Raw genomic sequence first — 57671 nt, 5'->3', positions numbered from 1 at the left:
GAAATTAATAGAGCGCCCGCAAAAGTGCAATCAGCTTTATTAGAAGCGATGCAGGAAAAGCAAGTTACTATTGGTGACGAAACTTTTATACTAGATAAGCCATTTTTAGTAATGGCAACACAAAACCCTGTAGAGCAAGAAGGAACGTATCCTTTGCCAGAAGCTCAGGTAGACCGTTTTATGCTTAAAACAGTTATTGATTACCCAAAGATTGCTGAAGAACAATTAATCATGAGAGCCAATATGAAAGGAGCTTGGGAAAAAGTGAACCCTGTAGTGTCGTTGACTCAAATATTAAATGCTCAAAATGCAGTGAGAGAGGTCTACATGGATGAAAAAATTGAAAAATATATACTGGATATTATTTTTGCAACGCGCTATCCAGAGAAGTATAAACTTGCCGATTTAAAACCATTAATATCATTTGGAGCATCACCTCGTGGAAGCATCAATTTAGCCACAGCAGCTAAATGTTTTGCCTTTATTAAGCGTCGTGGTTATGTAATTCCAGAGGACGTTAGAGCTGTTGTTCACGATGTATTAAGACATAGAATAGGAATAACTTACGAGGCAGAGGCTGAAAATGTAACTTCAGAAGATATTATCAACAAAATCGTAAATGAGATAGAAGTACCTTAAAATTGACAATTGATAATAGACAATTGATTATAAAAACATAATTAATCAATCAAAAATATTCAATAGACAATTGAAAGATGGATACTAAAGAATTACTAAAAAAAGTACGAAAAATAGAGATTAAGACACGGCGTCTGTCTGATCATATATTTGGAGGAGAATACCACTCTACTTTCAAGGGTCGTGGTATGACGTTTAGTGAAGTTAGGCAGTATCAATTTGGGGATGATGTAAGAAGTATCGATTGGAATGTTACTGCACGATATAATGAGCCATTTGTAAAAGTTTTTGAGGAAGAACGCGAACTTACAATGATGCTAATGGTGGATGTTTCAGGTTCAGAGTTATTTGGAACATCAAACCAATTTAAAAATGAAGTTGTAACAGAAATAGCAGCGACTTTGGCTTTTTCTGCCACTCAGAACAATGATAAAATTGGACTTATCTTATTTTCGGATAAAGTAGAGCTTTACATTCCGCCCAAAAAAGGGCGTTCTCATGTACTTCGTATTATTAGAGAACTTATTGAGTTTAAGCCAGAAAGCAAACAAACTAATTTGGCAGAAGCATTAAAATTCTTAACGAATGTAATGAAGAAAAAAGCCATTGTTTTTGTGCTTTCAGATTTTATTGCGGATGATTATGAGCATACCATGAAGATTGTTTCGGGTAAGCATGATGTAACCGGTATTCGAGTTTTTGATAAACGAGAAGAAGAAATTCCCAACTTAGGGGTGGTACAAATGCAAGACGAAGAAACGAATGAACTTATGTTGGTAAACACCTCGTCTAAAAAAGTAAGGCAAAATTACAGTAAGTTTTATCGAGATAAAGTGAATTATTACAAGGAAAGTTTTTCACGCTCGGGAGCAGGAACTATTGATTGTCGTGTAGATGAAAGTTATGTAAGAAAGTTGTTAGGGTATTTTAAAAGGAGAGGATAAATAAAAACTGAATATCTGGTCGAATGCAGTCGAGACCTAATTTAAAATGGAGAAGTTTTATTCAAATATATCAGAATCAAGAAACGAGAATCAAGAATCAAAATACTTCGGTTCTAAACTCGTTTTGACTTTTTTCTTTGTACTTGTATCTTGGATATTAAATGCACAAGTCTCCTCTACAATCGATTCAACTTCAATAAAAATTGGTGAGCAAATCACCTATACAATACAGGTAGAGACAGACACCACAAGTTTGGTGGTATTCCCAGAGGGGCAAGCATTTTCTCCTTTGGAAATGATAGAATCTTATAAAACAGATACTTTAAAAGATAAAGACAGGTATAACCTAATTAAAAAATATGGTTTAACTCAGTTTGATTCTGGGGCATATACAATTCCACGCCAAAAAATAATTGTTGGAGACAAAACGTTTTTTACAGATTCATTACAGGTTGAAGTTAATAATGTACTCATTGACACCACAAAGCAAGGGCTTTACGATATAAAACCAATTATTGAAGTTAAGAAAAAGGGAAGCGATTGGTGGAAGTATTTGTTAATAGTGGTTTTAATACTTGGAGTCATTAGTTTTTTACTGTATTGGTTCATTTGGCGTCAAAAACCATTAACCGAAGAAGAACAAATTGCAATGCTTCCGCCTTATGACCGTGCTAAATTGGCGTTAAAGAAGCTTGACGAATCACATTATTTAGAACACCAAGAAATTAAAGAATATTATTCTGAACTCACTTTTATTATTAGAAAGTATCTAGATGAAAAAGTTTACGATCGTGCTTTAGAAAGCACGACAGACGAGCTTATTTCAAGACTTAGATTGCTTAAGGATGGCAATCAAGTAGACATTAGTAAAGAAGACATTAAAAATTTAGAAAGTATTTTAAAGAGAGCCGATTTAGTAAAGTTCGCAAAGTCATCACCAGATATTGAATTAGCTAAACTAGATAGGAATACTATTGATGTTGAAATAGATCATGTAAAAGAGGCATTGCCAGAACCAACTGAGGAAGAGAAACTTTTAGATGAAAAATATAGAGAAGATCTAGAGCGAAAAAAGAAACGTAAGAAAATAATAATTACAGTAGTTATAAGTGTACTTCTTTTAATCATTACCATAGCAGGGTTTTCAATAAAATATGGTTTCAATTATGTTAAGGACACGATTATTGGACACGATAGTATAGAGCTACTTGAAGGTGAATGGGTAACTAGTGAATATGGATTTCCGCCAATAACAATTTCCACTCCTAAAGTATTAAAACGTACCAAAATTCCTGTGCCAGATGAAGTTAAAGGACAGGTAAATACGATGGCTTTTTCATACGGGACTTTATTGGACGTCTTCAGTGTTATGGTTAATACTACAACCTTCCCAAGCAGTAACGGGAAAGAAAACACGTTAAATCTTGAAGCTTCTTCAGAAGGTGCAATAAAGAATATGGAGGCTGTAGGAGCCAAAGATATTGTTGTTTTAAGAGATAAGTTTTCTACGCCAAACGGAGCGGAAGGTTTAAAAACTTCAGGAACAATGAAGATCCCAGGGATTACATCAGAGGAATTGCGGGAAGCAGATTATGTGTTGCTTCAATTTGCCTCAGAAAATGTACTGCAACAAATTATTATAACGAGTCCAGAAGATGATGTATATGCAGATAGAATTGTGGAGCAAATATTAAACTCGGTAGAACTTAAACCTGCAGAAGAATAATGTTAGAAGGTATTGAATTTTTAAACAAGGAGTTTTTCTGGTTGTTTTTATTACTACCACTAGTGTTGTTATGGTATATAGTTAAATATAAAAAACAAACCGCCGAACTTAAAATACCCAGTTTAAAAGGATTTAAGGTTACAAGTTCATGGCTACCAAGATTTAGGCATCTTTTATTTGTTTTAAGACTATTAGCATTGTCGTTACTAATAATGGCATTGGCAAGACCCCAAACAGTAGATGTTTCAACTAAAACCAAAACGACTAGAGGGATAGATATTGTTATGGCTATTGATGTTTCTGCCAGTATGTTAGCCAAAGATTTATCACCAAACAGATTAGAAGCACTAAAAAACGTAGCGGCAGATTTTATAAAAGGCAGACCCAACGATCGCATCGGACTTGTTGAATATGCTGGCGAAAGCTATACCAAAACGCCTATAACAAGTGATAAAGCCATCGTGCTTCGATCGCTACAAAGTATAAAGTATAACACTATCATAGAAGGAGGCACAGCTATTGGGATGGGATTAGCTACTTCTGTAAATCGTTTAAAGGATAGTAAAGCAAAAAGTAAAGTAATCATATTGCTTACTGATGGTGTAAATAATTCTGGGTTTATAGATCCTAAAATTGCAAGTGAGTTAGCCTTGGAATATGGTATAAAAACCTATACAATTGGATTAGGAACCAATGGTATGGCCCTTTCTCCTGTTGCTATTTTACCTAATGGTGATTTTCAATATAGTCGTGTACAAGTAGAGATTGATGAAGAGCTTTTAAAAGAAATAGCAGAGTTAACCGGAGGAAAATATTTTAGAGCTACAAACAATAAGAAACTAGAAGAGATTTACGAAGAAATTAATAAGTTAGAAAAAACAGAAATAGAAGAGTTCAAGTTTTATAATTACCAAGAGAAGTATAGACCTTTGGCGATTTTAGCAGGATTATTATTAATGCTAGAAATGTTGTTGAGGTTTTCAGTTTTTAGAAGTTTCGTTTAAGATAAATAGATATAAAAAGTGTATCAATTAGATGAGAAAATATGGTTTTGGGTTTTGGGGATTATTCCGGTAATAATCCTGTTCTTTTTAATCTTGCAAGTATGGAAGTATAAGGCACAAAAAAACTTTGCGGATAAAAGTTTGCTCAAAAAATTGAGCCCGAATAAGTCATTATTCAAATCAGTTTTAAAAATAGCCGTATTGTGTTTAGCATTTGCATGTCTAAGTTTAGCTTTAGTAAATCCAAAAATAGGCACGAAATTAGAAACGGTAAAACGTGAAGGGGTAGATATCGTTTTTGCAGTGGATGTTTCAAAGAGTATGCTAGCAGAAGATATTGCTCCAAATAGACTTGAAAAATCAAAACAATTAGTCACACAGATTGTAAATAACTTAGCAAGTGATCGTATTGGTATTATTGCCTATGCAGGTAAAGCATTTCCTCAGTTGCCCATTACAACAGATTATGCCTCGGCAAAAATGTTTTTACAAAACATGAATACAGATATGCTGTCATCTCAAGGAACAGCTATTAACGAAGCTATTAATCTAGCTAGGACCTATTTTGATGATGAAGAACAAACAAATAGGGTTCTAATAATAATTTCAGATGGTGAAGACCATAGCGAAGAGGCTACTGCAGTGGCAGAAGAAGCGCATAAAGAAGGAATAAGAATTTTTACAGTAGGTGTTGGCGATATTAAGGGCGGACCAATTCCAGAGAAAAGGAACGGGGTTGTTATTAGTTATAAAAAGAACAATCAAGGAGAAACGGTTATTACAAGGCTAAATGAAGAAACTCTTCAAAATATAGCTAATGAAGCCAATGGCGACTATATAAATGGAAAAAACACGAAAGACGTTGTAGAAGCCATAAGAGAAATTTTGAATAATATGGATAAGACAGAGTTTGAAGCTAAACAGTTTGCCGATTTTAAAGATCAGTTTCAGTGGTTTTTAGGCTTAGCCATATTCTTTTTGGTGCTAGATATTTTTCTATTAGATCGAAAAACAGCATGGTTAAAGAAGTTGAATCTATTCAATGAGAATTTATAAAATTTTTAACTTTCAAAAAATCAAGGTTTTATATCTTAGAGTATATTATAAACGAAGAATGAAACATACAATTTTATTATTAATAACCTTAATAACATCACTAGCTTTTGCCCAGGAGAAAGAAGCTCTTTTAGCATTAAAAAAAGCAAACAATTATGTGTATGAAGGTAATAATTTGGTTGAGGAAGATTTTGTTTCGGCAGAAATGGCTTATAGAAAAGCGCTTTCAAATCAACCAACGAGCGTGGCAGGAGTTTATAATTTAGGAAATTCTTATTACGAAAAAGGAAATTATGAAGAAGCATTATATAGACATCAACAGGCAATAAAAAACGCTACTACGAAAGCCGAAAAGCATAAGGCATATCATAATATTGGGAATATTTTGATGAAAAACAAAAAGTGCAAGGAGGCTGTTGAGTCTTTTAAAAGTGCATTAAGAAATAATCCAAATGACGATGAGACACGTTATAATCTAGGACTTGCAAAAATTTGTGCTGAACAACAAAAGGATCAAAACCAAGACGACGAAAATAAAGACAATAAGGACAACCAAGACCAAAACAAGGATCAAGAAAATAAAGATCAGGAGAATAAAGATAAAGAAGGAGATAACAAAGACGAAAACAAAGACGAAGGAGAAGAAGATAAAAAAGAGGGAGAGGATGAAAAGGATAAAGATGGTGAGCCTAAAGATGACAATAAAAAAGAGGATCAAGGACAAGGAGATAAAGATGAGGAAAAAGAGCAGCCAAAACCAAAACCTCAACAAGGACAGTTGTCCCCTCAACAGATTAAAAGTTTGTTAGAAGCAATGAATAATCAAGAACAAAAAGTTCAAGAAAAAATGAATGCTGAAAAACAAAAAGGGGTAAAAGTAAAAACTGAAAAAGATTGGTAAAAGATGCTAACAATTAAGAAAGCATCATTTCTCAGGAAAAATGAATTTCATTAAACATACATACTTAATTTTTCTACTACTTGCGTCAAGTATTGTTGCTGCACAGGTTAAGTTTGAATCCAAAGTAAGTAAAAAGCAATTAGGGGTTAATGAGCGTCTTCGAATTGATTTCGAAATGAATCAAGATGGCGATAATTTCAACCCACCTAGTTTTAATGGTTTTAATGTAGTAGGCGGACCAAGTCAATCGGTTAAGAACTCATGGATTAATGGCGTGCGAACCTATAGCAAGACCTATACTTATTTCCTCGCTCCCAAGACCCGTGGTAATTTCACAATTAGTCAAGCAAGCATTACTATAGATGGTGAAGTTTACAAAACCACACCAGTTAAAATAGTTGTTACTGCCCCCGTAGATAAGCCTAAAGACCCGAATGATCCTAATTATATCGCCTCAGAAAACATCCATTTAGTTGCTGAAGTTTCAAATAGATCACCATATTTAAATGAAGCGATAACGGTTGTTTACAAGCTTTATGTATCACCAAATACAGGAGTTGATAATTGGCGTGAAATAGATACTCCTAGGTATAATGATTTTTGGAGTCAGAATATCGATATGAAAGGACAGAAAGTTCAGAACGGTACGTATAAAGGTGAAGATTATCGGTATTTAATTTTGCGAAAAACGGTTTTATACCCTCAAAAAACAGGAAAATTAAATATAGAGCCTTTAACGCTTGATATTTCTGTTCAAGTACCTACAAATCGTCGTGATATTTTTGGTAGCAGACTCATGTCAAGAGTACATAAAACAGTTTCGGCAGGTAACGTAAGCATTAATGTTAAGGCTTTACCAGAAGCCGGGAAACCTGTTGATTTTAACGGAGCAGTTGGGGATTTTAAATTTAAAGTGTCAACATCAAAAACAGAATTGGATGCTACGGAGTCTTTGCAGGCCAAGGTAGAAGTTAGAGGGAAAGGGAATTTAAAGTTATTTAAACTTCCTAAATTATCATTACCAAGCTCATTAGAAGTTTATGAGCCAGAACATAACGAGAGTGTTAGGACAAATTTAGATGGAATGCAAGGAAGTATTTCAGACGCCTATACTGTTGTTCCCCAGTATAAAGGTAAGTATCCTATACCAAGTATTTCATTTTCTTACTTCGATTTAAAAACTGAAAGTTATAAGCGCTTGTCTTCAGATGAAATTGTTATTGATGTTCTAGATGGACCTTTAAATAGTTCAGATTCAAACAATGCCTTATCAAGTAACACCAAACAACGTGTTGTTTTGAATAACGACCAATTTGCTTTCATAAAAACGAAAACTAGTTTTACCGCAATAAAGTCTTCAAATTTTTTTAAGACCAATGTGTTTTGGACGCTTTTACTATCACCTTTCTTAGCAATACCTTTGGCTATTTTTATAAGAAGAAAAAAGGCAGATAGGGATGCAGATGTTTATGGAAATAGAATACGAAAAGCGGATAGATTAGCTCGAAAATATCTTAAATCTGCAAAGAAAGCACTTGGTAAAAAGGAAGCTTTTTATATAGCCTTAGAGAAAGCACTTCATAATTATTTAAAGGCGAAACTACATATTGAAACGAGTGATTTAAGTAAGGATAAAATTCAATCATTGCTTGGCGAAAAAGGCGTGCAAGCTGATGTGATTGAAAGTTTTAATGGTATTTTAGAAAGTTGTGAACTAGCACGATATACACCCATAGATATTGTTACCATGCAAGATGATTATGACAAGGCAGCAAAAACAATTTCTCTAATAGATAAACAGGCACGTTAATATGAAGATTGTTTTATACATAACAACTTTTTTATTCAGTTTGATAATTTCAGCTCAAGATGTAGCTTCATTTGAGAATGCTAATACTTTATATAATCAAGGTAAGTATGCAGAAGCTATTGATATGTATCAAAGTATTTTAGACAAGGGAGTTCATTCCTCAGAGTTGTACTTTAATTTAGCGAATGCGCATTATAAACTTAATAATATTGCGCCAAGTATATATTATTATGAAAAAGCAGATTTATTGGCTCCTAACGATACCGATATAAAAAACAACATGGCTTTTGCTAAAAACATGACCATTGATGCGATAGATGTTATTCCCGAGGCCGGATTTTCTAAACTACTAAATAATATATCCAATTATATGAGTTTTGATGGTTGGGCTAAAATGGCAGTAATCTTTGTTTTTTGTTTTGTTGTATTATTTTTAATCTATTATTTTTCCTATTCTTCATTTAAAAAGCGATTATCTTTTATTGGAAGCATTGCCTCCTTATTTTTAATCTGTATTTCATTAGCATTAGCTTTCCATAAGTATAATTTGGTTCAAAAAGATAGACCCGCAATTGTTTTTGCAACAGAATCCAAGGTTAAAAGTGAACCCAACAACAGAAGCGAAGAATCTTTTAGGCTTCATGAAGGCACTAAAGTTCAAGTTTTAGACACTGTGCAAAATTGGAAAAAAATTAAACTCTCCGATGGAAAAACGGGGTGGGTAATAAACGAAGACATTAAAGAGCTTTAGTAATTTACACCTCCTTATCCATAGTATTATCATCATCTTCATTATCAGAATTTAATATAGAAGGAAGTATAATAGGGACTAATGCTTTAACTTTGTAGTATAGAACAGATTCTTCCAAATCTTCCTCATCTGCAAATGGAATTGTTTTGTTCATCTTATCAAATATAATAAGGACAACACTTAAAATAAGACCAATTTTTAAGGCTCCAAAAACAGCACCAGCCAACTTGTTTATAATCCCTAAGGCAGCAAAATCAGCTAGTTTCGTTAATGCCTTTCCTGCCATTGCAATCGTTAAAACAATAATTACAAAGGTAATCGCAAATGCTAAAATAGCAATTGTTTTTTCACTCCAATCTACCTTACTTTCTAGAAACTCGGCAGCAAAATTACTGAAATGAATAGCTCCATAGATTCCCGCAACCAAGGCTACTATTGATGCAATTTCCACAAAAAGCCCTTTCATAAGTCCACGGACCAATCCAAATAAAATAAGACTCCCTAAAACAATATCAATTACGTTCATAAACTATGAATTTAAACAAATATAAAATAATACTACCACTTAGGTTTATTAACTTTGCTCCATTCAATTTATTATGTCTAGAGATCAAGAATTAAAAGAACGATGGGAATTAGTAGTGGAAAAACTATCTAATCAATTTGCTGATGGGGATGTTTTAGATCTCGATGCTATTATTTATTTAATCGGTGTTCAAGAATTGGGGCAATTGGATAGAACGTTTAAAAAAGATCAAAAGCTAGACCTTATGCATATTGCCATTTGTAAGTTGTTGACACCTTATGGTTATTACGAACTTGATTTTGTAGATAATGATGGTTGGCCACATTACAAAACAAAAGCTGAGTTGCCTCATTTAAGGGCGGGGGAGCAAAGTGTTTTGATGAAAGAAGCCATAGTTAACTATTTTCTTGAAACCGAGTTTATAGTGTAGCTTTATCCAAAAGGTTATATCTCCAAAATTATCATAATAAGGACTTCTACTCAAGAAGAATAGTATATATTCGTGCTTCAAATTTTTTGAAATAATGAAAAAAGCAATATTCCTCTTAAGTATCTTAATACTTATATTAAACGCATGTAGTAGTGATGATAATTCGCAATCAATAGATCCTTTAATTGGAACTTGGACTTTTTATAAGAGTTTTGATAATAATGTTGAAGTTCCTTCTGAATTTTGTGATTTGAAAGACACGCTTATTGTGAATGCAGACGGAACTACTAGTTTTGTAGTATATACCCACGAATCTGCGAACACTTGTGAAATTTTGGACTCAGATATAGGAACTTGGGAGAATAATAAGGATGGTTCTTATACATTTGTGTTTGGTGAAGTGACATCTATTTTCGAGATAATTTTTGAAGGAAATACTTTTTATTTTGAAGAAGATGAAGGCTCAAGTATTTATAAAGAGGTTTATTTAAGAAATTAATTCGCCTATTTATTACGTTGTTTTTAGTAAGAATAGCCGTATAAATTCACTACCTTTTATGTTTTAACTTAAACTAACCATTTCATGAAAAAAGTAATTTTATTCTTCACATTAGCAACATTTATTTTGACTTCTTGTAGTAGTGATGATAGTGATAATTCTTCGTCTTCACAAGACTTATTAATTGGAACTTGGACATGGCATCAAAGTTATTTCAATGGGGAGGAGCAGAGCTTGGATGATTGCGACAAAATGGATACAATTGTTATAAACTCTGATGGCACCTTTAATGAAAGTTTTTTTTATGATGATAATGGAACTTGTGTGTCTGATGGCACTGATTCAGGGACATGGCAAAATCTAGGGAATAATGTTTATAGAATTGTTTATGGTGCTGGAACTCCAGACGAAGAAACATTAGACCAAACAATTTTGTTCGAAGGGAATACTTTTTATATCGAAGAAGTAGACGGACAGTTCACTTTTAAAATTGTATATATTCGAAATTAGTTTGTAAGAGAAATTTTTTAACAAATAACACTCCTTCGATTAGAAGGAGTTTTTTATGCATAAAATTCATTAAATTTGCATTCATTTTTGAAATGATATCATGATAGATAAGTTAAAAGAACTCATTGTTGAAGCAGAAGCTTTTAAAGCACAATCTAAAGAAGAGGTTGAGGCATTCCGAATAAAATATTTAGGTAAAAAAGGACTGCTTAATGAATTCTTCGCTGAGTTTAAAAATGTTGCTAACGACCAGAAGAAAGAATTCGGTCAGACTATAAATAAACTTAAAAAAACGGCTGAAGATAAAGTAAATGCTTTAAAAAAGGAGTTGGAAAGTAAAGACGAAGTTAAAGGTATCTATGGTGATTTAACAAGACCTGGAGAGCCTATTCAAGTTGGGGCGTTGCATCCTATTTCTATAGTCAAAAATCAAATTATTGATATCTTTTCACGTATTGGGTTTAATGTAAGTGAAGGTCCTGAAATTGAAGATGATTGGCATAATTTTACTGCTTTAAACTTACCAGAATATCATCCTGCTCGTGATATGCAGGACACCTTTTTTATTCAAACTAATCCTGATATTTTATTACGAACACACACAAGCTCTGTACAAGTTCGTTATATGGAAAATAACAAACCTCCAATTCGTACGATTTCACCTGGACGTGTATATCGTAACGAAGCCATATCGGCACGGTCTCACTGTTTCTTTCATCAGGTTGAAGGTTTATACATAGACAAAGACGTTAGTTTTGCAGACTTAAAACAAACCCTTCAGCATTTCACAACAGAAATGTTCGGAAAAAGTAAAATCCGTTTACGCCCATCTTACTTCCCATTTACAGAACCAAGTGCTGAGGTTGATGTCTATTGGGGACTAGAAACCGAAACAGATTATAAAATGACGAAAGGAACGGGATGGTTAGAGATTATGGGTTGTGGTATGGTAGATCCCAATGTATTGGATAACTGCGGAATTAACTCCAAAGAATATTCTGGTTTTGCATTTGGAATGGGTATTGACCGCATCGCTTTGTTATTGCACCAAATTAGTGATATACGATTACTAAGTGAAAATGATGTAAGGTTTTTAGAGCAATTTAAAAGTGCATTATAACGAGTCTTTCAAGTGCGGTTCAGTCACTAAATAATCTTTTACCCAGATTTTTTGCGTAGTTTGTTGGTCTATGTTTCCACCAGATAAAATAAGTAATACCCTTTTCTTTTTCGGTTGAATTTTTAACCATTGAAAAACGCTTTCCATAGATAAGGCACTTGTTGGCTCGATACGTAATTTTAATAAATGTGTTAACCATTGCGTCCAGTATATCATAGCTTCCTCAGTAATTTCAAAAAAGCCATCCAATTGTTTTAAGTATTCAAAAGTAATATCGCCAACAGCTAATGTCATTGCACCGTCGGCAAGGGTTTTTGGGGCTGCATCCAGACGCTGTATACTTTTTTGCCGTAAGGACTCTGCGGCATCATTACCCAATAAAGGTTCAGCGCCTATAACTTGAACGTTGGGTAATAATCCTTTTGAAGCAATTAACGAACCTGAAAGGAGACCTCCACCACCGCAAGGAGCAAAGACGGCATCAACATCACCAATTTTACTTATAGCGTCGTAAGCAGCTGTTCCTTGTCCAGAAATCACCTGATTATGATTAAATGGAGGAACCCAATAGACACCATTTTTAAGAGAGTCACGTTTCACTTGCTTATCGGCTTCCTGACGTGTTTTACAAAGCACCACCTGAGCGCCATAAGCTTTTGTAGCTTGAATTTTAACTTTTGATGAATAATCTGGCATATAAATAGTAGCAGGAATATCAAACATTTTAGAAGCCCACGCAACCGCTTGTGCATGGTTCCCAGAGCTATTAGCTACTATATGGTTGGGTTTATGGTTATTTTCAGTTAACCAAGAAATAGTATTTAGCGCACCTCTAGCTTTAAAAGCCCCTATTTTTTGGAGATTTTCTGCCTTAAAGAAAATCTCATGGCCTAACCAGTTATTTAATAGGGATGAGCTTAAAATAGGTGTATCATTAATAAATTTATTAATGCGCCTTTTAGCATCAACAATATCCTTTAAAGTTAAATGAGGTTCCATATAATCAAATATAAAGATATTGCTACAATAATGTTTTTGAAACTACTATTTTTGAAACTTAATAAAGTAGTTTTAAATGAAAAAGGATATTCAAATCCCAAAAGTGTTAGATGTTTATATAGCTGTTGTTAATGAGTATAATGATTTATACAATACTCAGGACTGGAACGCTTATATTATAAATATGAAAGATGTTGATTTGGAAATGGTGTTAATCGTTACCAGTGGCTATTCGAAGGATAAAATGACGTCTATTTTTAGAAAAAAAATTGATGTTTTACCTAAGAAAAGCTATGCCAAAATTGAATTGATGCAAGAGGATTTGTTTGTATTAAACAATACTTTTAAGGTTACTTTTTTTGAAGGAAACCAAATGTTTGATAAGACTTATTTATTCAGAAAAAACACAATAAACCTAAAAGCTTTACAACCAATTCCGTTAATGGATGTTAAAGGGGTTTTGGGAACGTAGTTTTAACAATTAATCTAATTTGTCAGTTAACTGTTTAAAGATTTTTTTAGGGTTCTTGTTTTCATAAAGGACTTGGTAAACCGCATCTATTATAGGAATGTTAGCTTTCTTTATGTTGTTTTGATTTATTAAATAAGCACTTTTTGTAGCATAGTAGCCCTCCGCAATCATACTCATTTCCATTTGAGCAGATTTTACGGTATAACCTTTACCAATCATATTGCCAAACATGCGATTTCTTGAAAACGTAGAATATCCGGTCACTAATAAATCGCCCAAATATGCCGAGTTATTAATGTTACGTTTCATTTTATGGACTTTTTTAATGAATCGTTTCATTTCACGAATGGCATTACTCATTAAAATACTTTGAAAATTATCACCGTATCCCAAACCATGTGCTATGCCTGCCGCAATCGCGTATATGTTTTTCAGCATAACACCATATTCTACACCAATAACATCGTCGCTAATTTTTGTATTTATATAATTGCTTGAAAGGCTATCTGCAATATGCTGTGCTTTTTTAGAATCCCAACAAGAAATGGTTAGGTAAGACAATCGCTCCAAAGCTACTTCTTCGGCGTGACAAGGACCAGCAATAACTGCAATACTTTCAAAAGGAACGTTATAATATTGGTTAAAGTGTTCCCCAAGCAATAAACCTGTTTCGGGAACGATACCCTTTACAGCGGATACTACAGTTTTATTAGAAACATCGACAGTCAATTTCTCTAATTCACTATGTATGAAAGCCGATGGTATCACAAAAATAAGAACGTCTGCCCATTGCGCCATTTCATTTATATCGTTGCTTAAATACAGTTGGTCTAAATTAAATTCAACAGAACTTAAATAATTAGGATTATGCTGCTCTCTTATCAAGTGTTCTTTAGTATAAATGCTACGCATGTACCAACCCACTTGATCTAAATTTTCACAAAGCATTTTCACTATAGCAGTCGCCCAACTACCTGCTCCAAAAACTGCATATTTTAAAGGTTTGTCCATAAACAACGAGTCGTTATATATTCAAAAATACATAAAATTTAAGTCAATCTAATTGCTTAAAATAATTGCGCGATTATTTTTTGGCACGTGTTTTGAAACCCATAGATATGAAACCCTAAAATGATGATATAATGAAAACGATAAAATTACTTTTAAGCTTCGCTTTAACAGCAACACTTTTTACATCTTGTTACACCGAAGTGATTGTAGATGAATATATTGTAGATGAACCTGGAATTTCTATTACGCAGTTATTAGGTTCGCATGAGTTATGGTATGTTGATATTAATGCCACACAAGGTTATGGCGAAACACCTTTTCTGCAAAAAGCGTTTACCATTTCTTTTAGAAACGGCGTTGTATATGCTAATAATAATATTGTTGGATTGGGGGATAGTGGAAACGGTTTTGGGATTGATGTTGGTGAATATGATGCTTATAGCATGATTTTAGACGTTTTCCATGATATTGATGGTTTCATCACATTTGATGTCTTTCAAATAGATAGCAATACCATTGAATTATATAACCCAAATAACGATACCTCTTATTTCTTAGATGGTTACCAAAGAAGCAATTTTGATTACGATTTTGTGTTCTATGATAATATTCATTATTTTTTACAGGAGTACGAAGCTTGGGAAAAAACATATACCAGTGAAATGGGTGTTTTAAATGACTTTGACAATGAGAATTTTTTACAGTTTTTAGCTGGTGGCAATGACTCTACATTTAGAAGTTCGCAAGACGATTTTGGGACAGCATCAAATAATTTAATTTGGGATTATACTGGAGTTTATGGTGTAGACGATGTAGCAGATAATTTTTACTTAAAAACTTTAACATTAGATTATGATTCTTTTGACAATGAGTTTTTTGAATTGAACGTTATAAATGATGGAAAGATAGAATTATTTCACCCAACATCTGAAACAGTTTATCAGTTTGAAGGACGAGGTTACATACAGTATTTAAAGACTGGAAACACAAAAGGAAAAGCTGCTGAAACTAAAGTAGAGAAGAAACGTAAGTTTAGAAAAGATAGAGTTGATAACCCAAGAGAAAATACACGCGGGTAAATAAAAATTTTGGTTGGTTATTTAGTTAAAAACCGTTTAAGGCTGCATGCTTTAGGCGGTTTTTTTTAAGTATAATAACTAATCTATTAAAAAGTTTAATTACCTGTCTTATTCACATAATATGTTCTAGACCAATTATTTGTCTCCCCAGGCTTTAAAAAAATATTGAAGAATAATTCTGGGCTTACTACATGTCCGCATCCCCAAAGATTTACTTTAGTGGTTTTAAAACTTGTAACTTCATTAATAGTAATGTTATATGCTTGGTTTAATAATTCCCATTTTGCTTCAACTTCTTTTCCTCCGGAAAGATTGCTAAAAAAAAATGGGGTAGTTGGAGTACTGTTAAAGACTATGATGTTTTTTTTAATATCGAGTTTTTCTTCCGGGTTAACATACTCGTTAAACAATTTAGAATTTAATTCAAATGGAAATTCCAATTTATAATTTGGCCCTAATAAATCATTGTTTATTGAAGTGAAATTGTGAACATATTCATCTGTAATAATATTTTTTTCACCTGTGTTTTTTAGGGAATATTTAATTATAAAGCTGGTTTCATGTAATTCAATTTTTTTTGTCAACTCATAAGAATATCCATTAATATATTCTGATACGCACGAATTGATAAGACAATTATGTTCTATGGTTGTTTTAAATTTTGCAGGTTTAATCTGGTATTTTTTAATAAATTGATAGTCATTATTATCTTTTTTTAAGAGTCCAATTCCAATTTTATGAAACCACCCACCTATTTCAGTATCATCAAACCCCAAGGCATTATCAATCCCGAATTCATTATAAAAAGCCTTTCCATAGAGGTGTTCATTTTCGTTGTCATTATTTTCATTGGTTGATACAAACACATTCTTAAATTTAACAGCTATAATTTTACCAGTCCAATCAAATCGTGAAAAATTGTAATTTTTATTTGGAAGATCGATATGAACTTCGAGATTATTGTTTTTTAAAATATGTGGCATGTTCGATCTTTATTATTTAATCTATTTGTAGAAGTTCATTTCATCTAAATACTCCCAGACAAATTCTGGCAACATAGGTCTTACATTTTTACCCGCTTTTATTGACTTACGTATAAAGGTTGATGATAATTCCATATTGGGCGCATCTATAAAATGTACTTTATTATGATTATGAAATTGTGTTTCTATATCCCCTTTAGAAATCCTTGGGTAAACGTAAAGGTCGTGGTTTTCAAGAATGAGTTCGTAATTCTTCCATTTATGAAAGCTCTTTAAATTATCTTCTCCCATAATTAAGGCAAATTCATAATCTGGATACTTCTCCTGTAAATAAGTAAGAGTATTTATCGTATAGTTAGGTTGCGGTAAACTAAACTCTATATCGCTTGGTTTTAGTTTATTGTAGTCTTTTGTAGCACGATACACCATTTCTAAACGCTGGTAATTATCAAGTAGGCTTCTTTTATTTTTAAAAGGATTATGTGGTGTTACAACAAACCAAACTTGGTTTAAATCGCTATGCTCTGCAATATGATTGGCTATAACTAAATGCCCAATATGAATTGGATTAAAAGAACCAAAATACAATCCAATTTTCATGGAAATCTTTTAAGAATTTATAAAATCACTTACATGCTTATACGCATCTTCTAATGCATTTTCTAAATTGTCGTTCACTACAATAACATCAAAAAGAGGCGCGGTTGCAAGTTCTGCTGAAGCTTTAGCTACACGCATGTTAATTTTGTCTTCACTCTCTGTTTTGCGCTTTTTTAAACGAATTTTTAATTCGTCAATGCTTGGAGGTTTCACAAAAACAGCTAAGGTTTCATTTGGGAATTTACGTTTTATACGAAGTCCTCCAGAAACATCAATATCAAAAATAACATTCTTGCCTTTAGCCCATATACGCTCAACTTCAGTTTTTAAAGTTCCGTAAAAATTATCTCGATAGACTTCCTCCCATTCTAGGAATTCATCATTTTTAATCTTGTTCTTAAACTCTTTGGCCGATAAAAAATAATAGTCTTTACCTTCAACTTCTTCTCCACGTTTTTGTCTTGAAGTTGCAGAAATTGAGAACTCAAGACCTAATTCATCCAATCCTAATAAATGTCTTACAATGGTTGTTTTACCCGATCCTGATGGTGCCGAAAAAACAATTAGTTTTTGTCCTTTGCTATTTGTACTCATAACTTTTTACTAAACTAAAGTACATTCAATAATTGTTCCTTTATTTTCTCGAGTTCATCTTTCATTTGCACCACCAATTGTTGCATGGGTGCATAATTACTTTTAGAACCTATAGTGTTTATTTCGCGTCCCATTTCTTGACTTATAAAACCAAGTTTCTTGCCATTTGAGTCAGTTGAATTTAAACACTCTTTAAAATAGTTTAAGTGATTTTCTAAACGCACTTTTTCTTCTGTGATATCGAATTTTTCAATGTAATAAACCAATTCTTGTTCAAATCGGTTTTCGTCGTATTTCTCTCTTAATTCTTGAACTCCTTTTAATAAACGTTCTCGCACACCCTCAACACGTTCTGGGTCCATGGTGATAACCTCATCTAAAATGGCACTAATAGTTTTAAGACGATCATTAAAATCTAACTCTAAAACTTTGCCCTCATTTAATCGATGATTATTTAATTCGGAAACCGCTGTCTCTATTTGTGCTTCTATTTGCTTCCATTCGTTTTCATCTATTTCTTCGCGAACCGTGTTTAAAGCATCTGGAAAACGAACTGCCATTTTAAGTAAATCGATATCATCACCTTCTGCCACATCTTTTAATTGCTTAATATATTGTTTAACAACAGGTGTGTTTATTTGGGTAGATGTGTCTTCGGCAGTTGTTTCTACATAGATTGAAAAATCTACTTTTCCCCGTTCTAATTTTTTAGCTAAAAGCTTACGGATAGCAAGTTCCTTTTCTCTATAGATAGAGGGCATTCTTGCGTTTATATCAAGGTTTTTGCTATTAAGAGATTTAAGCTCTATCGTTAATTTTTTGGTTGGTAATTGCAATACAGATTTTCCATAACCTGTCATTGAATGTATCATATGTGCGTATATTAAGTTGCACAAAGGTAATTAAAACCTAAGGTTTAGAAAACTTAATATATTTTAAGAATTAAGATTATTATAAACGTGTTATTTACTCATTTCGAACATTTCTACTACGTTCTCGCCGCTAGATTTCTTGAAACCTCTAAACATGCCTTTCGAATTAAAATCCCAATATATATCACCCTTATTATCTATCAAGATCATGCCGCCACTACCACCTAGTTTTCCTATTTGGTTAAAAAGAACTTCGTGAAGTGCTTCGTTTGGGTTTAATCCTTTATATTGAATGAGGTTGGACACCTCATGCGCAGCCACGGTTCTCATAAAATATTCGCCTGTTCCAGTTGCCGAAATACCACATGTTAAATTGTTTGCATAATTTCCAGCACCAATAATTGGAGAATCTCCAATGCGACCATGCTTTTTATTTGTCATGCCACCAGTTGAGGTCCCTGCAGCGATATTGCCATTTTTATCTATAGCAACGGCGCCAACAGTTCCATATTTATGGTCGTCAATAAGACCTTCTTCAAATAAAGATGCGCTGCTATGGTCGAGTTGTATAATATCTTTTCCTTGGATTCTTTTTAATTGGTTATATCGTTTATCTGTAAAAAAGTAAGAACTGTCTACCATTTCTAAGCCATATTGCGCCATCATTGATTCCACCTCTTTTCCAGACAATAATACATGTTTTGAGCTATCCATGACTATTCTTGCTGCTAATATGGGATTTTTAATATGATTTACACCAGTAACAGCTCCACAATTTAATGTTTTACCATCCATAATAGAGGCATCCATTTCTTGTTTTCCTTCACTATTAAAAACAGCACCTCTACCTGCATTAAACAATGGTGAATCCTCCATTATATTCACAGCAGCCTGAACGGCATCTAATGATGAGCCACCATTTTCTAATACCGAATATCCTGCATCAAGTGCTTCCTGTAAGGCTTTAGAATAGGCTTTTTGCTGTTGTTCATTATGATTTTCTTTAGTAACACCTCCTGCTCCGCCATGTATTACTAAGGAAAATGAATTTGGTGCTCTCTCAAAAATTTTCGCATCTTCTTTTTTGACGCTCTGCTTACAGGCATTTAAAAAGCCTATAAGTGTAAGTAATAGAATTAGTTTTTTCATGGGTTTTATATTTCAGATTACATGTTCTTGGCAAAAAACACAGCATTCATTAATAATTTATTTGTTCCATACCAAAACCCTCTAAAATTTGTATTATCTGTAAAAACAATCACTTTGCCCTTACCTAATTTTTTAACTTGAAATGGGACTGTGCCTTTTAGAACTTCCAAATTAGGTTTTGATATATAACCGCTTAACAAAGGGTCTTTCGTGTATTTTATTGGGTTATTATAACTAGTGCTGTCTGGTTTTATAAATATTTTGGTTCTTCTAAACATTGGTAAGTTACTGTTTTTGTAACCAAAGTTAATGGGATGAGATTTGTCGAGTTCTGTGCTGAAAATAGCGCCTCCTATGGATTGTGCTCCTTTAAAATTTTCTTTTTGATCGAAGCGTACATTTTTAGCTTCAACTTTAGATTCTAGATAATCTAATTTTATAAAATTATTTAAGGACAGCCATTTCACGGTGTTTTTATACCCAATTAAAACGCCTCCATTTTTTACCCATGACTTTAATTTATCCACAACTGATTTATCAAGTTTCATTGAGGTACTCGGAATAATAATAGTCGAGTATTTGGAAATGGATAAGTTCTTTAAATACAGTAAATCTAACTTTGTGATGTTCATTTGATACCTTTGGTCAAACAAATGCCAAATTTCTCCAGAATCATAAGATGCAATACCCTGACCAACTAGCATGGCTACTTTTGGATTTTCAATAGTTTTAAACATGGAACTTCCTAAATCAATACCTCTTTCGGTAATCCCAGTATTAACGGCAGTAATTGTGACATGACTACTCTGGGTAACCTCACTTAAAAAATTAAAAATTTCATCATCGTTTAAATTTTGATTTTGAACAGGTATTAAAATAGTGCCATAATCGAAGGATTCATTATTTAAAGAAAAGGGCTTTAAACCAACTTTTGCTCGAATGCCTTTGTTCAATATTTTACTTAATGCTTTAGGCGTATAGTATTCATGCCACTTCATTAGGTAGGCGTAATTGCTTTTAAAAGTCACCTTGCCTTTAGGGAGTTGCAAATCACTTACTTCGTCACCAATATATTTATTTGAATTTAGTTCTGTATAATCGACATTAAATGCAAGTGGATATGTCCAAGCTGAAATGTCGTAAAACAAACTATCCGAAAAAGTTGTTCTTGTTTCGAAAATAGCCTTTATAATTTTACTCTTCGATTGATTTGTTGGAACTATAAAACAGGCATCTTTATCAAACGATTTTCCGTTTATATTTAAGTTGGATTTGAGTTTATTAACAGTAATGTTATGTCTTTTTAATATTTCGGCTAAATGATACGTCTTAGCAAGGTCTTCTTCATCTCCAAAAACGTATGCTTTTGTTACATCTTTATTGTTTTCGTTTCTAACATTATTAAAAAAACCTCTTTGATAATTCAGCAATTTAACACGCATGTCATTTCCAGCTTGCAGGGTTGATAATGCTGTTTTGAATTGATTTCTTATGGTAAAAGGAAATGTGAGCAAGCCATTTTCTGTATGTTGAGCGTGACCTCTAGAACTGCCTTGTTCAAATAATATTCCAATGGCACCATTTATATCTGGGAAGGTTGAGCCTTTTCCGTAATAAAAATCGTCATAACGCTCTTCTGTAAAGTATAAAGACCCAATTTCGTTTAAGGTTTTTGCATGATAATACCCTATTTCTTTTGTTAATTCTTGATTGGCTTTTGGTGTTAAAGGATGAACTCTGGAAAGTACACCCGGTTGAAAAAAGAAAGTTCTAAATGGAGATGTTTCATGATGATCTGTAACAATATTGGGCATCCAATTATTATAGGTGTTAATTCTAGCCCTTGATTCTGGTAGTTGCACTGGTAGCCAATCTCTATTTAAATCGAACCAATAATGGTTGGTTCTTCCCTTAGGCCAAACTTCTGAAAACTCTCTATCGTTAGGGTCAGGGTTTATATGGTGGCTTTTATTAACGTTTACCCATGAAGCAAAACGCTGTAAACCATCTGGATTAAAAGAAGGGTCTAAAAGAATTACAGTGTTTTTTAATAACTCCTCAATTTCGGGGCCTTCTGCAGCAGCTAAATGGTAGGCTAATAATAAACTGGCATTCGACCCGCTAGGTTCATTACCATGAACTGAAAAACCCTGATAAACAATAAGGGGCATAGTATCCACCTTTAGACTGTTGCTTTCAGCTTCAACCAGCTTTAAATGATTAGACCTTATTTCATCAATATTTTTATGATTTTCCGGAGATGTAATAGTGAGCAAAATTATTGGTCTATCCTCAAAGGTTTTACCTCTGTTTTCAATTGTTATTCTATCTGAAACATTAGTTAGAGCTTTCATATATTCCACTAACTTATCGTGTGTTATATGCCATTCTCCAATTTCATGACCAATAATGCTTTTAGGCGTTGGAATTTTAGGATTATATTGAATATTTGCTGGTAAATGGTATGAAAGCTTCAATTGATTTTGAGCACTTAGCAAAATAGATGCAACAAGGGTAATGACTAATAAATAATATTTCATAAGATTTTATTTTTTGATTTTAATCAAAAACAAATTCCGTCTTTTGTTTGTGGATATAAATTCGAAATACAAAATATGTCACTAAATATAATTCATTTTATGTTTAAATGCGCCTTATAATACTGCTATTTAAATAAAAATGATTACTGTAATTAACATGTTAGTTTTTAATTTTTTGCCCTTCTTGTTTACCAAAATATTTAGCAACTATTATATATAATTCCAATAAAAGATAATTTGGTTAGCTAAATAATAATAGGAAGAAAAATTGTCATATTTTATTCCCTATAATTCAATGCCGGTTTTCTATCACCTAAGAGCGGATTGTATTTAAAATCCTTTCCTCTTACATTTAAGAATTCTAACCTTGCTTTTTCAACTAAATTAGTATCTGAAAATAAATCAATAGCTGCAGCTGTCAAGGTTTTTGCGGCGATTAACATTCCTTTTGAACCAATTGATGTGCCTCCTGCCGCAACGGCTTGCCAACTATGCCCTGGGGTTCCGGGCACCCATGTTGCCGTAACCATGGTGCCTGTTGGAGCATTAAAACTAACATCGCCTACGTCTGAGGAGCCAGCACCGTTTAAATTTAATGTCGTGTTGAAAGGAATAACCTCTTTAGTTGCAGAAAAGTCTAATGATTCTGTTTTTAAAGTTTTTGATATTTCATTTGCGAATTCCAATTCCTCATTGTCAAAATTGTAACCTCCAATCTCCTTTAAGTTTTTGAACAAAGTTTCCTGTAGAGTTATATTATGTAACATTTCGTGAGTCCCTCCAATTATTTCAAAACTTGTCGTAGTTCCTGTTCCGATTGCAGCTCCTTTTGAAGCATTTGCAATTCTATCGAAAATGTTTAAGACAATATTTCTATTTGGGTGTCTCACATAATAATATACTTCTGCAAAATCGGGCACTACATTAGGGGCTTTTCCTCCATCCGTTATAACGTAATGTATACGAGCTTCCTGTGGTATATGCTCTCGCATCATGTTTACCATATAATTCATAGCTTCTACTGCATCTAATGCTGAGCGACCTTTATCAGGAGCACTAGAAGCATGGGCAGAGAAACCATAAAACTTGAATTTTGCAGATTTATTTGCCAATCTTACCTTTGGGTTTGCGCTATTCTTTCGACTAGGATGCCAGTCTAAAACAGCATCAACATCATCAAATAATCCTTCTCTGGACATATAAACTTTACCTGAGCCGCCTTCTTCGGCAGGACAACCATAAAAACGAATTGTCCCCCGACCATTATTGCTTTTTAACCAATTTTTCACACTAATAGCGGCAGCGGTAGATGCAGTACCGAGCAAATGATGCCCACAGGCATGACCTGCAATTTTCCCATTAGTCTTTTTTTCTGGAATGGCTTGTTGAGATAAGCCTGGAAGTGCATCAAATTCTCCTAAAAAAGCAATAACAGGGCTTCCAGAACCATATTCTGCAATAAAAGCTGTTGGTATTCCTGCAATACCAGCATTAATATTGAAACCTTCATTTTTTAGTGTTTCTTGGAGTAAAGCACTGCTTTTCTCTTCTTTATATCCAACTTCAGCATAGTCCCAGATAGTCATAGCAATAGAAGAGTAAAAGGCATTATTAGCTTCTAACTCTTGCAATATATCTGTTTTAGTTTTTTGACCGTAAACAATTGTTACGGTAAAAAGGAAAATTGTTAGCATCTTATAATTCATAATAAAAAGGTTTTTAGAGTAAGTTTATATTTTACTTTTATCTTTTAGCTGTTTTGTCTTATCGTTTTTTTGATTAAAATTCTGCATTAATTGATATACATACGGAATTTGTTGCTGAAAACGTGTTAAGATATCATAAGAAATATTGTCTCTACTAAAAGGAACAATTTTTACATATTCTTGAATTTCATGAGCATTCCTTCCATATTTATAATTGTATGGAAAACGTCCTAGATCATCAATAACATTATTAGGATTATCTTTATTAGCTACGCTTATATAGAATTCACTTTTTTTAATATCCCCTTCATGGTTAAATAATTCTTCTTGTTTTAAATAGTCGTGTAATTCTTTTGCCGTATCAACTGCTGGATCTATTAGTTTAATATTTTTTGCCATTAAATCTCTATATAAATAACTGCCATCTTTCCCTTTATAATTGTATAATTCTTTTAGGACTTTATCAATTTCTTCGGTCATATATGGATAATGCGTACAGCCTAAAATGATAGACTTTAACTTGTTGGTAGTTCTGGATTCACGCATCTGCTCTACAAGTGTAACTAAATGATAGCGCACATAATTTTTTGCATCGTTGATTTGAAGAATAGAGCAATCATCCGATTTTTCAGAATCACAAAGCATTTTACTACTATCGAAATCAAAGTTATAGATATCAAAAAGTGTTTTATCTATTTTAATATCGCCCTTTAAGCTCGGACCTTTATAGTCATCGCGAGGTTTTTTTAAGTTTTTGTCGAAGTAGTTTGGGTCTTCATCAACCGCTTCAGCAATGCCAACTCCACCTTGGGAGAATACTTCAATGTTTCCAGTGTAACCTAATTCATCTTTAAATTTTAATAAGGTTGTACTATATCCCTTAGAAGCAACGGTGCCTGCAGTTGCCAAAACACCAACAATGGCATCCTCGTCTTTTTCTATACTTGCTAATGTGCCTCGAACACCTGCATCAATAACTCCAATTACTTTAAGAGAGGAGTTGGCTTTTTTTAAAAAATCTTCAATGTATTCCTTTCCATATGCCGTAGCAGTATTACAGGCAATAACCAAGGCTTTTACGGGTTGCTTATCGGAGTTAAAGGAAGTGTCTGTAGCATCAGAATAGTACTTATTACTCATTAAAAATTGAGCATCTTTAATAATATGCTCGTTTAATAAATCTACCTTATTTTCTTTAGAATAATTACCATAAGGCATATTGGCTTGGTCGCCTAAGTAAATAAAGGATTCTTTAAAGAAATCTATTATGCCGTCGCCGCCATTTTCGTGATTTTCATTATTGTTTTCATCGTAATTAACAATCGCCTTAAGTACGGTAAGTCCTCCTGTACCAGAATCGAATACTCCAATTGGCAAGCTGTTATTACCATTTGGATAGTTTTTAAAGTCGATATAATAGAAGCTATCCTTGTCCTCAATGATCGTTGATACGATGTCTTTCTTTTCAATAACAGTGTTTAGAGCGCTTTCTTTTTTCTGTTCTTTTTTACAGCTTATAATTAGTAAGGTTAATAACAGAAATGATAATTTTAACTGTCTCATGGTTTATCCTTTTTTAAAACTCTTCCATTTAATTCACCTGTAAACTCACTATTATTAACTGAGAGTTTTCCATTAATAATACTATACATTAATCCTTCAGAGAATTGGAACGCATCTTTGTAATCTGCGTTATCCCTAAAGGTTTCAGGGTTAAAAATGATAATGTCTGCATAGTAACCTTCCTTTAATTGTCCTCGTTTCGGGATTCTAAATATCCTTGCTGTTTTTGATGTGCTTCCGTTTATAAAAGTTGGTAAATCTATAATGCTCTCCTGTTTAACGTATTTATGATATTTTCTAGGGAACGTGCCATATTTTCTAGGATGACCAGTATTTCCATCGGATCCAGTGACTACCCAATCTTGTTTCATAAAATTGTGAATGTCATCTGTATTCATGTTGAATGAAGCTACTCTAACATAACCTGTTTCTAACACGGGGTAAACAGCTTCTTCAGGAGGGATATTTAAAAACTCAGATATTTGCAGAAGTGTTTTTCCAAGGTAAGTTGAATCATTACATTTCACCACAAGCAATTTACTTGCGCCACCTCGACGCCTTATGTTTTCTTTTGTTTCCTTAAAAATTTGTGCTTTAAATTTTGATTGACTTGCACGATATAGCAACGAATCTTTTCCACCACTTTCTGCCCAACGAGGAGCAACTGCTGCATTTAAGCTAGTTCCTGATGCATCATAAGGATATTGATTAGCAGTTACCTCAACACCTTCTTTTCTAGCCTCTTCAATAATTTTTATAACAGAATCACTTTGATGCCAAACATCAACACCTAAGCATTTAATATGTGATATATGAATTGGTAGTTTTGCCTTTCGGCCAATCTCGATGGCTTCTTTAACAGAAGCAACTAAGCCAATTGAATTAGAGCTTTCGTCACGTAAATGCGTATCATAAATACCATTGTTCTTAGAAACTATTTTTGCCAGTGCAATAACTTCATCGGTGCTTGTATAACTCCCTGGGGCATAATACAGCCCAGTGGACATTCCAAATGCTCCAGCATCCAATTCTTTTTGCATCAATGCTTGCATTTCAGCAATTTGATCTGGGGTTGGATTTATATCGCTATTTCCAATAACAGCATTAATAATTTCATGATGACCTATAAGTTGGACAGCATTAGTACCTATTCCATGTTGCTTATATTGTTCTTGATATTTTTTGGTTGGGTAAAAGCTATCTCCATCATTACCCAAGACAACCGTGGTTATACCTTGCATCATAAAAGGAAGGTTATGAGACGTCTCGGGATCTTTAAGGTCTCTATCGGCATGGGTATGTGGATCAATAAATCCTGGAGATACAATTAACCCTGCAGCATTTATAGTTTTAGAAGCTTCAATCTCTACATTTTTATCATCTCCAACGAAAATAATTTTATCATCTTTAACCGCTATGGATTGATTATTTGGAATATGACTCATTCCATTGTAAACTGTTCCATTAACGATTAAAATATCTGCTTCAATTTTTTCTTTTGAGCAGGATAATAATATTACACACGCAAGGAATGCACATATATGCTTATTGTTCAATTTCATTTGCTTTATTTGAAAGTATTGTTTTCATAAGTTCTCTCGCGTAGACCTTAGCCCTTTCTCTGATGGTATCTCGATTTATTTCATCTCCATCTTCATAGGTTACTGCTTCACTTCCTAACTGATTAAAAAAATAATTATAACAATATGGTAATTCTTGACTACGTCGTCTAGATTCAACTTTAAATTGAGAATTAGATTCGATTCCTTTAATCCATTTAGGAATGACACCTCTTGTTTTGGTTTCATTTAATGAATCTAATATCAATAAATATGGTCCAGAATATGACGTGTGAAAATCTAGAGCAAATTTGATATTGATTGCTTTACTTGTTAAATCTTCGAAATAGGACTTTACTATTTTGGTTTCTGGTTGACTAAAATCAATCCAGTCTCTATTTAGGTCTTTACCGTTAGCATTGTGACGCCAGTAACCTTTATCGGCTCCATCGGGATTCAATAAAGGGAAAGCAATAATGTTATATTGATTCCTAAAATTATTAGAAGTTTTATTGTCAGCTAGTAACTCGCCATAGAAAGCCTTAAAGCCTATTGAACCTCCTGGTGTTTCTGGAGGATGCTGTCTAGCTATTAAAACTATTGCTTTATTTAGGCTATCATTTGTTGTAACAACATAGTTGTTGTTTTGCATAACAGTTTTACCTGCAATTTCCCTTTTTAAAAAAGAGTGGGTAATTAACAGACTATCAACCCAGTTATAAGTGTCCTTACTTGTTTCAATTTCTTGAGCTGCAACATATATTTTTTTGGGAGAAACATTAAGTTTTAATGTTGCTGTTCCATAAACTGTATCAATCCTAATTTTAGAAGCTTCAATTTTTTTCCAAGTTTTTTTATCAAAACTTAATTTTGGAATATATCTGTGTTTATAATTCCCATAATTCAGCTCTAACTTAATTTCTTTTTCTTTTTCAGAGGTAACAGCAAATGCATAGTAAGTACTTTTGTTTACGGGTTCAAAGGCTGGATTAATGTAAGCAATATATTTATCATCCTCGACATAATATCTAGTACTGTCCAATCTCGCTCCGGTAAATGAAGCTTCAAAAGAAACATTATCTTTTTCAGTATTCTTTACACATGAAAAATTTAAGATTATAATTATCGATATGTAAAAATTATAATGTTTCATGCGTTAGTTCTGTTCTGCTCAATTTATAAAACCAGGCACACTAATATCTGCCATCGTGTGAAGTCCAGGTTTTGCCTTTAACATTGAATTGATAGAGTTTATAGTTATAGCACATGTTGCGATATCTCCGTTAATGCCTCCGTCAATTTCTGATGAAAAATTGGGAGTGCCTTCAATTGAAATTCTATCAAATGACCTTGGTTCTCCAATTGCTGCTTTAAAATGCATTTTTATTTTGCAATCACCGTTAATATAACCATTGGCAATTTGTACAACACCTCGTGCTTCACCCTTAAGCACGTTTATAGCATCTGAAGCAACGTCTTGTTTTGCAATTACAGGCTCTAAGCTTTCTGTTATTCGGTCTAATTTTAAACCAATACTATTGGCTAGTAAATACACCGATTCTTTTAATCCTACATGCCTAAGTGTGCCTTCGGCTTCCTTTTTTCTAAATGCTTCTAGGTCCAATCCTGCTCCAATTTTTTTTTGAAATGGAATTCTTCTAACAGAAGCATCTTGTATTCGTTCAACAGTAATTTTATCCATTTTTTTACAAATTGAACTCATTACAGATGGCAAATAATCCATTAAAAAACCTGGGTTAACACCTGTGCCCAAACAGGCTATACCATTCTTTTTACAAATGGAATCTAATTGAAGACTCAATTCTGGTTGTAAGTCCCAAGGATATGACAATTCTTCACAAGTTGATATTATAGGAATTCTGAATTTTGCAACTTCTTCAATTTGGGGAATTAATTTTTTCAAACTAGAAACTGTCGTTATTATGGCAACATCTGGGTGGTATTTAAGTTCATCAATTGCGCTTTTTATTGAGCCAAAAATTTTCGCTTGATTTGTTAAAGCTCCATCTACATTATTAAGGTTTTTTCCAATCAAACGTTCGTTTATATCAACAACCGCAACGGTTTGTACCTCTTGTTTTTGGGCAATAAATTTAGCTGTCTGAATCCCTAATGGACCAAACCCAATTTGCAAAACAGATTTCATGTTATTCAGATTTTTTGAAAAGGCTGTCTAAAAAACACTTAATTTTAAACAGCCTTTTGACTAAAACAAACTAAACTATTGGTTTACTGGTGTTGGTGTAAATAAATCTGGTATAGGATCTGGAAGATTACTATTGTTGTTTATTTCTTCCTGAGCATATAAAAACCTTTGTGGGTTCATTGTAGCACTAGTAGTGTTTAATGGGAAAGGCACAATTATGTCACTGTCTGAAGCGCGTAACCTTCTCGCATCGTTAAAAGGCATGAAAGTACTAAACCCAGTTACATAGCGTTCTTCAATAATTTCTCTTAAAACGGCTCTATCAGTTGTGATATTATCCATGTTTTCCATACCTCCTGCTTGGAAATCTACTAAAACATAATCATCATACTGTAAACCGCCACCTAAATTATTGAAAGCATTACCAGAACGTAAATGTGCTCTTAACTCGTTTAATTTATCAATAGCACCCTGAGTATCTCCATTAACTCTAAGTAAGCATTCAGCCCAAATTAAGAGATTCTCTTCGTAGCTTACCAACTTCATTGGTGTAGCAGGATCGTCAATGCCTCCAGCTTGTTCGCCATCTCCATCTATAAAAGAGTAGTTTCTTCGAGCCGTTTCATCGGTCTTTACGTTATTTCTGCTATTCGAATTGCCTACATCTAGTAAATCTCTGTAAAAAGTACCTTCACCAGTCATATCACCTGCACGACTACTGTTTACAAAATTATAAAGGATGTTTGTATTACCATCTTGAACGGTCCCAATTGGGTTATAAGACATCGTTCCAGAACTAGAGTTTATACCATTTACTACATTAGCCAAAGCTTGAGAATATTGTTTTGTTTGTAAATAATAACGCGCTTTTAGGGTGTATGCTGCAGCAATCCATTTATCCTCATCTCCTCCAAAGTAATTATCTTGAGAGTTTGTTACCCCAGTTGAAGAACCATTTTGTAATTTAGGAATGGCATTGTCTAATAATGTTTGTAAGGCCGCATAGACATCGGCCTGAGCATCTAAAGTTGGATCAGGTGAACCAACCCCTGGATTGTCTGGTACAGCTGTAGAGTAAGGGATATCCCCAAATAAGGAAGCACCAGTGCCAACTGCCATCGCTTCATTCACGTCAATAATACCTTGTAATATTCCAACATTAGGGGAAAGTCTTCTAATTTCTTTATTTTGAACAAGTACGCCATTATAAATAAGCCCCCAAACAGCATTTGAATCTCCAGGCGTATAGTTATAGTTATACAAAGTTTCTTGTACTAATTGCAAGCCAATTAGACCACCTGTATAGTACATAGATGTTCTTGCCAGCTGCCCTTGTTGTATTTGTGCATTAGCTAGTAATGTTCCCAGTAGCATTAAATCTCCCGATGGAAGTGCTACCAATTGGTTTGGATTATCATTGACATCTAAATAACTATCACATGCCACAGATGACGTTAAAAAAACCAATGATAAAATTATTTTATATATAGATTTCATAATTTCTTAATGATTAATAATTAAACTTGATTCCAAAAGCATATGTTCTCGACCCTGGATTAGAAAAATAATCCAATCCTTTAGCTCTACCTACCCCAAATTGATTAATATCTGGGTCAATACCAACAACATCTGTCCAAATCACTAAATTTCGTCCAGAAGCAGTAAATTCAATGGAACTTAAGCCTGTTGCTTTTCTAAATTTTTCAGAATTAAGAGTATAGGATAAGGATAATTCTCTTAAACGTGTCCAACTTCCATCTTCAACAGCGAACTCATTTAATTTACCATCTCCAAAACCATATAAAGAGGTATAATAGTCTTCATCTAAAAGTACGTTTCCAGCGCCAAAGTTTCCAACGTTACCTCTTACTACAGATCCAGCAGGAAACACATCGCCATCGTAATTAACTAATTCTTCGGTTAAGGTTATCGTATTACCCGAATCTGCGTGTGTTCCGAAGAAGGTAGTGATAAATCTCGTTCTCTGAGCTAAATCATTTCCTTGACTAGTGTCAAACAAAGCTGAAAGTGATAAGTTTTTATATGAAAGATCAAATTGGATACCACCTCTCCAGTCGGGGTTGGGATCTCCAACAATTAAATTTCCTCCAGTATCAACCTGTGGAAAACCATTAGCATCTAAAGCTAGGCTTCCATCTGCATTTCTGAGAGCCCCTTGGGTATACAAAACACCCAATGGCTGTCCATCTATAGCAACCGATTCTATTGAAGTTCCTTCAGAAAATTCTTGAATAAATTCGCCTTGACCTAAAACACCTCTGACGATATTTTTATTGGTACTATAATTTAAAGCTACCGAACCTTTCCAATCTTCTTTTTTAAGAAAGTCATATTTCACCTCTAACTCAAAACCATCATTTTCAATGGTAGCTCCATTAGCATATATCTCGTCGAAGCCAAGAGAGGGGTTAACTGCTAAATCTAATAATACATCTTCTGTTTTATTAGTATAATAGGTGCCAGAAACAGATAATCTGTTTTTTAGGAACCTAAGGTCTAATCCTATTTCATATTCTGTTTTAATCTCTGGTTTTAAAAACGCATTTCCTAGACGCTCATCTAATTGAAAACCACCTCCAGAATCTTCCAGGGTGATTGTGTCTGAAAAGGTGTTGAAAGTTCCCACCTCAAATACGGTTTGTTCCCGATGCGCTAATGGAACATTGGCAACCTGTCCATAAGCTAATCTAAATTTACCAAAAGACAATAAATCTGTATTATCAATTATTTTAGAAAATGTCCACCCTAATTCGGCACTAGGATAAAAGAATCCATTATCAGATTTTGGTAAAACAGAATGCTTTTCATAAGCACCACCTAATTGCAAAATAAGTTGGTCTGCAAAATCAAAATTTGCAGTTCCATAAAAACGAATATTTCGCCTGTTAGTCCTTCCCGTTTCTGCAGTAATATTTTCCTTTGGAGCAAGTTCTGATGGGTCTAACGGACTTCTAAAGTTGGCTATAAAATTATCTGCTTCGGCAAATGTGCGCTTCCTTCTTCTGTCGTTTAAACCAACCCCTACTACAATATTGGTTTTTAATTTATCCGTTAATTGATAATTAAAATTGGTAATTAAATCCCCGTTATACTCTTCATTGTTAAACGTTTCATCATTAATTAACCCATATCGTCTTGCAGCTCCAGCCGTATACCATGGGAAGAAATAAACCCTAGTATCAACATAAAAATCTACACCACCTCTTAATACCGTACTAATATTATCGTTCCATTGATACGTCACTTCGCCAGTTCCAATAAGACGGTTTACTTTGGCGGTACTTTGCTGCTCATTAATAGTCCACAAGGGGTTGTTGTAAATCGCGTTATCACTATTACCTAAATATCTTCTATAGGCACGTTGTCTAAATGGCGTTATTGTTCCATTACTTGCATGGTAGTTTCCTATATAATCAGACTGATCAAAATCAGCTGGTGTACGCAATAATCCTAAATATAACCCTGCTGTATTTGATCCTTGTTGAGTTCTATTAGAACTTGTATGGATATAATTTGCTTTAAAATTTGTTTTTAGTTTGTCTGTTAAATTCTGTGTAACATTTATGGAAAAGTTTGTTTTTTTGTAAAAACTACTTTTAATTACACCGTCTTGACTAACATGACCACCACTTAAAAAGAATGTGCCTTTTTCAGTGCCTGAACTTATGGTAAATCTATTATCATAGGTCACCCCATTTTGAAATACTTGATCAAAATTCCTATCGGTAAATACATCTCTAGAATTTTTTTGAGTGATAGGATATATTATATTGTCTGAAACTAAAGACTCGAAAAATTGACCTGATGTATTTACATCATCAGGACCACCAGACCTGTCAGAAATCCTATCTCCCCAAGAGCGCTGTGCTGTTGGACTGTAGCTACCATTATTACCTTGTCCATATACCGTTTGTAAAGGGTGTTTATAAGATACTTCATCTATAGAGATACCTGATGATACTGTAGCTCTAAACTTGCCTTTTTTACCTTTTTTAGTGGTAATAACTATAACACCGTTTAAAGCTTTCGAGCCGTATAAGGCTCCAGCAGATGCCCCTTTAAACACTTGAAATGATTCAATATCATCTGGATTAATATCGTTTAAACGGGATTGTTGGGAAACCCCCGCAGATTGATCACTGTCACCATCGCCAGCTAAGTTATCGTTATTCAAGGGAATACCATCAACCACAATTAGGGGTTGGCTAGATCCGCTTAAAGAACTAACTCCTCTAATTTGGATGTTAGAACCTGCTCCAGGATCTCCAGATGTACCATTAATACTTACACCTGCAGCCTTACCCGCCATACCATCGATAATTTTGTTTTCAACCGGTTGTACTAGCTTTTCAGCATCAATTTTAGAGTAAGTTGAAGCCATTTTATCCCGGTTTTCTTTAAAACCGAGTGCGTTAATAACCACTTCATCCAAACTTTCTGCATCCTCTTGCAAAGTAACATTAATTGTAGTTTGATTACCTACAACAACTTCTAGCGTTTTATAACCCACAAAACTTACCTCAAGTACCGATTCACCGCTGGCTACCTCGAGACTAAAGTTACCGTCAAAATCTGTGGACGCACCATTAGTAGTCCCTTTCTCAACAATGGAAGCACCCGCCAAAGGGATTCCGTTGCTATCGATTACTGTACCAGTAACACTTTTCTGTGCATAGATAAATGCGCTTGAAAGCATTAGAACAAGTACTGAATAGAATAATTTTTTGTTCATACTTTTTTGTGTTAGTTAATTAATCATTTGTTTTAGTTAAAATATTCATCATTTGCTCGGCAGATATTTTGCCGATTAATTTTATATCCTTTTTAGGAGTGGCATCACCAATCTCATAGGTAATACCAACTGCATTGTGACCATATAAAAACCATCCTTTTGAAACAGGTTTAGTGCTATTTCCGGCTGCTTCGTTTACTTTGTAACTTGGAATGTTAGATTCTAATCCCTTAAACCAATCATCAATGAAGTTAGGTAGTGTAGTCCCTTTTCTTATTTTATTGGTGTAAAAAACATCATGCCATGTGGAATGAAAATCCAAGCCTAAAACAATTTTAGCCTTATTTTTTTTTAGTTCCCTTTGAATGTATTGAACAGTTTGCCTTATTTCTGGTTGATTGTAAACTGACCAGTCTCGGTTAGTATCAACACCACCTGTATTATGCCTCCAATGACCTAAATCCACACCATCGGGATTCATAATAGGAAATGCCAAAATGTGATATTTATTTAGAAAATTTTTAGATAATGTAGTATTTGATAATATGGTCTCTAAAAAATGTTGAAAGGCATAATACCCTGTTACCTCCGGAGGATGTTGTCTGGTTAATAAAACAATTACATCTTTCCCTTTCGGGTCACCTTTATTTATATTAAGAACAGATAAATGTTTACCTAAAGGTGTTTTACCATATACTTCATGCTTTACAAATGCCTGTTTACCATTTATGAGCTCTTTAAACCATTTTTCAACATCCTTAGAAGATTGTATTTCTTGAGCTGCAACGAGTATTGGATTTCCAGAAAGCTTAAGTTTAACGGTAACTATGCTATCATCTTTAAAGAAATTACTAGAATCAATTATTTTCCAATTATTATCAATCTTTAATTTTGGTATGTATCGATGCTTATAACCTTTTGGATATTTAAACCTAAAGTAAAAAGGTCTATCCTTTTCTGCCCAAGTTTTAAATGCATAATAAGCGCTATTGTTTATTGGTGTGTTTTCTGGATTAATAATTACAAGTGCAGTACTATCATTTAGCTTTTCAAAACCATTAAGACGAGCGCCATCAAACTCGTTACTTGCATAAACGTTTAAATCCTTTAGTTGGTAAGTTTTTTTGCTTTGCGCTAGTATAGACTTATCTGTTGTATCAACGGGAGTTTCGAAGCTAACTTTTTTAGCACTCGAACATCCTATTAAGACTATGAATAAGAAACAAAATAAAAAATGAAAAAAATTAAAATTTAATTGATTCATTTATAGTTGTTATAGTTAGTTAAGAATAAAGTTAACTGAAAACGGCTTTAAGTTAAGCATACCAATTTTAAACAAATAAAGCATACCAATTTTATAACGCATGCTGTTTTATTAAAAATTGGGTTCTATTTCATAATTCCTAAATGAATGATTCTGCCACCAGACATGTTGGTCGGATTTGTACTTTTACCAATAACGATGCCGTCTTCTGGAGCAAAATACTCGTTTATAATGGTGCCAAAAGCATCTTTAACTACTGCGATTTTGCTTCCAGAATTAATATGCTGGTTTAAATCTACCAAGACCTCCAGAAAACCACCTTCATTCATATAAATCCAATATGATTTCTTACAATGAGAGGTTTCAAATGTTGATTGCTCTATTTCTCCCGGATACATTTTTAACCACTTAAGTGTGTTATATATTCCTTTTAAGCCTCTACTAATTATGTTGTTTTGAAATACCTGAGGATTGCCATATTCAACAGTGATACATGGGGTTCCTTGTAATACAGCTTCAGCTCTCATAGTTCTCGTAGATTTTGATACTCCTCCAAACGATGGCATCCCTTTACTATTTAAGATGATATCAGCACCTTGCAACTTAGCGAGCTTTCTTAAAGTGTCATTAGAAACATCTGCTCTAGCATACATGGTATTTACCCGTCCAAAACTGGCTGTATGCATATCAATCATAAAATCGAATGAAGGTAAGACACGTTCTTTTATCTTATAAGCATATTGTTGACTCCTATTTCCTTTTTCTTTTCCCGGAAAATTTCTGTTTAAGTCTTCTTCATCAATGAATCGTCTCCGATCATTTTGTATGGAGATAGCGTTAAGGCCTGGGATTGCTATAACTCGACCCTTTAATTTGCTATAATTAATACTTTCAACCAATTGATGAATAATTGGTATGCCATTTAACTCATTGCCATGTATGGCTGCGGTAAGCCCTAATGTTGGCCCGGGTGTATCACCCTGAATCACAATGACAGGGATAGAATTTGATTTTCCGTAAGTATTCGACCCCATTTTAAGCCAATAATTATAAACACCAGATTTCTTTATTTGTACATCACTTAAATTTAAAATTTCAGGTGCTTGAGCACCGCAGTCTATCACTATAATAAGTATTGCAATAACTAGAATTTGATTTAATACTTGTGTTATATTTTTCATTTCTAAAAAATTAAAGGGATAGAACAGGTAAAACATAGAGGTACATTAGCATAGTTAACAGCAAAACACAAAGTAAATTAAGCCCTACACCGCATTTAGCCATGTCTGGAATTGAAACTCTGTTACTCGCAAATATTACTGCGTTGGTACCAGTTCCTGATGGAAGCATAAACGAAAAGGAGCATGCAAAGGTAGCGGGTATCATTAACAATAATGGGTTCATTTGTCCCGCCACTGCCATGGCAGCTAATACCGGTAAAAAAATATTGGCAGTTGCTGTATTGCTGTTAATTTCGGTTATAAAAATCATAAGAAAAATGACTGCTAAAAGAATTATAATCATGGGATATTCTCCAATAAAACTTAAAATGGAGCCTAAATAGGTTGCTAAACCCGTATGGTTAAAAGAATCTGCAATGGCGTATCCTCCACCCACTATCATCACAACACCCCACGGTACTTGTGCTGCAGACCTCCAATCTAGTAATGTTTTCGGTTTATTTGGTTGAGATGCAATTCCTGATGGAATAGCAAATAATAGAAGTGCAGAAATAATGGCTACAGTAGAATCATGTACATAATCTTTAATGCCTAATACAGAGGACCATCCTGGAATAACAAAACTGTCCAAAATAATATCGCGTCTAAAAATCCATCCAACTGCTGTAAAAATAAAAACTGCTAGGACTCTTTTTTCCATAACTGATAATTTTCCTATGGATTCGATTTCTCTATTAATTATTTCCTTGCTTCCAGCGAAATTTCCTTTTATTTTAAAATATCGTGTTAGATAAAACCATATTATGGGTAAAATGATTATAACGATTGGTGTTCCTAGCTTCATCCACTCCAAAAAATCAATTTCTGGAAGGTCAGGGAAAGCTTTTGCAAATACCCCAGCAAATACCATGTTTGGAGGTGTTCCAATAAGGCTTCCCGTTCCTCCAATGCTTGCTGCATAAGCAATGGCAAGCATCATAGCTAAACCAAACTTAGGGTTTCTTTCTTCGTTTTCTTCTTCTTTATCAACAATAGCAAGCGCTATTGGTAGCATAAGCAATACAACGGCTACATTTGCAATCCAAAACGACAAAAAAGCTGTTGCTATCATGAAACTTAAAATAATCCTTTTTCTACTCGTTCCAAGTTTGCTGATTATGTATAGCGCTACGCGCTTGTGGAGTCCACTTAATTCAATGGATTTTGCTAAGAAGAAACCACCAAGAAGCATCAACACATAGTTGTGTCCATAATTTTCGGTCGTGGTATTAGCATCCAAAATTCCCAATAAAGGAAAAAGTGCGATGGGCACAAATGCTGTTGCGTAAATGGGTATGCATTCTGTTACCCACCAAATAGCCATTAACAACGCTACACCTAATGCTCTTAAGGCTTCAGGTTGCATCCCTTGTGGTGCAGGAATAATTAATAAAATTAGAAGAATTGCAATTCCTCCCCAAAATCCAATTACTTTTGATTTATTCATTAGAATTACTTTTTTTAACTATTATTGATTTCCCATCTCTTCGGGGATCTGCAATTCCAATCCAATTCCCGTTCTCCTTAGCTATGGCATGGACACCGCCGTAATAAGCATTTAATTTTTCTTGTAGCATAAGGCTTTCTGATGGTGTTTTTAACAAAAGATCAAATTCAGTTAAAAATTCCTTGCTAAGGGATAACGTATCTTCTTTATTTTCGTGATATACCGTATTATTAGATACGTGAATCCTAGGCTGTGTAACAGCATGTTGAATATCTCGACCTTCAATCCATTTTGCGGTTATTTGTGATACTGCGGAAATGATTCTGCTGCTCCCAGGACTTCCTAACACCAAAACTGTTTTACCATTTTCTTGAACGATTGAAGGAGACATGGATGAATAAGCCATGGCATTAGGGCGAATTGCAAAGGGATGATCGGGATCTTCGAAAATAAAATCGTCCATATAGGTGTTGTACAAAAACCCTAAATCTTTTGATGCTGCTAGCGCACCAAAATAAGCGTTTATACTAGATGTTACCGCAATGGAATTTCCTTCGGAATCTACTACTGAGAAATGTGTTGTTTCTCCTATTTTTTTATTTACAATAGTTTCACTAGGAGATTGCTCATTTAACAATAATTTTTTGGAGTAAGATTTTGAAAGCTTGTTTTTTAAGATACTATCATAAGTAGTCAAATTGTTAACTGGTTTTTTATTTCTTTCATTGTGAGCTATATATAAAGCTTTTATAACTTCCTCATTTGTGAGTACAGCATCTTTATTCAATTTTTCCATTAAATTAAGGGCTAAAAGTGTTATCCAACCACCACAAGGCGGAGGTTGAGAGTAAACCATCATTCCGCGATGCTCCACAGAAAGAGGTTTTAATTCTTTTGGAGCTGGGAAATTGTTTAAGTCATCAATTGTTATCCATCCACCATGCTCTTGCATATCCAGAGCTATTTTTTTGGCGATTTCTCCGTTGTAGAAATCTTCTGCTCGAAATTCTGCTAAGCGCTTTAAAGTTTTTGCCAACTCAGGTTGTTTTATGGTGTCTCCTTTTTGAGGGATACGATTATCAATAAGAAAACTAGACACGCTAAATTGGCTAGATTTTAATTTTTCGCCGTATTCATGATATACTTTTGCTCTATATTCTCCAAGTACAAACCCGTTTTCTGCCAATTCTATGGATGGTTTTAGCAAATCTTCCCAAGAAACATTACCGCTACCATAGTTTTTCCATAGGTAATCTAACACTTTAACGGTAGAAGGTATGGTACTTCTTCTATGATATGTTAAAGTGTCTTTTATTGAGATTGGTGTTTTGTAAGGAGATAATGTAGTTCCATTTATAGCAATAGGCTGTTGGTTCTTTAATGATAGTAATACTTGAGTTCCACCGCCTAAACCAGACATGGCAGGTTCTGTTACGGCTAGTGCAAAGGATATAGCTATTGCAACATCAATGGCATTTCCATCTTTCAAGAATATTTCTTCTCCAGCGGTTGAAGCTTCTGGTGTCGCGCTTGTAACTGCACCTAAAAAAGTATTGTTATGATTATTGCATGAGGTTATTACATGGAAAAGAATAGGTATTATACTGTATTTTATTCTTGAGACAACCATATTTCAATTTTTCTTAAGGCTTCAACTATTCTAGGACAGTGTTTTTCAACAAACAAGTTGTCAACAGTGGCATTTGGTTGCTTATTGAGGATTTTAAGTACAAGAGTACCATCAAAGTCAACATAAGAAAGTCGTGCGGTAAAGACTTCTTCAGGAAAACCAAATGCGACTCCTGGTAACAAAGCGACTCCCGTTTCATTTAAAAGGGTATTACAAAATTGGGTGTTGGTTAATATATTTCTCTTAGCCAAAGTATCTTTCCATTTTTCGAAATTTGGAAACACATAAAACCCACCTTCAGGTTTTGGTAATGATACACCAATGTCTTTTAAATAGTTGTAAGTGTACATTCCTACTGCCTTAAGTATTTTTCTTGTATCGGCTAAATATGTGTTTATAGATTCATTTTGTTTATACGCCTCAACAGCAGCGTATTGAATAGGAGCACTTGTGGATGTGAAGGTTTCACTCGCAACTACAGCCATGGCATCAAGAATAAATCTTAATTTTTTTGGAAATATAAATACCCCTAAGCGCCATCCACCAGCTCCAGCCCATTTGCTTAATCCAGTACTTATTATGGTTCCCTCAGGATAATACTTCGCTAATGTTTGATGATACCCTTTAAAATGAGTTTCTCCATATATCTCGTCAGAAATAACGAGAATGTTGTATTGTTTTAAAACAACAGCGAGTGCCTTTAGCTCAGTAGAGGAATAACTAATACCAAGTGGATTCGATGGATAATTTAAGATTAAAACTCTAATTTTATTTTGCGAATGTTCGCAATAATTTATAATATCTGTAGGTGTTAGTTTCCAGTCGTTTTCTTCTTTTGTACCTAACCAAGCATTTTTTCGGTTATTAAGTAAGGCTTGAGGTTCATAGGAAACCCAGCTCGGTTTTGGGAGTAGCAATTCTTTAAAATTGTAAACCAATTGAAAATTAAAAATTAATTCTTTAGACCCTGGACCAATTATGACGTCAGCGTCAGATACAGATAATTCGTAATTGCGTTTATAAAAAAAAGCAATTTCTTTTCTTAAAACAGGTAAGCCTTTAACTTGTAAATAATCTTTTTGGTGTGCATTTTCCTTTAAAGCATCTACAACTATTTTGGGAACAGGAAATGGAGATTGACCAAACCCTAACTTAAAGACATTTATACCTTTAGTGATTAGGTTATTAGATAATTCGTTAATTACTAACGTTGCCGATTTCTTTAAATTTCTAACATTGGCATTTAACTTTTCTGAAGACATGTCTTAAGTAAAAAAAATACTAATATTTAAATTTAGATTATATTTACTTTACATTGAGCATACCAATTTAAAAATTATAAGCATACCAATTTGCATTATAACATTAAAAACATACTTGTAAACCATGGCTTTGGTTGCAAAGACAGCTATAAAAACATTTATATTAATTTATATGATGCCTTAAAAAAGGCTATTTTAAACAGAACCTTTAACAGAGGAGTAAAGCTGCCTCCATCAAGAGTATTAGCAAAAGATTTAGCGATTTCTAGAAGTACTGTTCTTAAGGCATATGACCTACTTGTATTAGAAAAATATGTAAATTCAATTACTGGATCTGGCTATTTTATAAATTCTACTAAAGATAAAAAGTTTCACACCAAATTGAATACGTCCATTGAGTTAGGATCATATCCCAAAATTTCAAAAAAAGGCATTTCATTTAAAAAAAATGTACATATCGTCAGTAACGCTAATAGTAAGGGAATTGCATTTAGACCAGGATTACCTCCGTTAGATATTTTCCCCGTTCAACTATGGAAAAACCTGTCTAATGATTATTGGAAAAATGTCAAGTCATCTGAACTTTCCTATTCCAATACAATTGGCTTAGAATCATTAAGAAATAATATATCTAATTATTTAAAAATTTATAGAAACATCCAATGTGACGCTGAACAAATTGTTGTTACAACCGGGTCTTTACATTCGCTATCTATAATTGGAGAAGCTTTAATAGATAGAAAAGATGAAGTGCTTATTGAAAATCCAACTTACCCTTACGCTTATAGTTTATTTAAAAGTTTAAAGGCAGACATATGCACAACATCTATTGATGATGAAGGGATTGTTATTGAAAACCTCAAATGTAGAAAGCCAAAATTAATTTACACAACACCATCCAACCAATATCCAACAGGTATTAAAATGGGTTTAAAAAGACGGCTAGAACTGTTAAAATTTGCAGCTAGCAAAAACACGTTTATTGTTGAAGACGACTATGATCATGAATTCAGCAATTGGGAAACGCCTGTATCTTCAATTTTCAGTCTTGATAAACAGGATCGTACTATATATTTGGGAACCTTCAATAAACTTTTACACCCGGCCATTAGATTGGGCTATATGATAGTTCCATATTACCTTCTAGATACTATTAAAGCTTTGAATAGACAGTCTAGTCGATTTGTTTCCCCAGTAACGCAAAGCATCCTTAGTGATTTTATTGAGAAAGATTATTTGAATAAACATTTAAGACATGTAATTGAAGCTTCTATTGAACGCAAAAGAGTGTTTTTAAAGAGTTTCTCCGACAATTTTAACGAGGAGATTCTAGTGGATTCTAGAAATACCGGATTACATATTATTGCCAATATTAATAATAACATTAGTGATGTCTCTCTAGCTAGTTATTTTAGTAAAAAGAATGTAATAGTACACCCATACAGCAGCTATTTTATTAATAATAACAAGCAAAATGGTATTGTGATGGGTTATAGTTCTGTTAACACCAAAGTCATTAAAGAAACTTTAATTAGAATGAAAAAGGAGTACGACAGTTTTACAGGAAAATAATATTTGTACTAATTTAAAATAGAAAAGTTCTTTGTTGAGGAAGTTAATGATGGAGACCAGAATGTCTTAACAGAAATTTGGAGTTTTAACTATGTGCATATTCTGGAGAGGAATGTACCAAAATTTAATCAAGATTAATCCCTAAAACACAAACAACAATCTTTATCTAGCCAAATACCACCAAAGAACTCTAAAACCCTCTAATTGGTTGATGTGTAAGGCTTAAAATAAGCCCCATCCCCAAAAAAATCAAATATGCGAGCAAGGTATAAAGTGTCACACTAACTCATGAAAGTTTCACAAAAATGAACCTGTTTTATATTTTTGTCCAAGCTCTAATTATTATTTAATATCTTAACGTAATAATTTCAATGGTAAGATCATTTTACCGTTTTAATACAATAAATCAATACTATATTTATTGCAATGAGCAACTATTTGGATTATTTAAATGAGCAACTTAAAAGAGGTGAAATAACAATTTCAGAAAAAAAAGAGGGTTACCATGAATATGAAAAAGCTGACTATCATAAAAAAAGAAAATTAGATAAGGATCATGCATTTGTAAATTCTAATGAACCTGAGATTTCCAAGCCAAAGGAAAATATACTTAAAACAGAATCTGTTAGATCCAAGGAAGTTCCGAAGGTAAAGACCAATAAAACGAACAGACCCCGAGCCATGGATTCCAAAGGAGGATTTCTTAAAGTATTAGGGTCTATATTATATGTAATTGGCATATTGCTTAAGCATGGAGTTAATATTATTAGGGGAATAATGATAGTTTTTGTTTTTTTTGCGAGAAGACGGTAAGCACAATAATTTTATACCAGAATTAAAAATTGAATTTTAATCTATCCCAATATCATTAGAAATATCATAATAAAAATGTAAAACCCTCTAATTGGTCGATGAGCAATCCTTAAATTGGTTATATTAATTATTTTAGTACTGCCTCAAGTACACAAAACACATCTTCGATCAAATCAGAACCATTTAGAATACGGTCTTTACTTTTATTTGACCGACGTATTCTTCGCATTTCCTTGCGTGTCAAACTTGTTGACACCTCTTTTGAATTTAAATCTAATGGGTTATGGTCTTCTTTAAGAAGAAAAATAATATTAGTTTGAGGCTTTACAACTACATCAATTGGTTCGAAATCGATGAAAACGATATGAATAATTGTTTCATCATCTACTTCTAAACTAAATTTTCCGTTAAAATTTGTAGTAGTTTCTTTGTGAATTTCCTTTGCAATAATTTTGGCTCCAATTAAGGGCAAACCATTAATGTCAATTATTTTACCAGTCACTATTAATTTATTTCCAATTTTCTGAATATCAGTTTCTTGAGCGATTAATTGAAAGCTTAGAAAAAACAAAGTAAATAATAATAGATTTTTCATTTTTTAGGTTGTTTCATTAAAGATAAGGTTTATTTATAATTTTTTTTAAGCAGTTAAATAATCTAAGCTGATATCGCTCATTCTTTATTTATTGTGATGTTATTATATTTATTTTTTACATAAAGACCGGGTATGAAAACAATTAAAACACATTTAAGAGTATTGGTCCTATTTTGCTCCTTAATAATATTCTTTCAAGGTTGTACCGTTTATAAATCTATACCTGTATCTATTGAACAAGCGGTTCAAAATCAATCTCAAGTAAGAGTTAAAACCCGCTCCAAAAAGAAAATGAAATTCAGCAGAATTATAATTGTAGATGGAAATCACTTCGGTGTTAAAAAAACAAGTAGCGATATAATCTATACGCCTTTAGATGAAAACACTATTAATACGATTAACGAAAAGGATAAAACCGTTTCTACCATTGTTAGTGTTGCAGGGCCGATTTTATTTATTTTTTTGGTTCTAATCGGCGCTGCTATAGCAAACGGGGGTTATGTTTATTAATCGATGACAAAAAGCATTACAAAATGCTTATTTATATTTTTATTAACTGTCGTAATATTGGCTGGGATAACATTACACTAATTCTATTTACAAAAATGATTTATGTTGTTTAATTTTATCTTTAATCTTGTGCTATTTGATAAGCATATAAACTTTAAAAGAAATAGTATTTGCATACGAAGTTTAGATTTATAAATTAGATTAGGATAAGAGCTCATACCTCTCTATTGGTTTTGTGGTTTATAACAATTTCAATGATTGTGATTTTAATTACTTTTGTTTTGGTGCTAATGCTATCTTTTAATTTCAGTTACACTTAGAAACTTAAATTAGTATGAAACAAAAAAAAATAACATTAAAGACTATTTTAATAATTGCTTTAATATTTGTTGCTTTAACAATTGTATTACTCTTTGTTTGCAAAGATGCTTATGAAAACGTGAAGAACTGTTTTTATTAAATCATGCAAAATGACTTTATGCGAGTTTAACGCATTATAACTAAACGAAGGTATCTAGACTGTTTACCAATAAGGTGCTTTTTATATAACTACGCAATTAAAGATGTTCAGATCAACTATTCTGCAATAATGAAAAGACTCCTCCAATTACTGTTTCTGTTTTCATTTGTTTCATTTGCTCAAATGCCAACATATTACGGTAGTATTGATCTTGACCAAAATGGTATAGACCTAGAAATAGATTTATCTCAACTAATACGAGAGACACATACCACTTTACTTCCTTATACTTCAAGTCAACCAGATACTTGGGATGCAGTAAAGCAAACTGATTTAGTTCCTGGAGATACTGAAAATGTATTACTATTTTATGGATATGATGATTTTGATGGTAACACCGAAACTGATTATACCAGAGATAAAGATTTGTCTTGTCATACCACTTCTTGCTCAGGGTTGTTCAATCGAGAGCATGTTTATGCTAGGTCAATAGCCAATCCTAGTTTAACAACAGAAGACCCAGGATCTGGAACCGATGCACACAATTTGAGAGCCTGTGATGGAGATATGAATTCAAATAGAAGTAATAGGTTATTCCAAGATAGTAATACAAGTACAAACTCCCATATTACAGCAAGTGGTAATTGGTATCCTGGTGATGAGTGGAAAGGAGATGTTGCACGTATTGTTATGTATATGTTTTTAAGATATCCTAATCAATGCCCTGCTAACGATATAGGAACTGGAACAAATACTAATAATACTGATATGCCTGATGTATTTCTACAATGGAATATAGAAGACCCTGTATCTGATTATGAAACTCAGAGAAACACTGTTTTAGAGTCAATGCAAGGCAATAGAAACCCTTTTATTGATAATCCATACCTAGCAACTAAAATTTGGGGAGGAAATCCTGCTGAAGATAAATGGGGTCTATTAAGCGTAATAGGATTAAATCTTAATCATGTGAAAATTTATCCTGTTCCTGTTAGTGAGCGTTTATACATAACTAACACTACTTCAACATTTATTGATATAGCAGTTTATAATGTTAATGGACAAAAAATAAGACTACCACAAACAAACAATTATTTAGATGTAAGGAAATTAAAAAATGGTTTTTACTATTTACAAGTGAAAGAACAAGAGGAAGTATTCACTTTTAAGTTTATTAAGAACTGAGGACCTTATACGAGTTTAACGCATTAGAACTAAATTAACGAATGGAAGCAGTTAATCAATCAGTACGGTACTTTTTTAGATAATGATGTAACTAAAGATATTCGTATTAATTGTTACGCCATAAATAAACCCTTTGTTGAGGTTGTTTATGATGACGAGCATAACCACAATAGCAGAACTCAGAAGTTTTAAGTATGGCCATATTCTTGATAAGTACACTTCAAAGTTTCAATAAAAAAAAGGATGTGAATTAACAGCATCCTTTTTTTAGATTTATTATGATTGATGATTTATAATTGTTGATTTATCTGAAACGTCTTTTAGTATTCCAAACAGAAGCTTTTGTTGAGTTTAATTTATTGGTAATTTGATTGTTGTTTAAAGTTCTCATAATTTCTATATTTTGATGGTTTATTGTAATATTTAAATTTCCTAAAAGAATTATTTGTAACGTCTTTTGGCATTCCACACATAAGCCTTTGTTGAGCTTATTTTTTGTGTAATTTGATTGTTGTTTAAAGTTCTCATAATTTCTATATTTAAAATGTATTATACCCAATAGACGACAATATTCAAATATTGTTACAGTACTATGTATAACAAAGTAATATTTTAACATATTTTAACAGTATTGCCCAAATTAATGTAGATAATCCCAATAATAGCGACTATAACAAAACAGGTTATCTTACAAAAATCATTGAAAATACTGAGGAGATTCTTTTGTTAGATATTTTTATGCTTTAAAGCATCATGTTGCAACAGAATAAAGAAGTTTTAATACATGCATAGTCGGGATAAGTATGATACTAACATTGATTAATCAATCCTTTTTCAATTTCAAAACTATTTTTGTGATGATGAAAAGAGTAAAAAATATATTTTTTAATGAAATGCTCAACTAAATGTTGACTATGTAAAGAATAAAAAAACCATAACGCCCTTAAAATAAAGTAATTACGGTTTTATAAAGTACTCAAGGTGGGAATCGAACCCACACTTCCGAAGAAACTGGATTTTGAATCCAGCGCGTCTACCAATTCCGCCACTTGAGCATATTTGGACAGCAAAAATATATTATTTTCTTTAAAAGACCCAAATTTACCCAACAATATACTCTTTAGATTAAAATAAATATATAAATTTGCACCTCGTTAAAAATAACGCAGTGTTTGCGCACTCATAAACAAGAAGTTAACAATGCCAATTGTAATTACAGAAGCCAAAATTTTTGCTTGTACACAAAGTAAAGTTTTAGGTGAAAAAATAGCCGAAGCTTTTGGTGCAGAATTAGGTAATGTAATTACGTCTACTTACAGTGATGGCGAGTTTCAACCTTCTTATGAGGAATCTATAAGAGGTACACGTATTTTCATAATTGGTTCAACAAACCCAGGGCCGGAAAATTTAATGGAAATGCTTCTAATGATTGATGCGGCTAAACGGGCATCAGCAAGACATATTACAGCAGTTCTTCCTTATTTTGGTTGGGCACGTCAAGACAGAAAAGATAAGCCTCGTGTTCCTATAGCGGCTAAATTGGTGGCTAAAATGTTAGAATCAGCCGGTGCAACGCGTATTATCACTATGGATTTACACGCAGATCAAATACAAGGATTCTTTGAAAAACCTGTAGATCATTTATTTGCATCAACTATTTTCTTACCATATCTAAAGAGATTAAACTTGGATAATTTAACCATAGCTTCTCCAGACATGGGAGGTTCTAAAAGAGCTTATGCATATTCTAAAGCGTTAGAAAGTGATGTGGTTATCTGTTATAAACAGCGTGCCAAAGCCAATGTTATTTCTCACATGGAGTTAATCGGAAATGTTGAAGGGAAAAATGTTGTTTTGGTTGACGATATGGTCGACACAGCGGGAACTTTAACGAAAGCAGCAGATTTAATGATGGAACGTGGAGCTCTTAGTGTAAGAGCAATTTGTACGCATCCAATTTTATCTGGGAATGCTTATGAGAATTTAGAAAAATCGAAATTAGAAGAACTTATAGTTACAGACTCTATTCCACTTACTCAAAAAAGCAATAAAATTAAAGTACTTAGTTGTGCGGATTTATTTGCTGAGGTTATGGAGAGAGTGCACAACAATCATTCTATAAGCTCAAAATTTGTGATGTAAGTCACGTAGAAAAGAATATTAATTTAATTTATATATAAACAAATGAAATCAATTACAATCAACGGATCTCAAAGAGAAAGCGTGGGCAAAAAAGCAACAAAAGCCTTACGTAATGCTGGTCAGGTTCCTTGCGTATTATACGGAGGAGACAAGCCAGTGCATTTCTCTGCACCAGAATTGGCTTTCTCAAAACTTGTATACACGCCTAATGCGCATACAGTTGTGATTGAGTTAGACAATGGAGAAACTTTAAATGCTGTATTACAAGACATTCAGTTTCATCCAGTAACAGACAGAATCTTGCATATAGACTTCTATCAATTATTCGAAGACAAGGAAATTGCTTTAAATATTCCTGTACAACTAGTAGGTAACTCTAGAGGTGTTAAAAATGGAGGTGTTTTAAAGAGAAACAACAGAAAACTTCGTATCAAAGCATTACCAGTAAACCTGCCAGATTTTATAGAGGTAGATATTACACCTCTTAAAATTGGAGATAAAGTAGCGGTAGGTGATTTGCCAACTGGAGATTATACTTTTCTACACAATGATAATACTGTAGTTTGTAGAGTAAGTACATCTAGAGTAGCAATTGTAGATGATGAAGATGAAGAAGAGTTAGAAGAAGGTGCAGAGGGAGCAGAAGCACCAGCATCTGAAGGAGCAGAAGCACCAGCATCTCAAGAATAAAACATATTCGCGATTAAATAATAAAAGCATCCTTATTTTCAGGATGCTTTTTTATTTTTACAAAAAACAAACTTTTATGTGCCAGTTTTTATTTTGGTTTTTTAAACAGAAAACATACATAGAAGAGCAAAATCCCATGAAGAAATTTTTAATAGTTGGATTAGGAAATATAGGTGAAAAGTATGAAAATACACGCCACAATATTGGATTTAGAATATTGGATTATTTTGCAAAGAATGAAGACCTAACATTTGAAACTCAAAAGTTGGGAGATATAGCTACCTACAAACTAAAAGGACGAACCTTTATTCTTTTAAAACCTAATACCTATATGAATTTAAGCGGTAAAGCAGTTTTGTATTGGTTAACAAAAGAAAAAATCCCAATTGAAAACTTACTTATTATAACCGATGACCTTAATTTACCATTTGGAAGTATTAGATTAAAAACAAAAGGGAGTGACGGTGGGCATAATGGATTAAAAGATATTCAGGATAAAATAAATACTACTAAATACAACCGTTTTAGGTTTGGTATAAGCGATGCCTTTAACAAAGGAAGGCAAGTAGATTACGTTTTGGGAGAATGGTCTAGCAAAGAAAACGAGAGGTTGTCTGAACGTTTTGAAAAATCGGTGGAACTTATAAAGTCCTTTGTTTTATCTGGTATAAATAATACTATGAATGCTTTTAATGGTAAGTAAATGTTATGAATTCATTATTTGACAGACTAACAATTAAGTTGTATTATTGTTATTAATACCCTCAAATTCAAAAAAAGTTATTATGAAAAGGCCTGTTTTTATCATATTCACTTTGTTGTTTTTTATCAGTTTTGTTGGCAATAGCCAAAGGGATAAAAATCCAAAACAATTGTTAGATCGTTGCGGTACCTATAACTATAATCAAGAACTTTTAAAAGAATACCCCACTATGATGGGTAGTAAAGTTTTTGAAGATAAGATAAAGGTGATAATGGAATCTTATAAGAGCCAAAAAACTTTAAATTCAGGTAAAAGAGCAGTTATAACAATACCCGTAGTGGTTCATGTATTTCATAATGGTGAGCCCATTGGTACTGGACCGAATATAAGTGATGCTCAAGTTTTTTCTCAAATAAAAGTTCTTAATGAAGATTTTAGAAAGATTTCTGGATCTAGAGGTGATGGTGGTGGTGTTGATGTTGAAGTTGACTTTGTGTTAGCTAAAATAGATCCAAGTGGTTGTACGACCAATGGTATAGATAGAGTAAATATTGGGCAAGATGGTATTAATGAAAATAGCCAGTCAAACGCTATAGCTCAAATGGATGCTTTGAAGCCTACATATATTTGGGATGCATCATTATATCTTAACATGTGGTCTGTAAAGTTTGCAGGAGGCTCAGGGCTCTTAGGTTATGCCACCCCGCCTGGGAGTGGTTCAACTACGGATGGAGTAGTTGTAGATTATAAGTTTTTTGGAAGTAATGATGATCCAAATGTAACACTTATTGGCCCTTATAACTTAGGACGAACGATGACGCATGAGGTTGGGCATTTTTTAGGTTTGAATCATGTTTGGGGAGATAACTGGGTTGATGGCGATCCTGATGATGAAAGTTGTACAGCAGATGATGGGGTTGCAGATACACCTAATAGTGGTCGTCCCAATTTTGGATGCCCATCTACTGTACCAGATACATGTGTAGACCCAGATGATGATATGATTGAAAACTATATGGATTATTCTGATGATGTATGTTTTGATACATTTACCGACGGTCAAAAAACAAGAATACAAGCAATATTGGCCAGTAGTAGAGCTTCGTTGGCTTCGTCAACCACAGCTAATTTGCCTTCTGGAGTTAATAATGATGCTAATGCGAAAGTGGTTTATTTAGATACTCCTGTTTGCACGTCTAACATAACACCTTCAATTAGAGTAACTAATTATGGAGATATTACTTTGACCAGTGCGGATATTTCATATAATGTTGATGGCGGTTCTTCTTCTACATATAATTGGACAGGAACATTAACTAAGGGTGATTCAGAAATTGTTAATCTACCAGTACTGACTTCTACCTCAGGGGATCATACATTTAATATTTCTGTTACTAGTGCAAATGGTTCTGTAGATCAAAGGTCATGTAATAATAGTGATAGTGCAAACTTCGTAATCAATAATACTTATGACTCAACATCAAAAATCTTTTTAACCCTTGTTTTAGATAATTTTGCGTCAGAAACTAGTTGGGAATTTAGGGATGCTAGTAATTCGCTTTTAGCATCTGCCAGTTATACTTCTTCAGATAATGGCACTACTAAAAATGAAGAGTTTATAGTAAGTTCTAACGATTGTTATAAGTTTACAATTTTTGATTCTGCAAACGACGGTATTTGTTGTGGTTTTGGGAATGGCTCTTATGAGCTAAAAACAGATGATGATACTGTTATCGCAACTGGAGGTAATTTTGCTAATTCAGATGTAATAAGCATTTCTACTGCAACTTTGGGAATAAAGAACTACTTTCTTAACAACAAAATAAGTTTGTATCCAAACCCAACCACAAGCGAGCTAAATATCAAAGTGTCCCAAATTAATTCATTGCCTGATGCTTTCAAAATTTATAATGTTTTAGGACAATTGGTAAAAGAAAAGCAAATAGATAATTTTTATCAATTAGGAATAAATGTAACTAGCTTTAGGAAAGGTCTTTATTTTATAAGAATAGTTAAAGAAGGAGAATCTATTTCCTTACCCTTTATTGTAGAATAGCAATTATTAAAAATAATAATACTTAAAAAGAGGTCTATATATTTCAGTCCTCTTTTTTATTTTTGTAAAAACTTCAAGCTTGAAAATTAGCAAAAGTCTTAATTCATTATCTAGCACTAAAACTGTTGTAACCATTGGAACCTTCGATGGCGTTCATATTGGTCACCAAAAAATAATTTCGAGATTAATTAATATAGGCAAGGAGACTAATTTAGAATCGGTTATTCTTACGTTCTTTCCTCACCCGAGAATGGTGCTTCAGAAAGATTCTAATATTAAATTGATAAATACCATTGAAGAACGTCATGATATTCTTAATAACTTGGGCTTAGACTATTTAGTCGTTAAAAAGTTTACCAAAGAGTTTTCACGACTTTCAGCTGAAGATTTTGTAAAAGAAATTTTAGTAGAAAAACTCAACGCTAAAAAAGTGATCATAGGTTACGACCACAGATTTGGACGAAACAGAAAAGCCGATATAGAGGATTTAAAAGATTTTGGAATTAAATATAATTTTGATGTAGAAGAAATTTCTGCACAAGATATTAATGATGTTTCTGTGAGTTCTACAAAAATTAGGAAGGCTTTAAGAGATGGGAATATATCAAAAGCAAATGCTTATTTAGGTTATAAGTTCATGATTACCGGGACCGTTGTTAAGGGCAAAGGGTTAGGAAAGAATTTAGATTTCCCTACAGCAAATATAAATGTTGAGGAAGATTACAAATTAATTCCAAAGCAAGGTTCTTACATTATCAAGTCCTCGATTGATGATGTTGAAGTTTTTGGCATGATGAATATAGGAATGAATCCAACCGTAAATGGAGAAAAGGAATCCATTGAGGTGAATTTTTTCAATTTCAATAAGGATTTATATGACAGAAAGATAAAAATTGAACTATTAAATCGCTTACGAGATGAGAAAAAATTTGCTTCTATTGAAGCGTTAAAAGAGCAATTAATAAGCGATAAAGAAACGGCACTTAATTACATAAACACCCATTATGCTGAATAAATATTTATTCAAGCATATTGATAATTCTGCTTTAATAGTTTTTCGAATATTTTTTGGATTACTGTGTTTTTTAGAGTCATTTGGAGCTATATTAACGGGTTGGGTTAAGCGCGTTTTAATCGAACCAAAATTTACATTCTCGTTTATTGGATTTGAATGGTTACAGCCATTACCAGGAAATGGCATGTATATTTATTACTTCATAATGTCTGTTTTTGGATTGCTAATAATGGTCGGGTATAAATACAGATTTGCAATGATAAGTTTTACCCTCATGTGGACTGGAACTTATTTAATGCAAAAGACATCATACAACAATCATTATTATTTATTGGTGCTCTTAGGTGCTATAATGGTCTTTCTTCCTGCTAACAGGTATGCCTCAATGGATGTAAAATTAAATCCAAATCTCAAGAGTTATTCCATGCCTCAATGGGTAAAATGGGTTATTGTAATTCAATTATTTATAGTCTATACTTACGCATCAGTCGCTAAATTATACCCCGATTGGTTAAACGGAAATGTCATGCAGCTTTTAATGCGAAGTAAGTCAAATTACATTTTTATTGGTGACCTTCTCCAAGAAAAATGGTTACATTATATGTTAGCTTATGGAGGGATATTATTCGACGGCTTAATCGTTCCGTTATTACTATTTAAGCCTACAAGAAAGTATGCCTTTTTTGTTTCAATCTTCTTCCATTTATTCAATTCGTTTGTATTTCAAATAGGGATATTTCCATATTTATCTCTGGCGTTTTCGTTGTTCTTTTTTGAACCTAAAACCATTCAAAAACTGTTTTTAAAAAAGAAACTATTTTATAATAAAGAAGAGCTTATAATAACTTCATATAGAAAGGTATTAATTGGAGTTGGTGCTGTGTATTTCTTAATTCAAACCCTATTACCAATTAGACATCATTTTATTAAGGATAATGTACTTTGGACTGAAGAGGGACATCGATTATCGTGGCGTATGATGCTAAGGGCAAAATATGGAATCATAGAATACCGACTTGTGAATAATAATACAGGTAAAATTCATATAGTGAATTTGGACGATTATTTATCTGAAAAACAGAAAAGAGCGGCTAGTACCAAACCCGATATTATATGGCAATTTGCACAGTATTTAAAGCGCATTTTCGAAAAGGATGGACAAGACATTTCTATTTATGTAGATTCTAAAATAAGTGTTAATGGAAAACCCTTTGAAGCCTTCATAGATCCAGAAGCCGATTTGACCAATGCGCCGTGGAATAGTTTTAAACATAACGACTGGATTTTACCCTCAAAATCAGACTAGTTTTCTGGGTAATTCATTAAATTTGTCGCTTAAAATTTAATCGATGTTACAAGTCCCTTTTATTAGAGAAAATAAAGATTTGGTTATTAATCGACTGGCAAAACGAAATATTAATGCTAGCGATATGATAAATCAAGTAATTACTTTGGATGAAGAGCGAAGAAGTATTCAAGCAAAATTGGATAATACTTTGGCAGAATCTAATGCGTTGTCAAAAGAAATAGGGGTTTTATACAAGACTGGAAAAGCTGAAGAAGCGAATCTTCTGAAAGAAAAGACAAGTTATTTAAAAGAAAGCTCAAAGCAACTTAACGAGGACTTAAGCACCAAAGCAAGTGAACTTAATGAGTTATTATATAAAATACCCAATGTTCCTAATGAATTAGTGCCAGCAGGAAATACAGATGAGGATAACGAAGAAGTATTTAAGGAGGGAGATGTTCCTGTTTTACACGATGATGCTTTACCACACTGGGAGCTGGCTAAAAAATACGATATCATAGATTTCGAGTTAGGTAATAAGATCACAGGCGCAGGGTTTCCGGTATATAAAGGGAAAGGGGCAAGGTTGCAGCGGGCGTTAATAGCTTACTTTTTAGATAAAAATACGGCTGCAGGTTATACGGAGTATCAATTACCACATTTGGTTAATGAAGCTTCAGGATTTGGCACGGGACAGTTGCCTGATAAGGAAGGACAAATGTATCATGTAACCGGAGATAATTTATATTTAATTCCAACTGCAGAAGTTCCTGGAACAAATATTTTTAGAGATACACTGTTAAATGAATCAGATTTACCAATAGGTATAACAGGTTATACACCTTGCTTTCGTCGAGAAGCAGGAAGTTATGGCGCTCACGTTCGAGGATTAAATAGATTACATCAATTTGACAAAGTTGAAATAATTCGAGTTGAACACCCAAGTCGTTCATATGAAGCTTTAAACGAAATGGTTAATCATATAAAAATCATATTAAATGAACTTAAACTTCCTTATCGCATTTTAAGATTATGCGGTGGAGATTTGACCTTTGCTTCATCGCTTACTTACGATTTTGAAGTTTTTTCTACGGCTCAAAATCGTTGGTTAGAAGTATCTTCAGTTTCAAATTTTGAAACCTTTCAAGCAAATAGGTTAAAGCTTCGTTTTAAAAATACAATTGGTAAAAACGAACTAGCCCATACTCTAAATGGAAGTGCATTAGCCTTACCAAGAGTTTTGGCTGGAATTTTGGAAAATTACCAAACAAAAGATGGTATTGTAGTTCCTAAAGTACTTCAATCTTATACGGGATTTAGTATTATTGATTAATTAAAAAAGAAAGAAAAAACTTTCATATTGTATAAAATACACAAAAAACATCGATTAAATGCAATTTATTGATGTTGTTTGACGATTTTCTTCAAATTTCCTTGGCATTTCCATAGAGTTTAGTGAATTTAGTTGCACCAAATGAATTAAACTTAACCTACCATGAAAAATATTAAGCGCATAGTCTTGCTTATTACTCTAATTTTTTTCGTTAGTAAGGTTTTATTTTCAGATTTCGAGATCGTTAAATCTGAAAGTAAAACTACAGCAATTGTAAGTAAATAGGGATTATTTCAATAAGATTACTGTCCCCAATCGAGTAATTATATCGTTTTTAACTAGCGGTAGTTAATAGCAAGTTTATTTTTGGTTGGTAGATGCCCGAATTATATTCGGGCATTTTTTATAATAATATTTGCTATAATGCCAAGTCACATTTGTTATATTTACCGTATGAGAATGCTTTTTCTAATAGGGTTTTTAGTTACTTTTAGTATTAATGCGCAGCAAGATATTATTGCTAAAGACTACTTTAAAAAAGGTGAGTATGAAAAAGCACTCCTAGAATATAAAAAGCTTTATGCACAAGCATCATCCAATATCAATTACATAAATCAAATTGTTAAAACGTATCAAGAATTAGAGCAGTATGATGAGGCTGAATATTTTTTAATTAAGCTGATGGAAAGAATAAAGTATCCTTCTTTTTTGGTGGATTTGGGATATAATTTTCAGCTTAAAAATGAATTCGATAATGCTAAAGTTTATTATGATAAAGCAATGGCTAGCTTGGAGGATAATCCTAATAACGTTTTTGCTATCGCTAGAACTTTCCAAAGTCATTCAATTTTAGATAAAGCTGTGATGGCTTATGAAAAGGCAATGGTACTTAAACCAGAGTTTAACTTCAATTTGCAATTAGCACAAATATATGGAGAACAAGGGAATATTGAAAAGATGTTCAATAGCTACGTTAATTTCGTAGAGTCTAACCCTACATCAATAACCAATATTAAACGGGCGATAAATGATTTTATACTTGAAGATAGTACAAACGAGAATAATATATTGCTTCGAAAAATACTACTGAGAAAAACACAAGAAGAGCCTAATGTGCTTTGGAATGCAATGCTTAGCTGGTTGTTTGTTCAACAAAAAGATTTTAGAAAAGCTTTTATTCAAGAAAAGGCTATTTTTAAAAGACAACCAGAAAGTTTAGAAGGAATTGAGGAATTGGCAACAATTTGTGTTGGTGAAGGAGAGGTTGAAACTGCTAAAGAGGTTTACACCTTTTTAATTGATACTGCACAAGATTTGGAAACGCAATTAAGTGCGAATCAAAATTTGCTTAACTTAAAAATAAGGGAAAGTCTCAAAGAAGAATACGCTATAATAAATAACGAGTATTTAGAAGTATTTAATAGATATGGGAAATTTTCGCAAACACTAGATATTCAAATTGATTACGCCCATTTTTTGGCGTTTTATATGAATAAAACTGCCGAAGCAACTAAATTTTTAGAGAAAACATTGGAGTTGCCCTTAAATCAGTTACAACAAGCAGCTGTAAAAATAGAATTAGGAGACATTTTAATTTTACAAGAGAAGTTCAATCAAGCCTTAATTTATTTTACGCAGATACAACGTAATTTAAAAAATAGTACCATATCTCAAGAGGCACGATTTAAAGTAGCAAAGGCAAGTTATTATAAAGGCGATTTTAAATGGGCTGAATCGCAGCTTAAAATCTTAAAATCTTCAACCTCTCAACTTATTGCTAATGATGCCCTCGATTTAAAATTACTTATTTCTGACAATAAATACGAAGACTCTTTGCAAACCGCCTTAAGACTTTATTCAAAGGCCGATTTATTGTCTTTTCAAAATAGGAATGATGAAGCCATAACGATTTTAGATTCAATTTTGGAGAACCATAAAACAGAACCAATAATTGCCCAAACTTTATATAAACAAGGATTGCTATTCGAAGAGAAGTCTCTGTTTGAAAAAGCCAAAGCCAATTACCAAGCAGTTATTGATAACTACCGTGATGGCATTTTAATTGATGATGTGCTTTATAGATTAGCTCAAATTTATGTGAAACATTTATTTGAACCAGAATTGGCCAAAGCGCTTTATGAACAGATTATTTTTAATCATGCCGATAGTATTTATTTTGTTGAAGCCAGAAAGCATTATAGAGCTTTGAGAGGAGACGATATTAATTAGAAACATGATTGGAGAAACAGAACGTCTAATAATTTCTGAGTTTAAAATAGAAGACGCACCTTTCTTTTTAAAACTAACCAATTCCCCAAATTGTATTAAGTATATCGGTGATAAAAACTTAAGAAGTATTGATGATGCCGAAAAATATTTGAAGACCAAAACCATTAAGGGTTATATCGATTTTGGCTTTGGGTTTTATAAGTTAGAACTAAAAAGTGAAAACAACAGGCCGATAGGTACTTGTGGTTTTACAAAGCGTCAAGAGTTGGAATATGCTGATATTGGATTCGCATT

Annotated in this window: 49 protein-coding genes and 1 tRNA gene (2 of these 50 running past the window's edge); 27 read left to right on the top strand and 23 right to left on the bottom strand. The window is 33.2% G+C overall.

What is annotated here, in order from left to right; all coding sequences use genetic code 11:
- The 8 genes from FEF17_RS04275 to FEF17_RS04240 all read left to right on the top strand — a co-directional run.
- Window positions 1-639, top strand: the 3' portion of a protein-coding gene (locus tag FEF17_RS04275; RefSeq protein WP_139002133.1) for an AAA family ATPase. It extends 363 nt beyond the left edge of the window; the window shows 639 of its 1002 coding nt (coding positions 364-1002); its start codon lies off the left edge, out of view; the stop codon is at window positions 637-639.
- Window positions 640-716: 77 nt separating this feature from the next.
- Complete coding sequence (locus FEF17_RS04270) at window positions 717-1583, top strand: DUF58 domain-containing protein (RefSeq protein WP_139001122.1); 867 nt, start codon at window positions 717-719, stop codon at window positions 1581-1583.
- Between the two features lie 46 nt (window positions 1584-1629).
- The gene (locus FEF17_RS04265) at window positions 1630-3309 is read left to right on the top strand and encodes a BatD family protein (RefSeq protein WP_139001121.1); all 1680 of its coding nucleotides are present in this window, start codon (window positions 1630-1632) and stop codon (window positions 3307-3309) included.
- The gene (locus FEF17_RS04260; RefSeq protein WP_139001120.1) at window positions 3309-4313 is read left to right on the top strand and encodes a vWA domain-containing protein; all 1005 of its coding nucleotides are present in this window, start codon (window positions 3309-3311) and stop codon (window positions 4311-4313) included. The genes FEF17_RS04265 and FEF17_RS04260 overlap by 1 nt, the downstream gene beginning before the upstream one ends.
- 18 nt (window positions 4314-4331) lie before the next feature.
- A complete protein-coding gene (locus FEF17_RS04255; RefSeq protein ID WP_139001119.1) occupies window positions 4332-5369 on the top strand; it encodes a VWA domain-containing protein in 1038 nt (345 codons plus the stop codon).
- 58 nt (window positions 5370-5427) lie between these two features.
- Window positions 5428-6270 carry a tetratricopeptide repeat protein gene (locus FEF17_RS04250; RefSeq protein ID WP_139001118.1) on the top strand — a complete coding sequence of 281 codons (843 nt, stop codon included), beginning with the start codon at window positions 5428-5430 and terminating at the stop codon, window positions 6268-6270.
- Window positions 6271-6310: 40 nt separating this feature from the next.
- Window positions 6311-8080 carry a BatD family protein gene (locus FEF17_RS04245; RefSeq protein ID WP_139001117.1) on the top strand — a complete coding sequence of 590 codons (1770 nt, stop codon included), beginning with the start codon at window positions 6311-6313 and terminating at the stop codon, window positions 8078-8080.
- A gap of 1 nt (window position 8081) precedes the next feature.
- Window positions 8082-8831, top strand: a complete 750-nt coding sequence (locus FEF17_RS04240; RefSeq protein WP_139001116.1) for a tetratricopeptide repeat protein — start codon at window positions 8082-8084, stop codon at window positions 8829-8831.
- Window positions 8832-8835: 4 nt separating this feature from the next.
- Here FEF17_RS04240 and FEF17_RS04235 read toward each other — a convergent pair whose 3' ends face one another.
- Window positions 8836-9357, bottom strand: coding sequence for a CvpA family protein (locus FEF17_RS04235; protein WP_139001115.1), 522 nt, complete (start codon window positions 9355-9357; stop codon window positions 8836-8838).
- A 73-nt stretch (window positions 9358-9430) separates the two neighbouring features.
- On the opposite strand from FEF17_RS04235, the gene FEF17_RS04230 reads away from it, so the two are divergent.
- From FEF17_RS04230 to pheS, 4 genes are all read left to right on the top strand, one after another.
- Window positions 9431-9787 carry a hypothetical protein gene (locus FEF17_RS04230; protein ID WP_139001114.1) on the top strand — a complete coding sequence of 119 codons (357 nt, stop codon included), beginning with the start codon at window positions 9431-9433 and terminating at the stop codon, window positions 9785-9787.
- Window positions 9788-9881: 94 nt separating this feature from the next.
- The gene (locus FEF17_RS04225) at window positions 9882-10286 is read left to right on the top strand and encodes a lipocalin-like domain-containing protein (protein WP_139001113.1); all 405 of its coding nucleotides are present in this window, start codon (window positions 9882-9884) and stop codon (window positions 10284-10286) included.
- A gap of 84 nt (window positions 10287-10370) precedes the next feature.
- Complete coding sequence (locus FEF17_RS04220; RefSeq protein ID WP_139001112.1) at window positions 10371-10796, top strand: lipocalin-like domain-containing protein; 426 nt, start codon at window positions 10371-10373, stop codon at window positions 10794-10796.
- A gap of 100 nt (window positions 10797-10896) precedes the next feature.
- The gene (gene pheS, locus FEF17_RS04215) at window positions 10897-11916 is read left to right on the top strand and encodes a phenylalanine--tRNA ligase subunit alpha (RefSeq protein WP_139001111.1); all 1020 of its coding nucleotides are present in this window, start codon (window positions 10897-10899) and stop codon (window positions 11914-11916) included.
- Here the strand turns inward: pheS and FEF17_RS04210 are convergent.
- Window positions 11911-12915 (bottom strand): serine/threonine dehydratase, encoded by a 1005-nt coding sequence (locus FEF17_RS04210; RefSeq protein WP_139001110.1) that lies wholly within the window; start codon window positions 12913-12915, stop codon window positions 11911-11913. The genes pheS and FEF17_RS04210 overlap by 6 nt on opposite strands.
- 76 nt (window positions 12916-12991) lie before the next feature.
- Here FEF17_RS04210 and FEF17_RS04205 point away from each other — a divergent pair, with 76 nt between their 5' ends.
- A complete protein-coding gene (locus FEF17_RS04205) occupies window positions 12992-13387 on the top strand; it encodes a hypothetical protein (RefSeq protein ID WP_139001109.1) in 396 nt (131 codons plus the stop codon).
- A gap of 9 nt (window positions 13388-13396) precedes the next feature.
- Here FEF17_RS04205 and FEF17_RS04200 read toward each other — a convergent pair whose 3' ends face one another.
- The gene (locus FEF17_RS04200) at window positions 13397-14398 is read right to left on the bottom strand and encodes an NAD(P)H-dependent glycerol-3-phosphate dehydrogenase (protein WP_139001108.1); all 1002 of its coding nucleotides are present in this window, start codon (window positions 14396-14398) and stop codon (window positions 13397-13399) included.
- A 131-nt stretch (window positions 14399-14529) separates the two neighbouring features.
- Between FEF17_RS04200 and FEF17_RS04195 the strand changes: the two genes are divergently transcribed.
- On the top strand, window positions 14530-15477 hold the full coding sequence (locus tag FEF17_RS04195) for a nicotinic acid mononucleotide adenyltransferase (protein WP_139001107.1): 948 nt from the start codon (window positions 14530-14532) through the stop codon (window positions 15475-15477).
- Between the two features lie 95 nt (window positions 15478-15572).
- Here the strand turns inward: FEF17_RS04195 and FEF17_RS04190 are convergent, their stop codons facing one another.
- The 18 genes from FEF17_RS04190 to FEF17_RS04105 form a co-directional block, all read right to left on the bottom strand.
- Window positions 15573-16460, bottom strand: coding sequence for a hypothetical protein (locus tag FEF17_RS04190; RefSeq protein ID WP_139001106.1), 888 nt, complete (start codon window positions 16458-16460; stop codon window positions 15573-15575).
- Between the two features lie 21 nt (window positions 16461-16481).
- On the bottom strand, window positions 16482-17060 hold the full coding sequence (gene nadD, locus FEF17_RS04185) for a nicotinate (nicotinamide) nucleotide adenylyltransferase (protein WP_139001105.1): 579 nt from the start codon (window positions 17058-17060) through the stop codon (window positions 16482-16484).
- 9 nt (window positions 17061-17069) lie between these two features.
- The gene (gene gmk / locus FEF17_RS04180; RefSeq protein ID WP_139001104.1) at window positions 17070-17654 is read right to left on the bottom strand and encodes a guanylate kinase; all 585 of its coding nucleotides are present in this window, start codon (window positions 17652-17654) and stop codon (window positions 17070-17072) included.
- 14 nt (window positions 17655-17668) lie between these two features.
- Complete coding sequence (locus tag FEF17_RS04175) at window positions 17669-18526, bottom strand: YicC/YloC family endoribonuclease (RefSeq protein ID WP_139001103.1); 858 nt, start codon at window positions 18524-18526, stop codon at window positions 17669-17671.
- A gap of 90 nt (window positions 18527-18616) precedes the next feature.
- The gene (locus tag FEF17_RS04170; RefSeq protein ID WP_139001102.1) at window positions 18617-19675 is read right to left on the bottom strand and encodes an isoaspartyl peptidase/L-asparaginase family protein; all 1059 of its coding nucleotides are present in this window, start codon (window positions 19673-19675) and stop codon (window positions 18617-18619) included.
- A gap of 17 nt (window positions 19676-19692) precedes the next feature.
- Complete coding sequence (locus FEF17_RS04165; RefSeq protein ID WP_139001101.1) at window positions 19693-22215, bottom strand: M14 family zinc carboxypeptidase; 2523 nt, start codon at window positions 22213-22215, stop codon at window positions 19693-19695.
- Window positions 22216-22493: 278 nt separating this feature from the next.
- Window positions 22494-23921 carry an amidohydrolase gene (locus FEF17_RS04160; protein ID WP_139001100.1) on the bottom strand — a complete coding sequence of 476 codons (1428 nt, stop codon included), beginning with the start codon at window positions 23919-23921 and terminating at the stop codon, window positions 22494-22496.
- 24 nt (window positions 23922-23945) lie between these two features.
- The gene (locus FEF17_RS04155) at window positions 23946-25484 is read right to left on the bottom strand and encodes a glutamate racemase (RefSeq protein ID WP_139001099.1); all 1539 of its coding nucleotides are present in this window, start codon (window positions 25482-25484) and stop codon (window positions 23946-23948) included.
- The gene (locus tag FEF17_RS04150; RefSeq protein WP_139001098.1) at window positions 25481-27046 is read right to left on the bottom strand and encodes an N-acyl-D-amino-acid deacylase family protein; all 1566 of its coding nucleotides are present in this window, start codon (window positions 27044-27046) and stop codon (window positions 25481-25483) included. Before FEF17_RS04150 ends, FEF17_RS04155 begins: the two co-directional genes overlap by 4 nt.
- Window positions 27030-28196, bottom strand: coding sequence for a M14 family metallopeptidase (locus tag FEF17_RS04145; RefSeq protein WP_139001097.1), 1167 nt, complete (start codon window positions 28194-28196; stop codon window positions 27030-27032). Before FEF17_RS04145 ends, FEF17_RS04150 begins: the two co-directional genes overlap by 17 nt.
- Window positions 28197-28214: 18 nt before the next feature.
- Window positions 28215-29210: an NAD(P)H-dependent amine dehydrogenase family protein gene (locus FEF17_RS04140; protein WP_139001096.1), complete on the bottom strand. Its 996-nt coding sequence runs from the start codon at window positions 29208-29210 to the stop codon at window positions 28215-28217.
- 75 nt (window positions 29211-29285) lie between these two features.
- Window positions 29286-30707, bottom strand: coding sequence for a SusD/RagB family nutrient-binding outer membrane lipoprotein (locus FEF17_RS04135; protein ID WP_139001095.1), 1422 nt, complete (start codon window positions 30705-30707; stop codon window positions 29286-29288).
- A 13-nt stretch (window positions 30708-30720) separates the two neighbouring features.
- Entirely contained in the window at window positions 30721-33963 is a 3243-nt protein-coding gene (locus FEF17_RS04130) for a SusC/RagA family TonB-linked outer membrane protein (protein WP_139001094.1), read from the bottom strand.
- A gap of 19 nt (window positions 33964-33982) precedes the next feature.
- Complete coding sequence (locus tag FEF17_RS04125; RefSeq protein WP_139001093.1) at window positions 33983-35227, bottom strand: M14 family metallopeptidase; 1245 nt, start codon at window positions 35225-35227, stop codon at window positions 33983-33985.
- Window positions 35228-35352: 125 nt separating this feature from the next.
- On the bottom strand, window positions 35353-36408 hold the full coding sequence (locus FEF17_RS04120) for a succinylglutamate desuccinylase/aspartoacylase family protein (protein WP_139001092.1): 1056 nt from the start codon (window positions 36406-36408) through the stop codon (window positions 35353-35355).
- A 10-nt stretch (window positions 36409-36418) separates the two neighbouring features.
- Window positions 36419-37894, bottom strand: a complete 1476-nt coding sequence (locus FEF17_RS04115; RefSeq protein ID WP_139001091.1) for an SLC13 family permease — start codon at window positions 37892-37894, stop codon at window positions 36419-36421.
- Window positions 37887-39524: a gamma-glutamyltransferase family protein gene (locus FEF17_RS04110; RefSeq protein ID WP_139001090.1), complete on the bottom strand. Its 1638-nt coding sequence runs from the start codon at window positions 39522-39524 to the stop codon at window positions 37887-37889. Before FEF17_RS04110 ends, FEF17_RS04115 begins: the two co-directional genes overlap by 8 nt.
- Window positions 39506-40786, bottom strand: coding sequence for a pyridoxal phosphate-dependent aminotransferase (locus tag FEF17_RS04105; RefSeq protein ID WP_139001089.1), 1281 nt, complete (start codon window positions 40784-40786; stop codon window positions 39506-39508). Before FEF17_RS04105 ends, FEF17_RS04110 begins: the two co-directional genes overlap by 19 nt.
- A gap of 90 nt (window positions 40787-40876) precedes the next feature.
- Here FEF17_RS04105 and pdxR point away from each other — a divergent pair, with 90 nt between their 5' ends.
- Complete coding sequence (gene pdxR / locus FEF17_RS04100; protein WP_139001088.1) at window positions 40877-42358, top strand: MocR-like pyridoxine biosynthesis transcription factor PdxR; 1482 nt, start codon at window positions 40877-40879, stop codon at window positions 42356-42358.
- Window positions 42359-42784: 426 nt separating this feature from the next.
- Window positions 42785-43171: a hypothetical protein gene (locus FEF17_RS04095; RefSeq protein WP_139001087.1), complete on the top strand. Its 387-nt coding sequence runs from the start codon at window positions 42785-42787 to the stop codon at window positions 43169-43171.
- 127 nt (window positions 43172-43298) lie between these two features.
- On the opposite strand, the gene FEF17_RS04090 is transcribed toward FEF17_RS04095, so the two are convergent.
- Window positions 43299-43766: a carboxypeptidase-like regulatory domain-containing protein gene (locus tag FEF17_RS04090; RefSeq protein ID WP_139001086.1), complete on the bottom strand. Its 468-nt coding sequence runs from the start codon at window positions 43764-43766 to the stop codon at window positions 43299-43301.
- 132 nt (window positions 43767-43898) lie between these two features.
- Here FEF17_RS04090 and FEF17_RS04085 point away from each other — a divergent pair, with 132 nt between their 5' ends.
- Complete coding sequence (locus tag FEF17_RS04085) at window positions 43899-44276, top strand: hypothetical protein (RefSeq protein WP_139001085.1); 378 nt, start codon at window positions 43899-43901, stop codon at window positions 44274-44276.
- Window positions 44277-44865: 589 nt separating this feature from the next.
- Window positions 44866-45921 (top strand): endonuclease, encoded by a 1056-nt coding sequence (locus tag FEF17_RS04080; RefSeq protein WP_139001084.1) that lies wholly within the window; start codon window positions 44866-44868, stop codon window positions 45919-45921.
- Between the two features lie 973 nt (window positions 45922-46894).
- On the opposite strand, the gene FEF17_RS04075 is transcribed toward FEF17_RS04080, so the two are convergent.
- Window positions 46895-46976, bottom strand: a tRNA-Leu gene (locus FEF17_RS04075).
- A 145-nt stretch (window positions 46977-47121) separates the two neighbouring features.
- Between FEF17_RS04075 and FEF17_RS04070 the strand changes: the two genes are divergently transcribed.
- The 9 genes from FEF17_RS04070 to FEF17_RS04030 all read left to right on the top strand — a co-directional run.
- Entirely contained in the window at window positions 47122-48063 is a 942-nt protein-coding gene (locus tag FEF17_RS04070; protein ID WP_139001083.1) for a ribose-phosphate pyrophosphokinase, read from the top strand.
- 42 nt (window positions 48064-48105) lie between these two features.
- Entirely contained in the window at window positions 48106-48753 is a 648-nt protein-coding gene (locus FEF17_RS04065) for a 50S ribosomal protein L25/general stress protein Ctc (protein ID WP_139001082.1), read from the top strand.
- A gap of 76 nt (window positions 48754-48829) precedes the next feature.
- On the top strand, window positions 48830-49456 hold the full coding sequence (gene pth, locus FEF17_RS04060) for an aminoacyl-tRNA hydrolase (protein ID WP_425552619.1): 627 nt from the start codon (window positions 48830-48832) through the stop codon (window positions 49454-49456).
- 82 nt (window positions 49457-49538) lie between these two features.
- Window positions 49539-51512, top strand: a complete 1974-nt coding sequence (locus FEF17_RS04055; protein ID WP_139001080.1) for a T9SS type A sorting domain-containing protein — start codon at window positions 49539-49541, stop codon at window positions 51510-51512.
- 79 nt (window positions 51513-51591) lie between these two features.
- Complete coding sequence (locus tag FEF17_RS04050; RefSeq protein ID WP_139001079.1) at window positions 51592-52527, top strand: bifunctional riboflavin kinase/FAD synthetase; 936 nt, start codon at window positions 51592-51594, stop codon at window positions 52525-52527.
- Window positions 52517-53833 (top strand): HTTM domain-containing protein, encoded by a 1317-nt coding sequence (locus FEF17_RS04045; protein ID WP_139001078.1) that lies wholly within the window; start codon window positions 52517-52519, stop codon window positions 53831-53833. Before FEF17_RS04050 ends, FEF17_RS04045 begins: the two co-directional genes overlap by 11 nt.
- Window positions 53834-53876: 43 nt before the next feature.
- Window positions 53877-55148, top strand: a complete 1272-nt coding sequence (gene serS, locus FEF17_RS04040) for a serine--tRNA ligase (RefSeq protein ID WP_139001077.1) — start codon at window positions 53877-53879, stop codon at window positions 55146-55148.
- A gap of 459 nt (window positions 55149-55607) precedes the next feature.
- A complete protein-coding gene (locus FEF17_RS04035) occupies window positions 55608-57377 on the top strand; it encodes a tetratricopeptide repeat protein (RefSeq protein ID WP_246046781.1) in 1770 nt (589 codons plus the stop codon).
- A 4-nt stretch (window positions 57378-57381) separates the two neighbouring features.
- Window positions 57382-57671 carry the 5' portion of a GNAT family N-acetyltransferase gene (locus FEF17_RS04030; protein WP_139001076.1) on the top strand. It continues 220 nt past the right edge of the window, so 290 of the gene's 510 nt are visible here — the first part of the coding sequence; it begins with the start codon at window positions 57382-57384; its stop codon lies off the right edge, out of view.

Origin of the sequence: Hyunsoonleella aestuarii (assembly GCF_006148925.1) — a bacterium.
Classification (GTDB): domain Bacteria; phylum Bacteroidota; class Bacteroidia; order Flavobacteriales; family Flavobacteriaceae; genus Algibacter_D; species Algibacter_D aestuarii.
Note: the sequence above shows the minus strand (reverse complement) of the source record. Positions and strands in the feature narration are given on the sequence as shown.

Excerpts from the sequence above, each read along its gene's own strand:
- FEF17_RS04110 (WP_139001090.1), bottom strand. The coding sequence starts at position 39,524 with ATGGTTGTCTCAAGAATAAAATACAGTATAATACCTATTCTTTTCCAT.
- pth (WP_425552619.1), top strand. The coding sequence starts at position 48,830 with ATGTGCCAGTTTTTATTTTGGTTTTTTAAACAGAAAACATACATAGAA.
- FEF17_RS04175 (WP_139001103.1), bottom strand. The coding sequence starts at position 18,526 with ATGATACATTCAATGACAGGTTATGGAAAATCTGTATTGCAATTACCA.
- FEF17_RS04045 (WP_139001078.1), top strand. The coding sequence starts at position 52,517 with ATGCTGAATAAATATTTATTCAAGCATATTGATAATTCTGCTTTAATA.
- FEF17_RS04035 (WP_246046781.1), top strand. The coding sequence starts at position 55,608 with ATGCTTTTTCTAATAGGGTTTTTAGTTACTTTTAGTATTAATGCGCAG.
- FEF17_RS04190 (WP_139001106.1), bottom strand. The coding sequence starts at position 16,460 with ATGCCACATATTTTAAAAAACAATAATCTCGAAGTTCATATCGATCTT.
- FEF17_RS04235 (WP_139001115.1), bottom strand. The coding sequence starts at position 9,357 with ATGAACGTAATTGATATTGTTTTAGGGAGTCTTATTTTATTTGGATTG.
- FEF17_RS04095 (WP_139001087.1), top strand. The coding sequence starts at position 42,785 with ATGAGCAACTATTTGGATTATTTAAATGAGCAACTTAAAAGAGGTGAA.
- nadD (WP_139001105.1), bottom strand. The coding sequence starts at position 17,060 with ATGAAAATTGGATTGTATTTTGGTTCTTTTAATCCAATTCATATTGGG.
- FEF17_RS04070 (WP_139001083.1), top strand. The coding sequence starts at position 47,122 with ATGCCAATTGTAATTACAGAAGCCAAAATTTTTGCTTGTACACAAAGT.
- FEF17_RS04145 (WP_139001097.1), bottom strand. The coding sequence starts at position 28,196 with ATGAAACATTATAATTTTTACATATCGATAATTATAATCTTAAATTTT.
- pheS (WP_139001111.1), top strand. The coding sequence starts at position 10,897 with ATGATAGATAAGTTAAAAGAACTCATTGTTGAAGCAGAAGCTTTTAAA.
- gmk (WP_139001104.1), bottom strand. The coding sequence starts at position 17,654 with ATGAGTACAAATAGCAAAGGACAAAAACTAATTGTTTTTTCGGCACCA.
- FEF17_RS04270 (WP_139001122.1), top strand. The coding sequence starts at position 717 with ATGGATACTAAAGAATTACTAAAAAAAGTACGAAAAATAGAGATTAAG.
- FEF17_RS04165 (WP_139001101.1), bottom strand. The coding sequence starts at position 22,215 with ATGAAATATTATTTATTAGTCATTACCCTTGTTGCATCTATTTTGCTA.
- FEF17_RS04250 (WP_139001118.1), top strand. The coding sequence starts at position 5,428 with ATGAAACATACAATTTTATTATTAATAACCTTAATAACATCACTAGCT.
- FEF17_RS04260 (WP_139001120.1), top strand. The coding sequence starts at position 3,309 with ATGTTAGAAGGTATTGAATTTTTAAACAAGGAGTTTTTCTGGTTGTTT.
- FEF17_RS04130 (WP_139001094.1), bottom strand. The coding sequence starts at position 33,963 with ATGAACAAAAAATTATTCTATTCAGTACTTGTTCTAATGCTTTCAAGC.
- FEF17_RS04240 (WP_139001116.1), top strand. The coding sequence starts at position 8,082 with ATGAAGATTGTTTTATACATAACAACTTTTTTATTCAGTTTGATAATT.
- FEF17_RS04105 (WP_139001089.1), bottom strand. The coding sequence starts at position 40,786 with ATGTCTTCAGAAAAGTTAAATGCCAATGTTAGAAATTTAAAGAAATCG.
- FEF17_RS04200 (WP_139001108.1), bottom strand. The coding sequence starts at position 14,398 with ATGGACAAACCTTTAAAATATGCAGTTTTTGGAGCAGGTAGTTGGGCG.
- FEF17_RS04150 (WP_139001098.1), bottom strand. The coding sequence starts at position 27,046 with ATGAAATTGAACAATAAGCATATATGTGCATTCCTTGCGTGTGTAATA.
- FEF17_RS04120 (WP_139001092.1), bottom strand. The coding sequence starts at position 36,408 with ATGAAAAATATAACACAAGTATTAAATCAAATTCTAGTTATTGCAATA.
- FEF17_RS04115 (WP_139001091.1), bottom strand. The coding sequence starts at position 37,894 with ATGAATAAATCAAAAGTAATTGGATTTTGGGGAGGAATTGCAATTCTT.
- FEF17_RS04055 (WP_139001080.1), top strand. The coding sequence starts at position 49,539 with ATGAAAAGGCCTGTTTTTATCATATTCACTTTGTTGTTTTTTATCAGT.
- FEF17_RS04210 (WP_139001110.1), bottom strand. The coding sequence starts at position 12,915 with ATGGAACCTCATTTAACTTTAAAGGATATTGTTGATGCTAAAAGGCGC.
- FEF17_RS04065 (WP_139001082.1), top strand. The coding sequence starts at position 48,106 with ATGAAATCAATTACAATCAACGGATCTCAAAGAGAAAGCGTGGGCAAA.
- FEF17_RS04170 (WP_139001102.1), bottom strand. The coding sequence starts at position 19,675 with ATGAAAAAACTAATTCTATTACTTACACTTATAGGCTTTTTAAATGCC.
- FEF17_RS04125 (WP_139001093.1), bottom strand. The coding sequence starts at position 35,227 with ATGAATCAATTAAATTTTAATTTTTTTCATTTTTTATTTTGTTTCTTA.
- FEF17_RS04225 (WP_139001113.1), top strand. The coding sequence starts at position 9,882 with ATGAAAAAAGCAATATTCCTCTTAAGTATCTTAATACTTATATTAAAC.
- FEF17_RS04155 (WP_139001099.1), bottom strand. The coding sequence starts at position 25,484 with ATGAGACAGTTAAAATTATCATTTCTGTTATTAACCTTACTAATTATA.
- FEF17_RS04195 (WP_139001107.1), top strand. The coding sequence starts at position 14,530 with ATGAAAACGATAAAATTACTTTTAAGCTTCGCTTTAACAGCAACACTT.
- FEF17_RS04085 (WP_139001085.1), top strand. The coding sequence starts at position 43,899 with ATGAAAACAATTAAAACACATTTAAGAGTATTGGTCCTATTTTGCTCC.
- serS (WP_139001077.1), top strand. The coding sequence starts at position 53,877 with ATGTTACAAGTCCCTTTTATTAGAGAAAATAAAGATTTGGTTATTAAT.
- FEF17_RS04090 (WP_139001086.1), bottom strand. The coding sequence starts at position 43,766 with ATGAAAAATCTATTATTATTTACTTTGTTTTTTCTAAGCTTTCAATTA.
- FEF17_RS04230 (WP_139001114.1), top strand. The coding sequence starts at position 9,431 with ATGTCTAGAGATCAAGAATTAAAAGAACGATGGGAATTAGTAGTGGAA.
- FEF17_RS04140 (WP_139001096.1), bottom strand. The coding sequence starts at position 29,210 with ATGAAATCTGTTTTGCAAATTGGGTTTGGTCCATTAGGGATTCAGACA.
- FEF17_RS04245 (WP_139001117.1), top strand. The coding sequence starts at position 6,311 with ATGAATTTCATTAAACATACATACTTAATTTTTCTACTACTTGCGTCA.
- FEF17_RS04080 (WP_139001084.1), top strand. The coding sequence starts at position 44,866 with ATGAAAAGACTCCTCCAATTACTGTTTCTGTTTTCATTTGTTTCATTT.
- FEF17_RS04220 (WP_139001112.1), top strand. The coding sequence starts at position 10,371 with ATGAAAAAAGTAATTTTATTCTTCACATTAGCAACATTTATTTTGACT.
- FEF17_RS04135 (WP_139001095.1), bottom strand. The coding sequence starts at position 30,707 with ATGAAATCTATATATAAAATAATTTTATCATTGGTTTTTTTAACGTCA.
- FEF17_RS04160 (WP_139001100.1), bottom strand. The coding sequence starts at position 23,921 with ATGAATTATAAGATGCTAACAATTTTCCTTTTTACCGTAACAATTGTT.
- FEF17_RS04205 (WP_139001109.1), top strand. The coding sequence starts at position 12,992 with ATGAAAAAGGATATTCAAATCCCAAAAGTGTTAGATGTTTATATAGCT.
- FEF17_RS04265 (WP_139001121.1), top strand. The coding sequence starts at position 1,630 with ATGGAGAAGTTTTATTCAAATATATCAGAATCAAGAAACGAGAATCAA.